The organism is Streptomyces sp. (assembly GCF_036566765.1).
Lineage (GTDB): Bacteria > Actinomycetota > Actinomycetes > Streptomycetales > Streptomycetaceae > Streptomyces.
In genome coordinates, this window is the sequence record NZ_DATCVQ010000172.1 from 1 (window position 1) to 57,671 (window position 57,671).

The 57,671-nt window shown below is 72.3% G+C and carries 40 protein-coding genes and 2 pseudogenes (1 of these 42 running past the window's edge); 28 read left to right on the forward strand and 14 right to left on the reverse strand.

What is annotated here, in order from left to right:
- Positions 1 to 12: 12 nt before the first annotated feature.
- The 6 genes from VIU94_RS09315 to VIU94_RS09340 form a co-directional block, all read right to left on the reverse strand.
- Positions 13 to 1,365 carry an ABC transporter substrate-binding protein gene (locus tag VIU94_RS09315; protein WP_331909532.1) on the reverse strand — a complete coding sequence of 451 codons (1,353 nt, stop codon included), beginning with the start codon at positions 1,363 to 1,365 and terminating at the stop codon, positions 13 to 15.
- A gap of 14 nt (positions 1,366 to 1,379) precedes the next feature.
- Entirely contained in the window at positions 1,380 to 1,607 is a 228-nt protein-coding gene (locus VIU94_RS09320) for a 4Fe-4S dicluster domain-containing protein (RefSeq protein ID WP_017236562.1), read from the reverse strand.
- A gap of 84 nt (positions 1,608 to 1,691) precedes the next feature.
- On the reverse strand, positions 1,692 to 2,459 hold the full coding sequence (locus tag VIU94_RS09325; protein WP_331909534.1) for a GntR family transcriptional regulator: 768 nt from the start codon (positions 2,457 to 2,459) through the stop codon (positions 1,692 to 1,694).
- A 171-nt stretch (positions 2,460 to 2,630) separates the two neighbouring features.
- Entirely contained in the window at positions 2,631 to 4,319 is a 1,689-nt protein-coding gene (locus tag VIU94_RS09330; protein ID WP_331909536.1) for an alpha/beta fold hydrolase, read from the reverse strand.
- A 68-nt stretch (positions 4,320 to 4,387) separates the two neighbouring features.
- Positions 4,388 to 5,689 carry a sensor histidine kinase gene (locus VIU94_RS09335; RefSeq protein WP_331909538.1) on the reverse strand — a complete coding sequence of 434 codons (1,302 nt, stop codon included), beginning with the start codon at positions 5,687 to 5,689 and terminating at the stop codon, positions 4,388 to 4,390.
- A complete protein-coding gene (locus VIU94_RS09340) occupies positions 5,686 to 6,357 on the reverse strand; it encodes a response regulator transcription factor (protein ID WP_331909540.1) in 672 nt (223 codons plus the stop codon). The genes VIU94_RS09335 and VIU94_RS09340 overlap by 4 nt, the downstream gene beginning before the upstream one ends.
- Positions 6,358 to 6,406: 49 nt before the next feature.
- On the opposite strand from VIU94_RS09340, the gene VIU94_RS09345 reads away from it, so the two are divergent.
- Both VIU94_RS09345 and VIU94_RS09350 read left to right on the forward strand, forming a co-directional pair.
- Positions 6,407 to 6,574 (forward strand): hypothetical protein, encoded by a 168-nt coding sequence (locus VIU94_RS09345; protein ID WP_331909542.1) that lies wholly within the window; start codon positions 6,407 to 6,409, stop codon positions 6,572 to 6,574.
- Between the two features lie 44 nt (positions 6,575 to 6,618).
- On the forward strand, positions 6,619 to 7,545 hold the full coding sequence (locus VIU94_RS09350; protein ID WP_414720916.1) for a glutaminase: 927 nt from the start codon (positions 6,619 to 6,621) through the stop codon (positions 7,543 to 7,545).
- A 19-nt stretch (positions 7,546 to 7,564) separates the two neighbouring features.
- Here the strand turns inward: VIU94_RS09350 and VIU94_RS09355 are convergent, their stop codons facing one another.
- Both VIU94_RS09355 and VIU94_RS09360 read right to left on the reverse strand, forming a co-directional pair.
- Positions 7,565 to 8,893 (reverse strand): serine hydrolase domain-containing protein, encoded by a 1,329-nt coding sequence (locus tag VIU94_RS09355; protein WP_331909546.1) that lies wholly within the window; start codon positions 8,891 to 8,893, stop codon positions 7,565 to 7,567.
- Positions 8,894 to 8,981: 88 nt separating this feature from the next.
- On the reverse strand, positions 8,982 to 10,643 hold the full coding sequence (locus VIU94_RS09360; RefSeq protein WP_331909548.1) for an FAD-dependent monooxygenase: 1,662 nt from the start codon (positions 10,641 to 10,643) through the stop codon (positions 8,982 to 8,984).
- 258 nt (positions 10,644 to 10,901) lie between these two features.
- On the opposite strand from VIU94_RS09360, the gene VIU94_RS09365 reads away from it, so the two are divergent.
- The gene (locus tag VIU94_RS09365; RefSeq protein ID WP_331909550.1) at positions 10,902 to 11,708 is read left to right on the forward strand and encodes an N-formylglutamate amidohydrolase; all 807 of its coding nucleotides are present in this window, start codon (positions 10,902 to 10,904) and stop codon (positions 11,706 to 11,708) included.
- A gap of 9 nt (positions 11,709 to 11,717) precedes the next feature.
- Here VIU94_RS09365 and VIU94_RS09370 read toward each other — a convergent pair whose 3' ends face one another.
- Complete coding sequence (locus VIU94_RS09370) at positions 11,718 to 12,089, reverse strand: MazG-like family protein (RefSeq protein ID WP_331909552.1); 372 nt, start codon at positions 12,087 to 12,089, stop codon at positions 11,718 to 11,720.
- A 78-nt stretch (positions 12,090 to 12,167) separates the two neighbouring features.
- Here VIU94_RS09370 and VIU94_RS09375 point away from each other — a divergent pair, with 78 nt between their 5' ends.
- The 9 genes and pseudogenes from VIU94_RS09375 (at position 12,168) to VIU94_RS09415 (ending at position 28,465) form a co-directional block, all read left to right on the forward strand.
- On the forward strand, positions 12,168 to 12,761 hold the full coding sequence (locus VIU94_RS09375) for a TetR/AcrR family transcriptional regulator (protein WP_331909554.1): 594 nt from the start codon (positions 12,168 to 12,170) through the stop codon (positions 12,759 to 12,761).
- Between the two features lie 183 nt (positions 12,762 to 12,944).
- Positions 12,945 to 15,011, forward strand: coding sequence for a galactose-binding domain-containing protein (locus VIU94_RS09380; protein WP_331909556.1), 2,067 nt, complete (start codon positions 12,945 to 12,947; stop codon positions 15,009 to 15,011).
- 144 nt (positions 15,012 to 15,155) lie between these two features.
- Positions 15,156 to 16,004 (forward strand): hypothetical protein, encoded by an 849-nt coding sequence (locus VIU94_RS09385; RefSeq protein WP_331909558.1) that lies wholly within the window; start codon positions 15,156 to 15,158, stop codon positions 16,002 to 16,004.
- Complete coding sequence (locus VIU94_RS09390; RefSeq protein WP_331909560.1) at positions 15,979 to 19,179, forward strand: AAA family ATPase; 3,201 nt, start codon at positions 15,979 to 15,981, stop codon at positions 19,177 to 19,179. The genes VIU94_RS09385 and VIU94_RS09390 overlap by 26 nt, the downstream gene beginning before the upstream one ends.
- Complete coding sequence (locus tag VIU94_RS09395; RefSeq protein ID WP_331909562.1) at positions 19,176 to 24,215, forward strand: ATP-binding protein; 5,040 nt, start codon at positions 19,176 to 19,178, stop codon at positions 24,213 to 24,215. The genes VIU94_RS09390 and VIU94_RS09395 overlap by 4 nt, the downstream gene beginning before the upstream one ends.
- Before the next feature lie 255 nt (positions 24,216 to 24,470).
- On the forward strand, positions 24,471 to 26,831 hold the full coding sequence (locus VIU94_RS09400) for a collagenase (protein WP_331909564.1): 2,361 nt from the start codon (positions 24,471 to 24,473) through the stop codon (positions 26,829 to 26,831).
- A 57-nt stretch (positions 26,832 to 26,888) separates the two neighbouring features.
- Positions 26,889 to 27,605 carry a GntR family transcriptional regulator gene (locus VIU94_RS09405; protein ID WP_331909566.1) on the forward strand — a complete coding sequence of 239 codons (717 nt, stop codon included), beginning with the start codon at positions 26,889 to 26,891 and terminating at the stop codon, positions 27,603 to 27,605.
- Between the two features lie 67 nt (positions 27,606 to 27,672).
- Positions 27,673 to 27,855: pseudogene (locus tag VIU94_RS09410) on the forward strand (aldehyde dehydrogenase family protein); the annotation flags it as partial.
- A gap of 61 nt (positions 27,856 to 27,916) precedes the next feature.
- Positions 27,917 to 28,465 (forward strand): flavoprotein, encoded by a 549-nt coding sequence (locus tag VIU94_RS09415; RefSeq protein ID WP_331909568.1) that lies wholly within the window; start codon positions 27,917 to 27,919, stop codon positions 28,463 to 28,465.
- Positions 28,466 to 28,502: 37 nt separating this feature from the next.
- Here the strand turns inward: VIU94_RS09415 and VIU94_RS09420 are convergent, their stop codons facing one another.
- Positions 28,503 to 31,031 carry a PEP/pyruvate-binding domain-containing protein gene (locus VIU94_RS09420; RefSeq protein ID WP_331909570.1) on the reverse strand — a complete coding sequence of 843 codons (2,529 nt, stop codon included), beginning with the start codon at positions 31,029 to 31,031 and terminating at the stop codon, positions 28,503 to 28,505.
- Positions 31,032 to 31,092: 61 nt separating this feature from the next.
- On the opposite strand from VIU94_RS09420, the gene zapE reads away from it, so the two are divergent.
- The 6 genes from zapE to VIU94_RS09450 all read left to right on the forward strand — a co-directional run bounded on the left by zapE (position 31,093) and on the right by VIU94_RS09450 (position 46,938).
- Entirely contained in the window at positions 31,093 to 32,220 is a 1,128-nt protein-coding gene (gene zapE / locus VIU94_RS09425) for a cell division protein ZapE (protein WP_331909572.1), read from the forward strand.
- Positions 32,221 to 32,368: 148 nt separating this feature from the next.
- Positions 32,369 to 33,187 (forward strand): pyridoxamine 5'-phosphate oxidase family protein, encoded by an 819-nt coding sequence (locus VIU94_RS09430; RefSeq protein ID WP_331909574.1) that lies wholly within the window; start codon positions 32,369 to 32,371, stop codon positions 33,185 to 33,187.
- Positions 33,188 to 33,249: 62 nt separating this feature from the next.
- A complete protein-coding gene (locus tag VIU94_RS09435) occupies positions 33,250 to 35,280 on the forward strand; it encodes a prolyl oligopeptidase family serine peptidase (protein ID WP_331909576.1) in 2,031 nt (676 codons plus the stop codon).
- A gap of 179 nt (positions 35,281 to 35,459) precedes the next feature.
- On the forward strand, positions 35,460 to 44,525 hold the full coding sequence (locus tag VIU94_RS09440; RefSeq protein WP_331909578.1) for a golvesin C-terminal-like domain-containing protein: 9,066 nt from the start codon (positions 35,460 to 35,462) through the stop codon (positions 44,523 to 44,525).
- 10 nt (positions 44,526 to 44,535) lie between these two features.
- A complete protein-coding gene (locus VIU94_RS09445) occupies positions 44,536 to 45,048 on the forward strand; it encodes a hypothetical protein (RefSeq protein WP_331909580.1) in 513 nt (170 codons plus the stop codon).
- A 189-nt stretch (positions 45,049 to 45,237) separates the two neighbouring features.
- The gene (locus tag VIU94_RS09450; RefSeq protein WP_331909582.1) at positions 45,238 to 46,938 is read left to right on the forward strand and encodes a sigma-70 family RNA polymerase sigma factor; all 1,701 of its coding nucleotides are present in this window, start codon (positions 45,238 to 45,240) and stop codon (positions 46,936 to 46,938) included.
- Positions 46,939 to 46,954: 16 nt separating this feature from the next.
- Here VIU94_RS09450 and VIU94_RS09455 read toward each other — a convergent pair whose 3' ends face one another.
- Positions 46,955 to 47,446 carry a carboxymuconolactone decarboxylase family protein gene (locus tag VIU94_RS09455; protein ID WP_331909584.1) on the reverse strand — a complete coding sequence of 164 codons (492 nt, stop codon included), beginning with the start codon at positions 47,444 to 47,446 and terminating at the stop codon, positions 46,955 to 46,957.
- Positions 47,447 to 47,625: 179 nt separating this feature from the next.
- Here VIU94_RS09455 and VIU94_RS09460 point away from each other — a divergent pair.
- The 5 genes and pseudogenes from VIU94_RS09460 to VIU94_RS09480 all read left to right on the forward strand — a co-directional run.
- Positions 47,626 to 47,735 (forward strand): annotated as a pseudogene (locus VIU94_RS09460) (pirin family protein); the annotation flags it as partial.
- A 44-nt stretch (positions 47,736 to 47,779) separates the two neighbouring features.
- Positions 47,780 to 48,121: a GNAT family N-acetyltransferase gene (locus VIU94_RS09465; RefSeq protein WP_331909586.1), complete on the forward strand. Its 342-nt coding sequence runs from the start codon at positions 47,780 to 47,782 to the stop codon at positions 48,119 to 48,121.
- A gap of 96 nt (positions 48,122 to 48,217) precedes the next feature.
- A complete protein-coding gene (locus VIU94_RS09470; protein ID WP_331909588.1) occupies positions 48,218 to 48,637 on the forward strand; it encodes a VOC family protein in 420 nt (139 codons plus the stop codon).
- 243 nt (positions 48,638 to 48,880) lie between these two features.
- A complete protein-coding gene (locus VIU94_RS09475) occupies positions 48,881 to 50,110 on the forward strand; it encodes an MFS transporter (protein ID WP_331909590.1) in 1,230 nt (409 codons plus the stop codon).
- Between the two features lie 40 nt (positions 50,111 to 50,150).
- Complete coding sequence (locus VIU94_RS09480; protein ID WP_331909592.1) at positions 50,151 to 50,573, forward strand: GlcG/HbpS family heme-binding protein; 423 nt, start codon at positions 50,151 to 50,153, stop codon at positions 50,571 to 50,573.
- A gap of 8 nt (positions 50,574 to 50,581) precedes the next feature.
- Here VIU94_RS09480 and VIU94_RS09485 read toward each other — a convergent pair whose 3' ends face one another.
- Positions 50,582 to 51,676, reverse strand: coding sequence for an AI-2E family transporter (locus VIU94_RS09485; RefSeq protein WP_331909594.1), 1,095 nt, complete (start codon positions 51,674 to 51,676; stop codon positions 50,582 to 50,584).
- A 172-nt stretch (positions 51,677 to 51,848) separates the two neighbouring features.
- Here VIU94_RS09485 and VIU94_RS09490 point away from each other — a divergent pair, with 172 nt between their 5' ends.
- A complete protein-coding gene (locus VIU94_RS09490) occupies positions 51,849 to 52,703 on the forward strand; it encodes a DMT family transporter (protein ID WP_331909596.1) in 855 nt (284 codons plus the stop codon).
- Positions 52,704 to 52,711: 8 nt separating this feature from the next.
- Here the strand turns inward: VIU94_RS09490 and VIU94_RS09495 are convergent, their stop codons facing one another.
- The gene (locus VIU94_RS09495) at positions 52,712 to 54,685 is read right to left on the reverse strand and encodes an AfsR/SARP family transcriptional regulator (protein WP_331909598.1); all 1,974 of its coding nucleotides are present in this window, start codon (positions 54,683 to 54,685) and stop codon (positions 52,712 to 52,714) included.
- Entirely contained in the window at positions 54,682 to 55,128 is a 447-nt protein-coding gene (locus VIU94_RS09500; RefSeq protein WP_331909600.1) for a S26 family signal peptidase, read from the reverse strand. Before VIU94_RS09500 ends, VIU94_RS09495 begins: the two co-directional genes overlap by 4 nt.
- Positions 55,129 to 55,385: 257 nt before the next feature.
- Here VIU94_RS09500 and VIU94_RS09505 point away from each other — a divergent pair, with 257 nt between their 5' ends.
- From VIU94_RS09505 to VIU94_RS09520, 4 genes are all read left to right on the forward strand, one after another.
- Positions 55,386 to 55,571: a hypothetical protein gene (locus VIU94_RS09505; RefSeq protein WP_331909602.1), complete on the forward strand. Its 186-nt coding sequence runs from the start codon at positions 55,386 to 55,388 to the stop codon at positions 55,569 to 55,571.
- A gap of 226 nt (positions 55,572 to 55,797) precedes the next feature.
- Positions 55,798 to 56,328 (forward strand): MauE/DoxX family redox-associated membrane protein, encoded by a 531-nt coding sequence (locus VIU94_RS09510; protein WP_331909604.1) that lies wholly within the window; start codon positions 55,798 to 55,800, stop codon positions 56,326 to 56,328.
- 14 nt (positions 56,329 to 56,342) lie between these two features.
- Complete coding sequence (locus VIU94_RS09515) at positions 56,343 to 56,849, forward strand: hypothetical protein (protein WP_331909606.1); 507 nt, start codon at positions 56,343 to 56,345, stop codon at positions 56,847 to 56,849.
- Positions 56,846 to 57,671 carry the 5' end (the start) of an ABC transporter ATP-binding protein gene (locus VIU94_RS09520; protein ID WP_331909608.1) on the forward strand. It continues 1,064 nt past the right edge of the window, so only the first 826 of its 1,890 coding nucleotides appear in the window; it begins with the start codon at positions 56,846 to 56,848; its stop codon lies off the right edge, out of view. Before VIU94_RS09515 ends, VIU94_RS09520 begins: the two co-directional genes overlap by 4 nt.

Consider the following 57,671-nt stretch of genomic DNA (forward strand, 5'->3'; position numbering starts at 1 on the left):
GCCGGCCGGCGCTCACGACGCCGCCCGCGACGCCAGCCGGACCGCGTCCGCGTGGCCGACGACCCGGGCGCCGGGGTGTCCGTCGACGTAGGTCTTCGCGTTGGCCGGGGTGACGAAGGCGCGCAGCCGCGGGCCGTCCGCTACCCACACCGCCTTGTCGGCGAACCACAGGGTGCCGGTCAGCGCGTCCGGCACGTACGCGGCCCGCACCTCGGCCCCCTGGGCCGCCCTCAACAACTCCTCGGGGGTGCCGAAGGAACGGGTCGTGGCCTGCCCCTTCAACCACAGCTCCGACGTCGCGGCGGCCGCCTTCGGGTAGCCGGCGCCCCGCACGGCCCGCTTCAGCGGGGCCGGGTCGACGAAGGCGTCCACGTCGACGTCGCCGACCAACTTGGCCGCCTTCAGCACCGGCACGTCCTCCTTGAGCGCGGCGATCAGCTCCGGGCGCAGCTCGGGGTCGAACGTGGCGATGCCGTGCGCGCCGTTGTAGAGGTAGACCACCTCGGCCGGCAGCCCGGTCTCCTTCGCGACCGTCTCGGCGGCCGCGACCGGCTTCGTGCGCAGATGGTCGGTGGCCCGACGCTGCGCCCGGAGGAAGTCGTCGAGGACGCCGGCCCGCTCCTGGGCGAACTTCTGCCGGACGGTGACCCCGTGGAAGGTCGGCAGGTCGAGCACCGCCCCGTCGTACAACGCGGTGGCTCGCCCCTGGAAGGCCAACTGGCCCGGCCAGGCGACGAACTGGGACAGGGCGTCGACGCTGCCCGCGGTCAGCGCGGACGCGCCGACGCTGGGCTGCTGGTTCAGCTTCCTGACGTCCTTCTCCGGGTCGAGACCGGCCCGCTGCAGCGCCCGCACCAGGGTTCCGTCGGCGGCCGAGCCGACGCTCGTGGACACCTTCTTGCCGCGCAGGTCGGCCAGCGACTTCAGAGCCGAACCGGGGGCGGTCACCACGGTGTTGAGGCCGCCGCGCAGGTTGTAGCCGGTGACCGCGACCAGCCGGGTCGGCTGCCCCAGCTGCTTGCCGCGCGCCGCGTTGATCAGCAGCGGGAAGTCGCCCATCGAACCGATGTCGATCTTCCCCGCGGTCATCTGCGCGGTGATCGGCGCACCCGTCGCGTAGTCCTGCCACACGACCTCGTACCTGACGCCGTCCTTCCTCCCGCGGGCCGCGAGCTCCTCCTCGAAGTAGCCCAGGGAGCGAAGCAGGGTGCCGGCGGTGACGGTGTTGATGGTCTTCGACTGGTAGCCGACGGTCACGGTGACCGTCTTCGCGCCCGCGCCGCCCTCCGCGGCCCCGCCGCAGGCGGTGGCCAGGGGCAGCAGGACGGCGAGCGGGAGGAGCCGGGCGATGGTCGTGGTTCGCATGGGGGTCGGGCCTTTCACCGGAGCAGGTAGGGCATGTTGACGGTCACCGCGCCGGTGGGACACCGGGCCGCGCACGGGCCGCAGTACCAGCATTCGTCCACGTGCATGTACGCCTTGCCGTCGTCCTCGCGGATCGCGAGCGAGTCGAGCGGACACATGTCGACGCAGAGCGTGCAGCCGTCGATGCACTTGGACTCGTCGATGGTCACGGGCACGTCGGCGCGCTGGGGGACCAGAGGCACGGCTGTCTCCAGGAAGGGGTACGGGAAGCGGGAAGCGGGAAGCGGGAAGCGGGAAGAGGTCAGGGCGGGGACGGGATCAGGGGCTCAGGGCGAGCGGCGCAGCAGGCCGCTCATGGTGATGCGGTCGCCGCGGAACCGGATGAACTCCAGGTCCACCGGCCGCCCGTCGGGCAGATGAGTGAGCCGCTCCAGCATCAGGACGGCGGCCCCGCGCGGGGCCTGGAGCACGGCGGCGGAGTGCGCGTCGGCGTTGACGGCCTCGAGGGTGATCTCCGCATGGCCGAGCGGGCCGCCGGTCAGCGACTCGAGCAGCCGGAACACGTCCGTGTTCTCCAGGTCGCAGCCGAGGAGTTCACCGCCGATGTCCATGGGCAGGTACGACAGATCCAGGGAGAGCGGCAGCCCGTCGAGGCGACGCAGCCGCTCGATGCAGAGCACGTCGGCGTGCTCGGGCAGGCCCAGCCGGTGGGCGACCGGACCGGGCGCAGAGACCGGCCCCAGGGTGCGGACCTCGTTGGTGACGCGGCCGTGCTCGTGCAGTGTCTCGGCCAGGCCCTGGAGGCGGTGCAGGCCGTGCGGATACTTCTCGCAGACCACGACGGTGCCGACGCCGGGCTGCCGCTCGACGAGCTGCTCGCCGCGCAGCAGGTCCAGAGCCTGCCGGACGGTGTTGCGGCTGGCCCGGAAGTCGGCCGCGATGGTGTCCTCCAGGGGGAGGACGCCATCGGGAAAGCCGCCGGCCAGGATCTGATGGCGGAGCAGGTCGGCGAGCTGCCGGGCCCGGTCCGCGCGCAGCCGCCGCCGTCGGGCGGCGGCTGCGGGGCGGGCGGCGGAGGCGGGTTCGGCTGGCATGGCAGGGAACGTACCGGCGGACCCGACCGGATGGTGTTGCCGCAGTGTTGCGCCACCTGACGGACCGCGTGCACGCCCCTGACCTGCGGTTTCAGTGGGGCGGTGGCAAGATCTGCCACTCGGTTGCCCACCAGGTGGACGCCCGGCCGCCCACGATGCGGCCGCGCGCCGTCAGGGCGTGCACGTGGTGCCGGGGCGGACCTTCGTGAGGGCGATCAGATAGTCCTCGACCTTCTTGTCGACGCAGGCGTTGCGGCCGTACCCGGTGTGGCCCGTGGCGTCGAAGGACAGCAGCATGCCGGCGGGGAACTGCCGGGCCAGGCTCTCCGCGTCGGCGTACGGCGTCGACGGGTCGCCCGTCGTGCCCACGACGAGGACCGGCGGAACGCCCGTGGCGTTCACTCGGTGCGGCCTGTTCGAGCCGGTCGGCCAGTCCTTGCAGACCAGTTCGGTGGTCACGCCGGTCGTTCCGTACGCGCCGGCGGCCTTGTCGGCGGGGGCCAGGGCGTCCCAGTACGCGCGCTCGTCGCGGGGGTGGGGGACGTCCAGGCAGTTGACCGCGAGCAGGGCCGCCTCGCTGTTGTCCTCGGGCACGCCGTCCTCGGACTCCTCGGAGTCTCCCGGGTCTTGGGACGCGTCCGACCCCTCGGCGTCCTCCTCCCCGGACTCGTCCGACTCCTCCTCCGACTCCTCCTCCGGCTCCTCGGCCGTCGCCAGGGCCGCCAGCTTCGTCCCGTCCCCGGCGTCCGCCTCGCGCAGGGCGTCGGACAGGGGCTGCCACTGCTGCTCCGGCGTGTACATGGAGAGGCTGAGCGCGGCGATCAGGCCCGCGGCGTCGAGACCCGCCTCGGAGCCGTCGACGGGCAGCGGCTCGCGCTGCGTTCGTTCCAGGAGCCGGTCGATCAGCGCGCGTATCTCCTCCGGCGTAGCGCCGGGGCATCCGTCGCCGATCGTCTCGGCGCAGGCGGCTGCGTAGTCCTCGACCGCGTTCCGGAACCCCGTGGCCTGGCCCAGCGCGCGCTGCCGCCAGTCCAGCGAAGGGTCGACCGCACCGTCCAGGACCATCGCGCGCACGCGCCGCGGGAACTGCTCGGCGTACGAGGTTCCGAGGCTGGTCCCGTACGACCAGCCGACGTACGTCAGGCTCCGCTCGCCGAGGGCCGCCCGCAGCACGTCCAGGTCCCGGGCCGCGTCGACCGTTCCGACGTGCGGAAGCAGGGGGCCGCTCGCCTTGCGGCAGGCGTCCGCCGTGGCCCGCGCGTCGGCGAGCGCGCCGGCGCGCTCGGCCCCGGTGCGGGGGTGGAGGGGGACGACGCCGGTGGCTTCCGTGGCCTCCTCGTCCGTCGCGCCCGGGGGGAGGCAGGTCAGGGCGGGCTTGCTCTCTCCGACGCCCCGGGGGTCGAAGGACACCACGTCGAACCGCTCGCGCACGCCCCGCCCGATCTGGTCGGCGACGCCCTCCTTGAGCATCCGCACGCCTCGCTCGCCCGGACCTCCGGGGTTGAGTACGAGCGAGCCGACCCGCTTCCCCGCGATCGCGGTGGCCGCCTTCGCCACGGGCAGCACGAAGGTCCGGCCGTCGCCGGGCCGGGAGTAGTCCATGGGGACGGTGAGCGTGGCGCACTGGAAGTCCCCGCAGGCCCGCCACGCGAGTTTCTGCCCGTAGAACCGCCGCAGTTCGGGCCGGCCGGCCGGATCGGCGGGCGCGGCCGACACCCGCTCCCGCTCCGGTCCGGCCGTGCAGGCGGCCAGGGACGTGGCGCCGAGGACGGCGAGGGCGAGGACGAGGGCCCGACGGCGGCGGGCGGCGGCGCTGATCACGAGGTACTCCCATGGCTGGACGGTCAAGGGAAGGATCACGCGCCGATGCTGAGGTTTTGATGAGGGCGTGGCAGGGGAGCCGCCGCTGGGCCCCGCGCCCCGCCCCGTCACTCCGACGTCGGCAGCCGCAGCACGAACCGTGCCCCGCCGTGCTCCCCCGGCCCCGCCGTCAGTGTGCCGCCGTGGGTGTGGGCCACCCAGGAGGCGATGGAGAGGCCGAGGCCGGTGGATCCGGAGCCGCTGCGGAAGCGTTCGAACAGGGCCCCCGCGACCTCGGGCGGGAGGCCCGGGCCGGCGTCCTCGACGGTCACTGCGCCGTCGCGGGTCACCGTGATCCGTACGTCCGCCGGGACCCCGGGCGCATGGCCGTGGGTGAGTGCGTTGCCGAGGAGGTTGCCGACGGCCCGGCGGACCAGGTCGGGGTCGGCGACCACGACGGTGTCCACCGCCTCGACCCGTACGCGATGGCCCTCCGTCGGGGCCTCGTCGACGACCCCCTCCACCAGCTGGTCGAGCCGCAGCGGCTGGCGCGCCAACGTGGCCGTGCCCGACATGAGCCGGGCTCGGGTGAGCAGCCCGTCGACCAGCCGCCCCATGCCCTCCGCGAGCCGCAGCGTGCGCCGGTGCACGTCCGCGCTGTCCGTGTCGCCGCGCAGCGCCGTCTCGGCGAGCGTCCGCAGCGAGGCCGCCGGGGTGCGCAGATCGTGCGCGGCGTCTGCCAGGAAGGCCTCCTGCTGGCCCAGCGCGGTGAGCGCGGGCCGGATCGCCCTGCCGGACAGGACATGGCCGACGGCCGCCGACAGCAGCACCAGCACCGCGCAGCCGCCGGTCACCAGCCACACGAGCCGCGTGTGGTCCGCCCGCTGCGCGGTCGCGTCGGCCATCGTCACCAGCGCGCCCTGTGGGCCGTCGTCCTCCTCCGCCTCCGGCGGGTAGAACGGCGCGGCGAACACCCGCACCGGCTCGCCGTCCACCGTGTGCCGGTCGTACCCCAGGGTCTCCTCCGCCCGCACCGCGTCGCGGCCCGCATCCGACACGACGTCCGCGCTCACGTTCAGGCAGGGCCGGCGGGGCGCGTGCTGGACGGTCAGGCCGTCCGGGTCGTCCTCCGGCACGAGCAGCACGGTCAGCGGCGGGCAGTCGGTGTTCAGGGTGTCGGCCAGGACGGCGGTGACCAGCCGACCGTCGTCGTCGGTCTCAAGGAGGCCGATGGCCCAGCTGGTGTCGACGTCCATCGAGTGGTCGAGCTGCTCCCGCCAGCGGCTGCTGTCGGTGCGCACCGCGAGGAGGGCCATCGCGATCAGCCCGACCGCGCTGGTCAGCGCGAACAAGGCGGTGATCCGCAGGCGGAGCCGTCGTACCCGCGCCGTCGGCGTGAGGGTCCGCGACCGACGGAACCAGCCCCTCATCGTGTGTCGTCGGACGCGAGCCGGTAGCCGACCCCGCGCACGGTGTGGATCAGCGGCGGGTCCCCGAGCTTCCGGCGGAGCTGGGAGACGAGCACCTCCAGGACGTTGGACTGCGGCTCGGCCATCTCGTCCCAGCAGCTCTCGATCAGCTCGCCGCGCGAGACCGCCTGGTCGGCGCGGGTCGCGAGGGCCTCAAGGACCGCGAACTCCCGCCCGGTGAACGTGAGCAGCACCCCGGCCCGGCGGACGTGCCGACGGGCCGTGTCGATCTCCAGGTCGCCGACGCGGTGCACCGGCGGCCGCACGACCGCGGCGCGGCGGCACAGGCTGCGCACCCGGGCGACCAGCTCAGGCACCGCGAACGGCTTCACGAGGTAGTCGTCGCCGCCGCGCGCGAAGCCCTCCACCCGGTCCGCGACCGTGTCCCGAGCGGTCAGGAACAGCACCGGCACATCCCGGCCGCCGCGCCGCAGCCCCTCCACATACGCGGCGGCGTCCCCGGACGGCAGCATCCGGTCGAAGACCGCGCAGTCGTACGCGGTGACGAACAGCGCCTCGTCCGCCTGCGGCAGATCGGCCGCCTCGTCGACGGCGAGCCCGGCGGCGCGCAGCGCCGCGGCCACCCCGAACCGAAGGTTTTCGTCGTCCTCGACGAGCAGTACGCGCACGCCGTCACCCTAACCCGCTGCTCAGGGGCGGATCGTGTGCCGTCGGACGATGCCAGCGGCGACGCCCTCGGCGCTCAGCGGGGGAGCCGCCGCCGGCCGCGACCTGACGGAGTTCTTCACCGCGTGGGGCCTGACGACGACCGACGGGACCCGCGCGCAGGCGGCGTCCCTCGGCCTCCCCGCCCCCGACCAGGATCCAACGACCCGCGGCCCCTGACGACCTGGGAGGTGATTTCCGGCGACGGGTTCCGGCCATGCAGAATGCGCATCATGGTGCTGCCCTTCCAACCCGTCCTCGAAGTGATCGCCGAGGAGATCGAGAAACTCGACGGACGGGGCCGTCCCGCCGACTACATCCCGGCGCTCGCCGCCGGCGACCCGCACCGTTTCGGGATGGCCGTGGCGGAGCTCGACGGCACGGTCTACGGCGTGGGGGACTGGCAGCGGCCCTTCTCCACGCAGTCCGTCACGAAGGTCTACACCCTCGCCCTCGCGCTCGCCCACGAGGGCGAGATCCTCTGGGACCACGTCGGACGCGAGCCCTCCGGCAACCCGTTCAACTCGCTGGTCCAGCTCGAATACGAGAACGGCATCCCACGCAACCCGTTCATCAACGCCGGCGCGCTCGTCGTCACCGACCGCCTGCACCGCCTCACCGGCGACGCGTCGGGGGCCCTGCGCGACTTCCTGCGCGCCGAGAGCGGCAACGAGGACCTCGACTTCGACCGGGACGTCGCCGCTTCCGAGACCGCCCACGGCGACCGCAACGCGGCGCTCGGCCACTTCATGGCCTCGTACGGGAACATCACGACGCCCGTGCCGACGCTGCTGCGCGAGTACTTCCGCCAGTGCTCGATCGAGGCGTCCTGCGCCGACCTGGCCGTGGCCACCGGCTTCCTGGCCCGCCACGGCATCCGCTCGGACGGCACCCGGCTGCTCACCCGCAGCCAGGCCAAGCAGGTGAACGCCGTCATGCTCACCTGCGGCACGTACGACGCAGCGGGCGACTTCGCCTACCGCGTCGGGCTGCCCGGCAAGAGCGGCGTCGGCGGCGCGATCATCGCCGTCGTCCCCGGCCGCTGCACCCTTTGCGTCTGGAGCCCGGGCCTCGACGCCCGCGGCAACTCCGTCGCGGGTGTCGCGGCCCTGGACCGCTTCACCACCATCACCGGCCTCTCGGTCTTCTGACCCGCGGCCTCAGGGCCGGTCAGTAGCCGTAGCCGGGGGAGGTGGGCGTGGGCTCGGGCGAGGGCGGAGGCGGGGACGGAGACGTGGACGGGGAGGGGGACGACTTGGGCGGGGCCACCGGCTGGGGGAGGTTGAACACGTGGTCGGGGCTGACGATCTCCGTGATCGCCTGGCCGAAGAGCGTGCTCGGCTCGATGCCGTCGGCCAGGATGTCGGTGTTGAGGAGCACGACCAGGGTCGCGTCCGCCTCGGGGAGGTAGATCGTCAGCGACTCGTAGCCCGGCAGTGAGCCGTTGTGGCCGATCCAGCCCTGGACGTTGAAGATGCCCAGGCCGTACCCGGTCCCCGGAATGCCCGTCGAGGGCGTGATGAGACGCTGGGCCTGCGTCTGAGGGCTCAGCAGCGTGCCGGTGGCGACGACCTTCGCCCAGGTCCGCAGGTCACGCAGGTCGGAGATGACCGCTCCCGCGGCCCAGCCCCAGGAGGGGTTCCAGTCCGCGGAGTCCTCCACGTTCCCGGACGCGGTCTGCTCCGTGTAGCCCTGCGCGTGCGGGTTCGGGAACGTCGCGTCGGTCGGGAAGATCGTGTGGCGCAGGCCCGCCGGCTCGAAGACGTTCTCGGCGAGGAAGTCCTGCAGCGGCATCCCGCCGACCTTCTCCACGACGAGCCCGAGCAGGATCAGGTTGGTGTTGCAGTACTCGAACTGCGCGCCGGGCTCGAAGTTCACCGGGTGCTTGAACGAGTAGTCCAGCAACTCCTGGGGAGTGAAGGGAGCGTCGGGATTCTCGGTGAAACGCTTGTAGAACCCGTCGTCCGCCGAGTAGTTGAACAGTCCGCTCCGCATGCCCGCCAGCTGCCGCAGCGTGATCTCGTCGCCGTTCGGCACCCCGTCGACGTACTCGTCGATCGTGTCGTCCAGGCCCAGCTTGCCCTGGTCGACCAGCTCCAGCATCGCCGTCACGGTGAAGGTCTTCGTCTCGCTGCCGATCCGCATGTACAGCCCGGGATTCATCGGTGTGCCGTCGGACTTGTCCGCGACGCCGAAGGAGCGGATGTACGCGCCCTTGCCAGGGGCCGACAGTCCGACGATGACGCCGGGCACGTTCGCCTCGCGCATGACCCGCTGGACGGCGGCGTCCAGCTTCGCGACGACCGCCGGAGTGAGCTCGGCGAACTGGGCGTCCGAAGGGTCGGGCGGAGGCGTCGGAGCCGCCGACACGGATGCCGACACGGCTGCCGCGGGGGCCGTGGCCCCGAACGCGGTTCCCGCGGAGAGCGGCACGACCAGTGTTCCGGCCGCCACCACACCCACACAGGCCCTCTGCCAACGCGCTCGTGCATACCTCACGGCAGTCCTCCTGCCAGCCGAGGACGACACCCTTTTCCCAGGCTAGGCCCGCGCCCACGCCCTCGCACCGCGAGCCCGGGCCCGCCCCTCAGGTGCGGAAGACGGTCGCGAGAACGTCCGCGAGTGGCTGCGCCGCCGGGGGAGTGAGCCGTGCGCTCAGATAGCCGTCGGGCCGTACCAGAAAGGCCGTCGGTGCTCGCACCGCGTACTGCCGCGCGAACTCGCCCTGCACGTCGCGGTACACGGGCAGCCCCGTGCCCTCGACCGCCGCCCCGTCGTCGGCGAGCACGGCGCACGCCTCCACCCGCCCTCGCGTCAACAAGCCTGCGGAGTAGGCGAGTCGATGCAGCGTACGCACCGAGCCGCTGTCCCCGTACAGCACCAGCACGTGCTCCCGCTCCCGCAGCAGGTCGTACAGCCGCAGCGGATACGCCGCGATGTCCCCGGCCAGCCCGCCGCAGTCCGGGGCCCGGTCGCCCGGCTGGGGCCCGGACTCGGTGGACGGGTCCGGCGGGCCCACGATCGGGCTGCCCCGGTAGTTCACGAGCAGCTGCGCCTCGCGCAGCATCAGCGTCGCCGGGTCCTCGGGGTCGGCCTGCACCCCCGCGGCGGCGTGCCGGACCGTCCGCCCGACGACCTCCTCGCCCACCGGTCGGCGCTCGGCGTCGTAACTCGCCAGCAGCCCGGCATGGGCTCCGCCCTCGACCGCGAGGGCGAGCTTCCACGCCAGGTTGTAGGCGTCCTGGATGCCGGTGTTCATCCCCTGTGCGCCCGTCGGCGGATGGATGTGCGCGGCGTCCCCGGCGACGAACACCCGGCCCTCGCCGTACCGGTCCACCAGCCGGTGGCTGATCCGGAAGATCGACGACCAGCGCAGGTGGGACGCGGTGACCGGCTGCGGCGAGAGCCGGTCGAGGACGGCCTGGATGTCGGCCAGGGCAGGGGCCCGGCCGCCCTCGAGGCCGTGCACCACCCCGTCCCCGCCCCTCCCTGCCGCGCCGTCGGCGGAGAGTTCCCGCGGGACCGTCATCGACATGCGGTACCGGCCGGGCCCCGGCAGCGGGATGCACACCAGGACGTCGTCGATCGCGCCGTTCGCGTCGCGGTGCATGGCGCGCAGGCCGTAGCCGGCCGGCAGATCCCAGCCGACCTGTACGTCGCCCAGCATGTACGCGTCCGGGAAGGCTCCGCCCTCGAAGCTCAGCCCCAGCCCCTTGCGCACGGCGCTGTGCGCACCGTCGCAGCCGACCAGGTAGCGACAGCGGACCTCCTCCTCGACCGGCTCCGGCCCGGCGGTGGAGACCAGCCGGGCGGTCACGCCGTCCTCGTCCTGGTCGAACGAGACCAGTTCCGTGCCGCGTTCGATCCGGGTCCCGAAGCGGCCGAGGAACTCCTCCAGGATCCGCTCGGTCTCGTACTGCGGCAGCGCGGCGAATCCGTACGGCACCTCGGGCGGGAGCACGAGGTCGATCCGGGCCTGCTCCACGCCGTTGACGTACGACAGCTGGCCGCGCATCGGCACGGCCGCGTCCAGGGCCGATCGCACGAACCCCATCCGGTCCCAGATCTCCAGCGTACGCGGCTGGATTCCCACCGCCTTGGCGAACGGCAGCCGGGCCTTCAGCCGGTCGACGATCCGGACGTCGACCCCGCGTCTGCGCAGCTCCGCCGCCGCGGTGAGCCCGACGGGCCCGGCGCCGACGACCAGGACGTCCGGGGAGCTGTCGTTGTGGCCGCTGTCGTGGTGCATCACCGGCACCTCCAGCCGTGGATCCCCTCCTTCATGGTCGGCCGCGCGGCGCGGCGCTGCACATCAAGGCGTCCGGGCGCCGGCCGAGGCGTACCGCGCATGGTTGTCGCAGCCGGGCCTCCGTGCCGCGCTCGCCCTGGTCGGCGCACTGATCCCGGCGACCACGGTCCTGCTGCCCCTGCCCCGGCGCGAGGGAAGGCATCCCGGGGCGCCCGTTGTTGCAGGACACGTCTGCGTCCCCGACGACAAGGAACCCCGATGACCGACGAGCCCGCCCCGTTCCGCCGCCTCCTGCCCGGCGACCCCGCCTCGCCCGTGATCCTGCACGTGCCGCACGGGTCGCGGGCCGTGCCGGAGGACGTGCGCGCGGACATCGTCCTCGACGACCGGGCGCTGGAGTCGGAGCTGGACCACATCACCGACGCGCACACGGCGGACATCGCCGCCGCGGCCGCGGACCGGGCGACGATCCGGCCCTGGCGGTTCGTCAACCAGTTGTCGAGGCTGGTGATCGACCCTGAGCGGTTCCCCGACGAGCGCGAGGAGATGCTGGCGGTCGGCATGGGCGCGGTGTACACGCGCACCACGCACCGCGAACCGCTCAGGCGGCAGGACTTCGACGGGACGGAACTGGTCGAGCGCTACTTCCACCCGTACGCGGAGGCGATGACGCAGGCCGTGGCCGACCGGCTCCGGGCGGTCGGGCGGGCCGTGATCGTCGACGTCCACTCGTACCCGACCGGGCGACTGCCGTACGAGCTCCACGGCGAGGGACCGCGCCCGCCGGTCTGCCTCGGCACCGACGGGTTCCACACCCCGGCGTGGCTGCTCACCGCGGCGCAGAAGGCGTTCGGGCGGCTCGGGGAGACCGGCCTCGACAGCCCGTTCGCGGGGACGTACGTCCCGCTGCGGTACTACGGGGACGACGCCCGGGTCGGCGCGCTGATGGTGGAGATCCGCCGCGACGGCTACATGCGCGAGCCGGGCGGGCCCGCCCACCACGGGCTCGACCCGCTGGCGGAGGCGCTGGCCGAACTCGTCGAGGAGGCGTCGCGGCAGCCGTAGCCCCGCAGCTCAGGAGCCCTCCGGCTCCCCGACGGACTCCGACTCGGGGAGGAACTTCGCCGCCTTGCGCGCGAGCACGGCGTCGAAGTACGGGCGGGCCTCGCCGTCCAGCATCCGCGCCAGCGCCACCATGCCCGTGATGACGCAGTCGGCGACCTCGTCCCGTACGTCGTCCCACGAATGGCTGTGCCCTTTGCGAGGGTTTGAGCCCCGTACGCCGATGACGGCCTGGGCCGCCTCGCCGGCCTCCTCGGCCAACTTGAGCACCTGCAGCGCCCACTGCTCCTCCGGCCCCATGCCCCGCTCGGTGTCCCACGCCGAGAAGCGCGCGGCGAGCCGGCCGACCGTCTCCCACGGGTCGGTGTCGGCGTCCATCTCCATCGGGTCTCCTCTGTCGGTCGGGTACGGCGACCCTCCACGGGCTGCGGTTACCCTGTCCGCCGGACGCGAGGAGGAATCATGGCGCGGATGCCGTCGGCCGAACGACGCCGACAGCTGGTCGAGGCGGCGATCACAGCGATGACGAGGGACGGAGTCGCCCGGACCACCACCCGGTCGATCTGTGCCGAGGCCGGCGTCTCGCTGAGCGTCTTCCACTACTGCTTCGACTCCAAGCAGGCGCTCCTCGAAGCCGCCATCGAGACGATCACCGGCAACTACGTCGCGCGCGTGATGCAGGCCGTCGAGCCGAGGGCCACCCTGCGCGAGACCGTCCACGGCGCGCTGCGGACGTACTGGGACCACGTCACCGCCCACCCCGGCGAGCACATGCTGACGTACGACCTCACCCAGTACGCCCTGCGGGAGCCCGGGTTCGAGCATCTCGCCCGCGCCCAGTACGAGCAGTACGTGGTCTCCGCGGTGGCCCTGCTCGAACAGGTCCGCGCGGTGCGGGGGATCGAACTGCGGCTTCCGATCGAGGTGATCGCCCAGTCGCTGGCCGCGACGATCGACGGACTGACCCTGCAGTACCTCGTCCTCGGCGACGAACGGGCCGCCGCCGCGCAGCTCGACGTGCTCGCCGACCAGATGGTCGCGCTGATCGAGAGCTGACCCGAGAAGCCTCCTTCACAACCCGTCGGGCGGCTCCGTCGAAAATTCAGTAGGTCATTTGTCCCGGACTATTGACTCACTGTCTGATTCTCGCGATCCTCTGGCGCTGAGCCGGTGCTGTGTGCGTGCGCGCCGCCCACGGCTCGACGCCCGGTTCCCCCACCGACCGAAGGCATCGCGACCATGACTCGAACCGCACCACGCAGGCCCCGCGGGAGATCCGCCCTGCTGTCCCTCTTCCTCGCTCTCGCCGCCGTGCTCTTCGGCGCGGCGCCCGTGCCCGCGGCCGACGCCGGCGGCTCGTGGTGGGAGCCCACCGCCCGCCCCGCGCCCGACTCACAGACCAATGCCACGGGCGCTCCGTTCAAGGGCACGGACGCGCAGGGCAAGGTGCGCGGCTTCGTCGACGCGCACAACCACCTGATGTCCAACGAGGGCTTCGGCGGCCGCATGATCTGCGGCCAGACGTTCTCCGACGCGGGCATCGCCGAGGCGCTGAAGGACTGTCCCGAGCACTACCCCGACGGCAGGGGAGCGCTGTTCGAGCACCTCACCGGCGGGGACGACGGCACCCACGACCCGGTCGGCTGGCCCACCTTCAAGGACTGGCCCGCCCACAACTCCCTCAGCCACCAGCAGAACTACTACGCCTGGGTGGAGCGTGCCTGGCGCGGCGGCCAGCGCGTGCTGGTCAACGACCTCGTGACGAACGGCCTGATCTGCTCGCTCCTGCCCCGGGACCGCAGCTGCGACGAGATGACCTCCATCCGGCTGCAGGCCCGCAAGACCTACGAACTCCAGGACTACGTCGACAAGATGTACGGCGGCCCCGGCAAGGGCTGGTTCCGCATCGTCACCAGCTCCGACCAGGCCCGCTCGGTGATCGAGCAGGGCAAGCTGGCGGTCGTGCTCGGCGTGGAGACCTCGGAGCCGTTCGGCTGCAAGATGATCCTGGACGTCGCCCAGTGCGACCAGGCGGACATCGACCGCGGCCTGGACGAGCTGTACGCGCTCGGCGTGCGCAGCATGTTCCTCTGCCACAAGTTCGACAACGCGCTGTGCGGCGTCCGCTTCGACTCCGGCACCACCGGCGTGGCGGTCAACATCGGCCAGTTCCTCTCCACGGGCACCTTCTGGTCCACGGAGAAGTGCGCGGGCCCGCAGCACGACAACCCGATCGGGCTGACCGCGCCGCCGGCCATGGCCGAGAAGCTGCCGCCCGGCGTCAGCGTCCCCTCGTACGCCTCCGACGCGAAGTGCAACAAGCGCGGGCTCACCCGGCTCGGCGAGCACGCGCTGCGGGGCATGATGGACCGCGGCATGATGCTGGAGCTCGACCACATGAGCGTCAAGGCCGCCGGCCGCGCGCTCGACATCCTGGAGTCGCAGGAGTACCCGGGCGTCATCTCCAGCCACAGCTGGATGGACCTCGACTGGACCGAACGCCTCTACAGCCTGGGCGGTTTCATGGCCCAGTACATGAACGGCGCGCAGGGCTTCATCGGCGAGGCCGGCCAGAAGGCCGCGCTGCGCCAGAAGTACAAGGTCGGCCTCGGCTACGGCACCGACATGAACGGCGTCGGCGGCTGGCCCGGCCCGGTCGGAGGGGACGCGCCCAACGCCGTGAAGTACCCCTTCCGCAGTTTCGACGGCGCAACGGTGCTCGACCGCCAGGTCACGGGGCAGCGCACCTGGGACCTCAACACCGACGGCGCGGCGCACAACGGCCTCGTCCCGGACTGGGTCGAGCAGATCCGGCTCACCGGCGGCGCGGGCGTGGTGGACGAACTGGCCAAGGGCGCCGAGTCGTACCTGACCACGTGGAAGGCCACTGAGAAGCACGAGGTCGGGGTGAACCTGGCGGCGAACGCGCCGACGGCGGCGAGCTCGACGCAGTGGTGGAACCCGTTCGTGAACTACTCCTCGGGCCGCGCCGTCGACGGCGACACCGGCACCCGCTGGGCCAGCGAGTGGTCGAACGACCAGTGGCTGCAGGTCGACCTCGGCGCCGTGCGCCGGGTGGGCCGGGTCACGCTCGACTGGGAGCGGGCGCACGCGCGGGAGTACCGCATCGAGCTGTCGGAGAACGGCACGGACTGGCGTACGGCCTGGTCCACGGACGCGAGCGACGGCGGTTACGACACCGCCGAGTTCGCCTCCCAGTCCGCCCGTTACGTCCGCGTCCACGGGGTGAGCCGGGCCACCGACTGGGGGTACTCGCTCTACGAGGTGAGGGTCCAGCGGGCCTGACCCGCCGCACCTGATCCGAGGGAAGGCGCCCGACGCGACGAAGGCTCGCGGCGGGCGTCTTTCGCATACCTTCGTGTAATATTCGTCACTCTCTTGCGCAATACTGGGCAGAGACAACGAAGGTCCTCATGGGGGAGGGTGCTGATGGCGCGCATCGTCGGCGTGCACGGGATCTGGTGGCACTGGAAGTCGCGGGCCGAGATGGAAGACACCTGGCGGACGGCGCTCCGCACGGGGCTCGAGAACATCCGCGATCCCCACGCCGCCACCGCCACCTTCGAAGCCGCCTACTACGGGCACCTCTACAACGCGGGCTCCGGCAAGAGCGACGGCGGGCGCGCGTACACCGCCGCCGACGTCGAAGAGGGTTTCGAACTCGACCTGTTGGAGGCGCTGGCCGCCGCCGTGATCGCCGACGACCCTGCGGCGCGACCGGGCGACGACGCCGCGACCAAGGGCCTCGCCATCCGTGGCGTCCAGGCCCTCCTTGACGTCGTGCAGCGCTCGCCGTTCATCGGCGGCATGGCCTCCTCCGGCGTGATCCGCCTGCTCAAGCAGGTGCACCGGTACTTCGACGACGCGCAACTCCGCAGCGACGTCCGCGCGGAGGTGCGGGCCGCCATCGGCAGCGACACGCGCGTCGTGGTCGCCCACTCGCTCGGCACCGTCGCGGCCTACGAGGAGCTGTGGGACCACCCCGAGTGGGAGATCGACACCCTGGTCACCATGGGGTCCCCGCTCGGGCTCAAGGGCGTCATGTCCCGCCTGGACCCGAAGGCGGGCGCGAAGCCCGGCCTGCCGCCCTCGGTGCGCCGCTGGGTGAACGTCTCCGCGGAACAGGACATCGTCGCCCTGCGCAAGCGCCTCAAGACTCTGTACGGCGACGCGGTCGAGGACTTCGTGGTCGACAACCCGCTCCTGCAGTTCCACGACAGCGCCCGCTACCTGACCAACGTACGGACCGCCCGTGCCGTCGCCGCGGCACTCGGCTGAACGCTGGTTCCTCCTGGCGGGTGAGGGCGCCTACGGGGGGACGACCGGGCTGCCCGCCCTGGAGCACGTGCCGCGCGAGATCGCGACCATGCGGGCGGCGCTGTCCGAGCTGGGCCTGACGGAGATCGACCCGCCGGCCCCCGGCGCACGCGAGCGCGGACTCCACGAAGTACCCCAGGCGCTGGGGAAATGGCTGAAGGCACAGCGGTCCGGCGACGACGGAGCGCATCGGACGCTGTCGGTGCTCGTGTACTGCACCGGCCACGGCATCTCCGGTCGCGGCGAGCAGAGATGGGGATTCGCGCTCCCGGACCACGAGGAGTACAAGAGGAGCGTTCTCACGCCCTTCGAGATCGCCGATCCGCTGCTCGGCAGCGCGGAGAAACGGATCCGTTCCGTGGACGAGCTGCTGCTCGTCCTCGACGCGTGCTACGCCGAGAAGGGGCTGGCGGAGGGCTTCCACGACATCGCCAAGATCGTGGACATCGAACGGCGCACGGAGTTCGACACCTGGGTGGTCGCCGCCGCGCGTTCCTACCAGGAGGCCCAACAACTCGCGTTCGCCCGCGCGTTCAAGGAGGCGCTCTCCCGCCACGAGGACGACGGGGAGGAGTTCGTCGACCCTGGAAGGCTCGTCGCCTCCGTCAACGGCCTTCTGGGCGGCGGCGAGCAGCACGTGTGGGGCGGCGGGTCGGCCGGCCGTCGGTGCCGCGTCCTGCCCAACCCCGCCCACATGCCCGAGCAGCCCGTGGAGCTCGGCCGGGGATGGGGCGAATGGAGCAAGAGAGCCCGCGGGCTCGCCCCGGACAGCCGGGACCCCGGTTGGTTCTTCTCGGGTCGGGAGTCCGAACTGGCCGAGTTACGAGACTACTTGGGCGGCACGCAGGACCCGGGTCCGCTCGTGCTGCGCGGCGTCGCGGGGGCCGGGAAGAGCGCCTTGCTCGCGCACGTGGCGGCCACCGGCATCAGCGCCTGGCGCGGCAACATCCCCGCGATCGTCCGGCGTCGCGGGCTGCCGGTGCCCGAGGGCTCCGCGCACGCGATCGTCAGCGCCGACGGCACGACGCTGGAGTCGCTGACCCGGCGGATCGGCACGGCCCTCGGCGTGGAGCTGCCGCGCGGCGTCGCCTTCGACGACCTGCTCGACTGCCTTCTCGACGGGATCGAACTCCTGCCGCCGCAGGGCATCCTCGTGGACGACGTCCACAAGGCGTTCGCCGACCCCGCCGAGCTCGTGACGGAGCTTCTGGAGCCGCTGACGGAGCACGCCAAGTCCCGGATCGTCGTGGCGGCCCGCCCTCTTGAGTCCGCCGACGCCGCGTGGCGCCGGAGCAAGCTGCCGATACTGCGGCTCGAAGCCGATCCGGAAGCCGTACGCACGTACGTGGGCCGCCAGATGCACCACGGGGCCCGCTCGCGCTACCGAGGCCGCCACGGCCACCCCCGGCAGGAGCGCGACGAGGTCGCGGCCGCCTGCCAGGGCAACTTCGCCGCGGCCGTCGCGGCCGTGGACGCCTTCCTCCCTGCGTCCGGAGACCTCCGATCCGCCCGGCGGGCGGCCGCGGAGCGACTGCGCCGGACGTACCTGGACGCGCTCACCGCCGACGGCCGCCCACAGGCATGGGCCCAGGGGATGCTGAGACCACTCGCGGCGGCAGCGGCCTGTGGCAGTGCCGAGGGCACGGAGGGGTCCGGGCTCACGGCCGAGCACTGGGCGGCGCTCGCCCGGGCCATGTCGCCGCGCGCCCCTGTGACGGGCCCGGAGGACGCCGCGGCGGCCGTCGCGCTGCTCGACACCGGGATCACCGCGCTCGACGCCGAGTCCGGGACCGCCCGCTACCGTCTCGCCCTTCCGGCCGAGCCCGGCTACGAGGCCGGGGAACTGGCGGAGGCCGCCCTCCGCTGCCTGGAGGGCGACGACGGTCGGATCGACTGGCCGCGGGCCGACGCCGCGCTCATCGCGCTGTTCGCGGACGCCGCGCGGCACGAACCCCAGCGCTACGCCTCCGTGTTCGCGATCCCCTCCTTCTGGCTCGCCCTGCCCGCGGCGACCACGGCCCTTTTCGTGGGGGCGCGGGAACTGCCGGTCCCCGACGGGCTCCGCTCGGCCCTGCGCTCCCTGCCTCCCCGAGCCCGGCGGGGGGCGCGCGCCTTCAGGCTCAAGACGCAGCTCATGAGGGCGGAAGCCGACGGCACGCCACTCGACATACGGAGCTTCGGCGCCCCCGCGGAGGTGCTGTGGGCCGAGCCCGAGGACGAACCGCCGCTGCCCCACCTGCTGGCGACGGCGGAGGACGAGCGGCACGGCTACGCGCTCACGGCGCACACGGACGGGTCCCTGCGGTTGTGGGAGTCGGCCGGCGGAGAGATGCGCGCCGTGCTCGAACCCGCGCGGATCGGCGGCCACATCTCGTCGATCGCGCTCGCGATCGTCGACGGGGAGCCGGTCGCGGTGGCGTCCACCGCGGACGGGGGCCTGCTGTGGCGCCCGACGGGCCAGGCGGCCGGAGTGGTCGAGCTGCTCGGCACGCTCCTGCCGCGGACGCCCTTCGACCTGCACGCCGACGGGCTGCTCGCCGTCGCCCGCGACGCGGTCGTGACCGTCACCGATGTCCGCCGCCCAGGACATGTCACCGGTTCCGTCCGGTTCACGAAGCCCGTCACCCGGCTCTTCCTCGGCGACGACGCGGGCGGCGTCCGGCTCGTCGCCGCCACCTCGTCCGGCCTGGTCACCAGCCGGACGCTCGCCCCCGCAGGCTCCCCGGAACCCCATGCCCCTCCGCTGATACTGCCGCACGAGCAGCTCGCGCTGTCCCCCTCGGGCCGGACCGTGGCGGCGCTCGACCACAGCGGCCAACTGCGGGTCTCGGAGACCGGCCGGACCCGTGGCAGGACCCTCACCTGGCCCGCGCAGGACGGAACCCTGTGCCTGGCCGCCGGCGACGCCATGTGCGCCACCGCGGGCGGCGGACGCAACCCGTGGCTGCGCCTGTACCCGCTGAACCACGCGCCCGGGCGGCCGTACTGGCTGCCGCTCCTGGATCCCCCCGTCGGCCTGGCGTTCTCCCGGGACGGACAGCGCCTGATCGTGGCCGACGGCAGAGGGCTGATGTGCCTCGACGTACGCGGCGGGGCCGAGGAAGCACCGTCCGACCACACCTTGGAGTCGCCGTGAACGCGATGGAGTTACCCGCCCGCGATGTCGTCGTCGGTTCGCTGCTCGCCCTCGACCAGTTCCTGGACGGCGCCGGCACGGCCGCGAGCCGCGCCAGGATCGGCGAACTGCTCAAGCGCCTGCAACGGGACGGACTCGCGCCGCTGGAGGAGGAGCGCGAGGAGGCGCGCGAGGAGTCCGGCGGGAACGCGGGCCACGGAACGGGCATCCCGGACTGGCTCGTCGACGACGTCGACCGGGGCCTCGGCCGGATCATGGACCTGCTGTCCGACCCGCAGGGGGAGAGCGGGCCGCACGCCGCGTTCCTGGAGGCCGTGTACGCGGTCCCGGGCCTTGCCGACTCCCTCGACCGGCTGCACGACACGGTGAAGGCGGAGGAGGCCCGGCTGGACCTCCAGGCCCGCGCCGAGGCCGGCCTGTTCGATGTGACCGTGGTGCTCCGCGGCGCCGGTTCCGACGAGCCGGACCGTGCCTGGGTCGTCGGGCTGCGGCCGGACCGGGAACGGGACGCCGCGGCCGACCAGGACGGCGAGCAGGCCGACCACGACCGGACGGCCCGCGACCTGCTGTCCGGACCCAAGCGCTGGCGCTCCGTCTCGCCCGCCACCAACAGGGCCTTCGCCTGGGCGGCTGGCGCCGTCCGGGACCTCATGGAGGACCTGGGGGTGGAACGCGAGCCGCGCCGCGAGGCCCCGTCCCTGTCCGCCATGGGGCTGCTGCCGCCGTCCAGGATCGAGGACGACAGCGTGGCGCTGCCCGCGGCGCTGCGCACCTTGGCCCGGAGCCTGGCCGTGCCCGAACTGCCGTACCCGCGGACGGGTGTGCTCGCCGCGGGCTCGCAGCGACCGCAGAGCACCGCGTTCGAGCGCATGAGCCCCGAGGAGGCCGGGCTGCGGGCCCGCGCCACGGGCGGCTCGCTCATCCATCCGGGACGGCAGGGCTGGTACCGCTCGTCGGCCGGAGGCGGAGCTCCCGTACTCCTCGTCGAGGACCGTGAGCTGACGCTGGCGGGCGCGGCGCGCGCCTACTGGGGAGCGGACTGGGACGCGTGGGCGCGTCGCCGGCACCAGGACGCGCTGTCCGACCTGGGGTGGTACGCGGTCGACTGGGAGACGCCGCGCCCTTCGAGCGAGCAGCCGCTGCCCGACATCAGGACGGAGCAGGTCGACAACCTCCTGGGCATCTTCGGGGGCGACACCCGTAAGGTCGCCGTGCTCGGCGGTCCTTCGGGCACGGGCAAGTCGTGCATCGCCCGCTGCCTCGCCCGGGACCTGACCGAGCAGGGCCGGCGCGTGCTCATCCTGGCGCCGGAGAACCGGGAGTTCCCCACCCGCGAGATGCTCCGCCAGGTGATCCGGCATGCCCTGGGGGCGTCCGAGGACCCGGCCGGAACGCCCGGGTCCGGCCCCGTTCTGGTCGTCCTCGACGGCATCGGCCCCATGGGCGAGAGCGACGTCGACAGCACACTGCCGCACGTCTCGAACGAGCTCGACGTCGGCCTGTTGGCCCTCCTCCAGTACGACATCCACTCGCTGCACGAATGGCGGGCCGAGGGCGTCACCGTGGTGCCTTCCATCGTCCGGCCCGCGGCCCTTGAGCACTTCGTCGAGAAGGCGCGGGAGCAGTGCGCCAAGGACGTCGCCGGCAGCAAGAAGTACATCGAGGCGCTGTGCCGGCGGCACCCCCACGACCTGCGCCGCTTCAGCCTCGGACTGACCCTGGCGGCCAAGAAGGGGATCGACACCCCGGAGGCGCTCGACCGCTATCTGACCGACCTCTTCGACGACCTGGACCCCGCCGTGCAGCGACAGGCCGCGGTCGTGGCCGCGGTGTCCCTGCTCGGCGGCGACGCCAGGGTGGCGGAGCCGTCGCACTGGAAGGGCCTGGAGAAGCTCGGCGCCACCCGGCAGCGCCGCGAGCATCACTGTCGCTTCCTGAGCCCGGCCGACTGCAACACCGTCCTGAGCGCCTATGCCGGTACGCCCGGGGGGCAGGACCAGCGGTTCCCCTCCGAGATCGTCGTCGAGCTCGCCGTCGAGGAGGTCGCGGCCGCGCTCGACGACGACCTCCACGGACCGCTCACCGCCCTGCGCGGCGCCCGCCTGCACAGCGACGCGCTCTGCAAAGAGCTCGCCGAGCAGCTGCGGGACCACCCCAGCGAGGCGTTCCAGAAATGGGAGCGCACCGCCTCGCCCGTGCACATCGCCGTTCTGCTCCTGGCCGTGGACTCCTCGCTCAGCGAGCCGGTCTTCAGTGAGCTGCTCTCCTTCCTGCTCCGGCGGCTTCCCGAGTCGACCGCCCACAGCGGCCGCGAGCTGCTGCCGGCGGTCCGCGCCGTGCTGCGCTACCGGCACCGCATCGGCGACGAGGACCTTCAGCGGCTCGTGCACTGGATGAAGGAGCAGTTCCAGGAGCTGCTCGACGGCGAACCGGGCACCGGCGACCGGCTGTTCAGCGTCCTCGACCGGTTCAGCCGCTTCGACGACCCCGACCTGGACGATCTCGTGGCCCGGCGCGGTGCGGAGATCCTCGTCGGCCTCGACCCCCTCAGGGCCCTGGACTACCGCACCGTCTCCCGGGTGGAGAAGCTGGTGCGCAAGGCCCGCAGGACCGTCGGCGATCCGGTGGACGCCCTGTGGGTCGAGCACGCGCCCGAGGTGCAGAAGCTCCTCGACCACGACCCCGAGAAGTCCGGCAACATCGCGCTGTTCGTCGCCTCGTTCGTGCTGCGGCTGCGCTTCGACCCCGAGTACAGCAACTGGGAGCCCGTGCTCAAGCGGCACAGCATCGGTCTCGGCCGCGCCCTGCGGCGGGCCGAGGCGTCCGAACTGCACTACGCGCTGGAGGAGGCGCGCGAGTACGACCGGGCGTTCGTCACCCGGCTGCTCAACGACGTCCCCGGGTTCGGCACGGCGATCCGCGAGTCACTGTCACGGGGCGCGCTGCCCACCGAGGCGGCGATGCTCTTGCGGAGCACCAGCGAGATCCACGACCTCACCGCCCGCGACGCGCTGTACGTCAACGGCGGCGAGCGTCCCGACCACGCGCTCGCCAAGCGCCTGGCCGAGCAGGTGATCCGGAGCAACGACGCCAAGGGCGCCGGGCTGCTGCTCTCGGCCACGGCCCGGGTCGACGACCTGTTCCACACCGGAGCCAGGGGCTTCGCCCAGGACCTCGCGGACGGCATGGGGGAGACGTGGGTGCGCCGGAAGCTGGAGGAGGACCCGCGGATCTCCGTCCAGTACCACCTCATCAAGGGGATCTGGGAGGCGGAGGCCTCGTACCGGGAGGACTGCCTGCAGCTCTTCGTCGACGTGACGGCCAAGGCGCTGAAGTTCTCGATGCGGCCCTGGGGCCCCCAGACCGCCCTGCTGATCGGCCAGGACGAGGAATTCGGCATGCTCTTCGTCGACGCCCTCAGCCGACAGGTCTCCGAGGACCGTCTGCTCGAAGGCATGGCCGCCCACAGCGCCGACGCGCGCCGACAGTTCCACCGGCTCGGCCGGGCGATGTACGCGGGGGCGCCCGGCCGGTACGTCAGGGAGCACAGCGAGGAGGAGTTCACGGAGTGCCTGCGGACGGCCTCGCCCAGCAGCGCGGCGCAGTGCGCCCGTGACACCATGCGGACCCTGGTCGACGGCGGGGTGGCGGCCCCGGACGCCGGCCGGTACGTACTCCTGAGGAACCGTCAGGAGACGGTCGAGCAGGCCGGCCAGCGGTGGGCCGGCCGGCTGCACCGCGGTTCGAGCTGCGCGCAGGTCACCGAGGTCCTGAACGTCCTCAGCCGGCTGGACTCCGAGAGCGCCTCCGCGGCCCTCGACGCACTGCTGAACAAAAGGGTCTTGTCGCGTTCGGCGGTGACCAACGGGCTGCAGGAGCATCTGCGCCAGGCCATGTTCAACGATCCGGTCGAGGCGACCCGCCTGCTCAGCACGGTGGAACGGGTGTCGGCAGGCAGCGGGGTGGCGCTGATGGTCCAGGCGCAGCAGGACACCAGGGCCTGGAACGCCTACACCCGCGAGCTGGGGCACATCCAGCACCCGACGCAGCAGTACGCGGTCGTGCGGCAGTTGGTCGACCTCGGGCTGCGGTCCAACCAGGCGCACTCGGCGTGGGTGGAGAAGCTCCGCGGGCCGCGGCACGTCAGCGCGGTCAACGTGACCAGTCCCGCGGCGCTCACCAACGTGATCCGGATGGCGCTGATCTGGGACCCGGACTGGGCGCGGGAGCTCGCGGCGGCGATCTCCGGGGAGAGTGTGGCCCGGCGGATCGGCCAGGGGCGGCGGGTGGCCGACCTGACGCACACGCCCGGGCTGTTGGCCGTGCTCCGGACGGTCGGCGCCGACAACACCGTCCGGCTCATCCTCGACGCCCTGGAGAAGGTCCCGCCCACCGCGTACTCGGGGTACCTCGACCTGCGCACGCTGGACCACCTGATGGTCTTCGTCCGCGACGAGCGTCCGGACCTGGCGTACGTGCTCGCGCCGGTCGTCGCCGAGACCATCGGCGGGCGGATGCGCCGCAAGGTCGTGTTCGACGAGGCCCAGCACTGGCGGGAGATCGGCTGGGCGGCGCGCTCGCTGCACCTGGTCAACCGGCAGGACCTGATTCCCCGGGCGACGCCCGGGCGGCTGCCGAACCCCGCTCATCCCTACGCCACGGCGTGGGGCGTGATGTGGCTGCCCGAGCAGCGCTGGACCACGGAGGCGCTCGCGAAGGCACGGGAGCATCTGCTGCGCCCCGACCATCCCAGCCCGGGGGCGGCCTTCGTCGCCCTGGCCTACGCCTCCCGCTCAGGCCGGACCTCGGAACTGCGGGCCGACGACGGGAGCTGGCCGCAGCTCGCCGGATGCGGGGCGCGATCGCTGGCGGTCCTCCAGCAGATGGCCGTGCGGGACGGCGCGTTGAAGGCGGCGCTCCGCTCCCGGCGCGGGGAGCTCCTTCCGCTGATGGACCGGCCCGCGGCCCGGGTCGACTCCCATCTGGAGGCGGCGAAGAGCTGGTTCATCGGCGTCGACCGCGCCCAAGGGGCCTGATTCGGGGGGTTGTTCGGCCACGGGTGTTCCCGCGCGGGGACGCCCGTGGCTTCGCCGAGGCGGATGCCCTTCGGCGGGACGGCGGGAACTGACGGGTGCACAGGTCTTGTCAGTGCAATTTCACATTACTATGTTACAGCTCACGCAACGGCGCGTGCCCCCTCGTCAACACCCCGACGAACCAAGGGGGTTCGCGCCGCAGCGCACCCGCTCCACGGACCATCCCCCACTTCACTTCCAGACCAGGAGTCCTTGGTGTCCCACCACAGAGCCGTGCGTTCCTCCCTCCTCGCCACCGCCGTCGCGGTGACTCTCGTCGCCTCCACCGGGCAGGCCGTCACCCAGGCCGCCGAGCAGCCGGCGCGGGTACCCGCCGCCCTCGCGCCCGCTGCCGCACCGGCGCCGACTGTCGCGCCGAACCCCTTCGACGAGGTGGAACGCCTCGCGTCCGCCCGGTCGTTCAAGCCCTCCCCGGCCCCCGCGCCCGGCCAGGTCCGCGCCCAGGCCCGGGTCTTCGGCGCGGCCGAGGCCACCTCGAAGGCGACGAGCGCGACGACGTCCCGGTCCGCCGCGCCCCGCACCGCGGCCGGTGTGCCCTGCACCCTCGACGGGATCACGAACCTCGCGCCCGAGCAGTTCGCCGACTTCCTCGCCGACCCCGCCGTCCTCGCCGACGGCTGCCTGCGCGGCCTCATCTGGACCTGGGACGCCCGGCTCGTCCCGGTCATGTCCGACGCCCACGTCCAGGCCGTCTCGCGCCGGATCTCCGCCCTCGCCGCCGCGCACGACGGGCGCAACTCCTCGCACCTGGCGGAGATGTTCACGTACCTGCACGCCGTGGCCTACCACGACTTCTCCCGCGTCGAGATCGACATCACCGACGCGCCCACCGTGGACGCCATGCGCCGTGCGACGGCCGACTTCGGCAACGCCGCCCGCACCTTCGACGCCACCCCTGCCAACGCCGCGACCCTGCGCGAGGCCCTCTACGCGGGCAGCGCCCCCGGCCTGCGCCAGCACCAGCTCGGGCTGATCACGAAGGTGCTGGCCACGATGGACGCCGCGCACCCCGCCACCCACAAGGACCCCACGTGGGCGGGCGCCGCGCTGGCCGGGCTCTCGGTCAACTACCTCGGCGTCTACCCGGGCAACCGGGACACCGCCTTCCACGCCGCGGTCGCCGCCGACCCCGCGTACCGCGCCGCCTTCCGGGCCTTCTCCGGCCACACCCATCTGAAGGGCACCGCCAACGCCTGGGTGGTCCGCGACGCCCTCGGCGAGTACGGCCGCTTCGCCCAGATCGACGCCCTCAAGGCGCAGATCGTCCCCGACCTCGGGGCCCTGCTCGCGCCCGTCGACTCGGCCTTCGGCTACGGCAGCGAGCCCTGGGCCAAGCTGGTGGGCTGGCTCAACTTCTACGAGGCGTGCGCGCCGTACGGGGTGTGCAAGGCGGACATCGAGAAGCGGATCTTCCCGTACACGTACACGTACGACAACGGGGCCATCAAGGTCCGCACCGGCCTGGATCGCGCCACCGTGGACCAGCTCTACTACGCCTCGAAGCAGGTCAAGGCGCAGTACCACCGGGTGCTCGGCACCGAGCAGCCGCTGGCCGGCGACCCCAACACCACGCTGAACATCGTGCTGTACGGCTCCCGCGCCGACTACGTCACCTACCAGCCCATCCTGACCGGCTACGACACGAACAACGGCGGGATGTACATCGAGAACGGCGCCACGTTCTACACCTACCAGCGCCGGGTCCCGCAGGACTCCTCGCTCACGCTCGAAGAGCTGTTCCGGCACGAGTACACGCACTACCTCAACGGCCGGTACGCGGTACCCGGGTTCTTCGGCGAGGGCCCTTGGTACGAGGGCGACCGCACCACCGCCATGGACGAGGGCACCGCCGAGTTCTTCGACGGCGCGACCCGCGACGACGGAATCGCCGTCCGTAAGTCCCTGGTCCGCAGCGTCATCGCCGACACCGCCGGCGGTGGCCCGCGGATGACCGTGGAACAGCTGCTCAACGCGACCTACGAGGGCGACGGCTTCCGTTTCTACTCGTACGCCGGCACGTTCTTCGAGTTCCTGTGGACCGAACGCCCGGCGCTGCTCCGCGAGATGTACGGCCGGCTGCGCGCCGACGACGTGGCCGGCTACGACGCCTGGCGGCACCGCCTGGGCTCGGACACGTACCTCCAGCGCGACTACGACCGTTTCCTGGACGCTCAGATAGCCAAGGTCGACGACCTGTTCGTGCCCGACACCACGTACACGCCGAACGATCAGCTGCGCGACGCGACGCTCGCCGCGGTGAAGTCCTCCTTCGCCGCCGCCACCTCCAACACCCCCGCGTGCGTCGAGAACGGCGACCCGGGCAAGCGCCGGTTCGTCTGCACCGGGCGGATCACCGCCAACCTGAGCGACTGGCGCAGCGAGGACAAGGTCTTCAAGGACATGTCGGAGACCGTCGACTACTTCATCCTCGACCGCGCCGGCGCCGCCTCGAACAACCTGGCCGACATGAACTGCTCCTTCGGGCCGGTGGACATCTGGTCCACGAAGCGCGCGGGCACGTCGGACTACCGCTGCGAGGGGCCCCTGCGCAGCTGAGGCAGCGAAACGTCACATAGTACGCTGGGCCTCTGCGAGTTCTCGGAGGTAGAAGCGGTGGCTGACCTGAAGCAGCACAGTCTCATCAAGGCGCAGGAGCGGCTCCGCGACCAGGTGGGGCATGCACTCCGAGCGGCCCTGATCGCGGGCGAGCTGAAGCCCGGCGGCGTGTACTCGGCCCCCGGTCTCGCGGCCGAGCTCGGGGTGTCGGCCACCCCGGTGCGCGAGGCGATGCTCGACCTGGCCCGCGAGGGCCTGGTCGAGCCGGTGCGCAACAAGGGCTTCCGGGTCACCGAGGTCAGCGAGCGGGAGCTCGACCAGTGCACCGAGCTGCGCATGCTGATCGAGGTGCCGACGGTCGTCCGGGTCACCGAACTCGCCGCGGCCGAACAGCTGGAGGAACTGCGCCCGCTGGCCGAGGAGATCGTCGTCAAGGCCCGCGCGCACGACCTCATCGGCTACCTGGAGGCCGACCGCCGCTTCCATCTGACGCTGCTCGGCCTCGCGGGGAACGACCGCCTGGTCGAGACCGTCGGAGACCTGCGCAACCGCTCCCGACTGTACGGCCTGACCGGCCTGGACGAGGCGGGCAAACTGGTCTCCTCGGCACAGGAGCACGTGGAGCTGCTCGATCTGATGATCGCGCGGGACGTGGCCAGCGTGGAGGAGTGCATGCTCCGGCACCTGGGCCATGTCCGCTCGCTGTGGGCCGAGGGTCGGGACGAGCCGGTGGAGCGCCCGACCGGCCGGCTCGGATCGGTGCGCAGGGGGTGATCAGCCCCTTCGGCGCCCCGGCTTCCCTGCGGGAGCCGGGGCGCCGTCGTGTTCCGACGGAGGTCCCCTGCACGGCCTCGACCGGCTCGTCACCGGCGTGATCCGGATCAACGCGCCTTCCACCGGCGTCGACTTCCACCTCCCGTTCGGCGGCACGAAGGACTCCAGCCACGGCCCGCGCGAACAGGGCCGGGCGGCCCTGGACTTCTACACCTCCAGCCGCACGTACACGATCTCCCCGACGGGTTGACGTGGGCCGCCCCGTACGCTGCCCGGGTCGCCTCTTCCCACCGCCGCCCCGGGAGTCCCACGTGTCCGAGCCGTCCGCCGCCCCCTCGAAACCGTTCCTGTACGTCGTCGTCTGCGCCGCCGGCATCGCGGACGGTGTCGGCCTGCTGATAGACGCCGCGCAGGAGCAGGGCTGGGAGGCAGCCGTCGTCGCGACCCCGCAGGCGCTGGGCTTCTTCGACGCCGAGGCGGTCGTCGCGCAGACCGGGCATCCGATCCGCTCGGCGTGGCGCGCCCCCGGCGACGACCGCCCGCTGCCCCCAGCGGACGCGATCGCGGTCGCCCCGGCCACGTTCAACTCGATCAACAAGTGGGCCGCCGGGATCGCCGACACGCTCGCCCTCGCCATCCTGTGCGAGGCGTACGGCATGGGCATCCCGACGGCCGTCCTGCCGCGCGTGAACGCGGCCCTGTCCGCGCACCCCGCCTACTCCCGGAGCCTGGACCGGCTCCGGGAGATGGGGGTGCTGATCGGCTCCGGCGCTCCGGGGGACGGGGCCTCGGACGGCTTCCGCTGGGAGGAGGCGCTGGAGCTGCTCGCCCCTGTCCTGGGGGAGCGGACGGCCGTCTGAGCCGGTCCGCCACCCCGCCCCCTGCCGGTCCCGGCGGTCACTGCGCGTTCAGGACCTCCACCGTGCCGCGCCCGCCGTCCACGCGGATGCGCTGACCGGTCCGGATCCGCGTCGTCGCGTTGCCGCAGCCGACGACCGCCGGGATGCCCAGTTCGCGGGCGACGATGGAGGCGTGCGAGAGGTTCGCGCCCACGTCGGTGACGATCGCCGAGATCCGGGTGAACAGCGGCGTCCAGCCGATGTTGGTCACCGTCGTCACGAGGATCTCGCCCGGCTTCAGCGACTCGCCCTCCTCGACCGTCGCCACGACGCGCGCGACGCCCTCGACCACGCCGCCCGAGGCCGGCGAGCCGCTGACCGTGTCGGACGGCGGCACGGTGGACTGCGCGTCGTACAGGTCGGCGCGCCGGTCCGGGTCCGCCGCCCAGCTCTGCGGGTCGAACTCGCCCCGGATCAGCGTCGGGTACGTGGGCAGCGCCCGGTACAGCTCGTACGCGGCCCGCCGCGCCGGCACGGCGGCGAGCGGCGACGCGTTCCCGTCGAGGACCGTCAGGATCTCCTCCGCCGCCAGGAAGAACAGGTCCTCGCCGTGCCCGGTCAGCTCGCCGGCGCGCAGCACCACGTCGCGCACCAGCCAGAAGACGCGGGCCACCTCGGTCCGCGCGGCCTCGCGCAGCCGCGCCGACGCGGCCCACCGCTCCACTGTCGTACGCATCGCGCCGACCCGCTTGGGGTGCTGCGCCGCGAACCGCCCCCAGGCCGCGTTCCGCGCCTCGTACTGCCGTACGAGGCGGACGTCGGCGTCCTCCTCGACCGCGCCGAGCGCGGCGAGCTGCCGGTCGATCCAGTCCGGGTCCTCGGCCGGCCGCGGCAGGGAGAGCTCGAACTCGTGCGGGCCGCGGTGGCCGTACGTCCGCTGGTACGTCGCGCGGTCGATGTCGCCGCGGGCCAGCCGCTCCAGGCCGAGCAGCGGCCCCATGCTGGCGAGCTGGCCGTCGTCGCCGAGGCCCGTCGTCATCAGGTCGGCGTCCTCCTCGCCCACCAGGTCGCGCAGTGTGCCGCGGACCTTGACGAGCGTGTCGCCGTCCCTGCGGGTGGCCGCCTGGAGCATGTGGCAGCAGAGCCGGAAGTACGCCTCGATCTCGCGGTCCCACAGCCCGCGCAGCTCCTGCGCGTCGGCCGCCCGGCCCACCCGCGCCCGCAGGTCCGCGCAGCGCTTCGGGGCCTGCTCCAGGAAGCCGGGCAGCTCCTTGCCGTTGGCGCGGATGCGCCTGACGACGGCGAAGGCCTCGGCCATCGTGTCCCGCCACACCCGGAACCGGGACGCGGGCAGCAGCGGGATCTCCATGCCCTCGGGCAGTCGGCCGAAGACCAGCTCGTTGGCCTGCGCGAACTTCTTCGCCTGCCCGAACGCGGCGGCCAGGGTGGCCGTCACGCTCAGGTTCATGTAGAAGCGGCCGCCGATGTTGCCGTACATGGGCCGCCCTTCCAGGGTGGCCCCGACCATGACCTCGCCCATGAACCGCCGTACGAACGACCAGGTCGCCGGCGTCATCACGTCCGGCACGGCCTCGCCGAGGTTGGCGCTGGTCCACAGCGAGTCGGTGCCGGTGCTGTCGTTCCACACCTCGGGCACGGGCGGGGCGGCCGTGGTGATCGGCCGGGCCTGGAGAATGCGCAACTCCCCGTCCTCGCGGGCCCATTCGACGTCGCGCGGGTCGCCGTACAGCTCCTCGATCCGCAGGCCGAGCCGGGCCAGCTCGACGGCCTCGGCGTCGCTGAGGACCGGGGCCTCGCGCCGGTCGGCGGGCACAGGCGCCTCGTGGGTCCCCTCGGCGGTCGGGACGGTCATGACCTCCTTGACGGCGGTCTGCCGCTCGACGACCGCGAGCTCGGCCCGGTCGACGTACACCGTGTCGGGCGTGACCAGGCCGCTGACCACAGCCTCGCCCAGGCCCCAGGCCGCGTTGACGACCAGGCGGTCGGCCGGGCCGCCGAGCGGGTCCACGGTGAACATCACTCCGGCGGCGTCCGCCGCCACCAGCTCCTGCACGACGACGGCCAGCGTCACGTCCTCGTGGGCGATGCCGGCCCGGGCGCGGTAGGCGATCGCCCGGTCCGTCCACAGCGAGGCCCAGCAGTCGCGTACCGCGCTCAACAGGGCTTTCCCGCCATGGATGTTGAGGTAGGTGTCCTGCTGGCCGGCGAACGACAGGTCCGGCAGGTCCTCCGCCGTGGCCGACGACCGCACGGCCACCCTCGCCTCGCCGTCGCCCAGCGCGGCGTACGCGGAGAGGACGGCCTCCCGCAGTGCGTCGGGCAGCTCGGCCCCGCCGAAGAGCGCGCGGATGCGCGGGCCCGCCTCGCCCTCCCCGTCCGCCAGCGCCTCGCCGATGGGATCGGCCAGCTCGGCGGCGGCCACGAACTCCCGGTAGGCGTCGGTCGTCACGTGGAACCCCGCGGGCACCGGCAGCCCGCCGCGGGCGAGTTCGCCGAGGGCGGCCCCCTTGCCGCCCACGGTGTCCAGCGTGGCCGTCGGGTCGTCGAGAGCCATGACCCACTGCATGTCGTCCCCCTGCGTTGTCCCGCACTCAGATGATCAAGGTGACCGTAGTGTAGGGGTGGTCATGAACATGAAGCGATGGGCCAACGGCAGAGGCGATCTCGCTGGTGGGGGCGATGTGTTGGAGCGGTTCGAGCAGGCGGCGAAGCGGGACGGCCTGGTGCTCGACGCCGGGCAGCGAGCGGTGGCCGCCCGGCTCGCCGAGCTCGGCGAGGCGCTGGAACGGGGCGGACGGCAGCGCTGGTTCGGACGCGCCGCGGCCGAACCGGTGCGGGGGGTGTACCTGTGGGGATCGGTCGGACGCGGCAAGAGCTGGCTGTCCGACACGCTGTACGCGAGCGTGCGGGTCGAGGAGAAGCGGCGGCTGCACTTCCACGAGTTCTTCCGCCGGTTCCACGCCGCGTACGCCCGGCACCGCAACGAGTCGCGAGCCGGCCGGCTCGCGGTGGCCGAACTGCTCGGGGACTGCCGGTTCCTGTACTTCGACGAGTTCCATGTCCACGACGCGGGCGACGCGATGCTCATGGGCCGGGTCGTCAGCGCTCTGACGGAGCGCGGCACCACGCTCCTGGCCACCTCCAACTACCCGCCGTCCGGGCTGCTGCCCAACCCGGTCTTCCACCCGCTCTTCGAGCCGACCATCGCGCTCCTCGAACGCTCCCTGGACGTCGTCGGGCTCACCGACGGCCCCGACTACCGCGCAGCCGGGGCCGCCACCCGGGAGCGCACCGGATTCGCGGCCGGCCGCTACCTGCGGCACGACGGCGACCTCGACGCGCTCGGAGCCGGTACGCCCCCGCTCCTGTCGCCGCCGCGGCCCGAGGAGCGGCAGCCGGTGCCGGTCGGCCACGGGACCGTGGAGGCCCTCGCCGTACGGGACGACCTGGTCTGGTTCGACTTCACCGAACTGTGCGACCGGCCCCGCTCGACCATCGACTACCTCGCCCTCGCCGACGCCCACCACCGCTGGGTGCTCTCCGGACTGCCCCGCCTCACGGAGGCCGGCCGCGACGCCGCCCAGCGCTTCGCCAACCTCGTCGACGTCCTGTGCGACCGCGACGTCCACCTCACCCTCGTCGGCCGGACTGCCCTGGCCGACGCGCTGAGCGGCGACGGGCTGCCGACGGACATCGACCGGACGGCGAGCCGGCTCTCGCTGCTGGCAGAGGAGAGCGTCGCGGCCACGCGCTGACGGGCGTATACCACCAGGGTGGAGGAGAGAGGAACGAATCACGGGAATCCCGCCGGGGAGCGGGCAATCGGGGCACACTCGGACTCCGCGTACGAAGACGACCGAGAGACGTGACCGACCCCGAGAAACCTGCGAGGCGAGGCGACCGATGGATGCTCCGACGACCCAGCCCGCCAGACCGGCGCCGGTCCGAACCTCCCGCCCGGGCAGTGACGGCGAGCACCTGGTGCAGTTGCGGGCCGGCACGACGGCGCGCGCGGACAGGTTCTACGCGGAGCAGGTCCTGGACCGGCTCAATGCCCGGATGCGGGAGTTCGTGGCCCGGCAGGAGATGTTCTTCCTGGCGACGGCGGACCGGCACGGCGAGTGCGACAACACGTTCCGCGCCGGCCCGCCCGGCTTCCTGCACGTCCTGGACGAGGCGACGCTCGCCTACCCCGAGTACCGGGGCAACGGCGTGCAGGCCAGCCTCGGCAACATCGAGGAGAACCCGCACGTGGGGATCCTGATGGTGGACTTCCTCAAGGACAGGATCGGGCTCCACGTCAACGGCACGGCCCGCGTCCTCACCGACGAGGAGATCCGCCGCGACCGGCCGGGGCTCTCGGTCGACCCCGTGCCGGGCCGCCGCGCCCAGGTGTGGGTGGAGGTCGCCGTGGAAGAGGCGTACATCCACTGCGCGAAGCACATCCCGCATCTGCAGAAGGTGCCGCTGCACGGTCCCGGCCGCTCCTGGGGCACGGACGATTTCAAGCGCAAGGGCGGCGACTTCTTCGAGGCCGCCGCCGAGGCGTCGGAGCGCGGTCCGTTCCTTCCCCCGCCCCGCGCCGACGCGGCGGCGTGGCGGGCGGAGGCCGAGCGGGCTCTGGGGAGGGTCGAGCTGGCCCTGGGGCGGGCCGAGCGGCACGAGGCGGAGGCGGAGGAGCAGGCCTTCAGCGGCTGGTTCAGCAGAAGCGTGTCCGTCTGAGCGGGCGGGCCGAGGGGCTCCGGCCGGCCGGCGGACCCTGCACGACCGGCGGACCATGCACAATGCGGGGTGTGATCGAAGACGACCCGTATCTGTGGCTGGAAGACATCGAGGGCGAGGCCGCGCTCTCCTGGGTGGCCGAGCGCAATGCCGAGACCGAGGCGGCGCTCGTCGGCGACGCCGGGTTCGCGGCGCTGAAGGCGCGGCTGCGGGAGGTGCTGGACGCGTCGGACCGGATTCCGTACACCGTGCGGCGCGGGGCGTTCCTCTACAGCTTCTGGCAGGACGCCGAGCATGTGCGCGGTCTGTGGCGGCGGACGACGCTGGAGCAGTACCGCAAGGACGAACCGGAGTGGGACGTACTGCTCGACGTCGACGCGCTCGCCGCGGCCGAGGGGGAGAAATGGGTCTGGGCCGGCGCCCGGGTCCGGTATCCCGCGTACGACCGGGCGCTGGTCATGCTCTCCCGGGACGGCGGGGACGCCGTCGTGGTCCGCGAGTTCGACCTTGAGACGCGGGCCTTCGTCGAGGACGGGTTCCGGGTCGACGAGGCCAAGACGCAGATCGGCTGGATCGACGCCGACACCCTCTTCGTCGGCACGGACTTCGGGCCCGGCTCGCTCACCGACTCCGGCTACCCGCGCACCGTGCGCCGGTGGCGGCGCGGCGCCCCGCTGGCGGAGGCCGAGCTCGTCTACGAGGGGGAGTCGGGCGACGTCTCGGCCTGGGGTCTGCACGACAGCACGCCCGGGTACGAGCGGGACTTCGTCGGCCGCTCGCTGGACTTCTTCCACAGCGAGACGCACCTGCTGACCCCCGACGGCGACCTGGTGAAGATCGACGTCCCGGACGACGCCGAGGCCTACGCCCACCGCCAGTACCTGATCGTCACCCTCAAGTCCGACTGGCTCGGGCACCCGGCGGGCTCCCTGCTCGCCTTCGACTTCGACGCCTTCCTGGCCGGCGACCGCACCGCCGAGGCGCTGTTCACCCCCGACGAGCGCACCGCGCTGGCCGGGCAGTCGTGGACCCGCCGCCATCTGATCCTGGAGACGATGCGCGACGTCAGCACCCGCATCGAGGTGCTGACCCCCGGCCCCGACGGCTGGACCCGCGCGCCGCTCGCGGACGTGCCGGCACTGTCCGCGGTGGGCGTCATCGACACCGACCCCGACGTCTCCGACGAGTACTTCCTCGACGTCTCGGGCTTCCTGCAGCCCTCCACGCTCTCCCGCGGCGAGATCGGCGGCGACTCGGAGACCCTCAAGCAGGCCCCCGCCCACTTCGACACGGCCGGCCTGGCGGTGCGGCAGCACTTCGCCGTCTCGGCGGACGGTACCCGCGTCCCGTACTTCGAGATCGGCCCCGACCGCTCCGCCACCGGCCCCGGCCCCACCCTGCTCTACGGCTACGGCGGCTTCGAGGTCTCCCTCACCCCCTACTACAGCGGGGTCACCGGCCGGGCCTGGCTGGAGCGCGGCGGCACCTACGTGATCGCGAACATCCGCGGCGGCGGCGAGTACGGGCCGCAGTGGCACCAGTCCGCGCTCGGCGCGAACCGGCCCCGGGCCTTCGAGGACTTCGCGGCCGTCGCCGCGGACCTCGTCGCGCGGGGCGTCACCACCCCGGACATGCTCGGGGCCGAGGGCGGCAGCAACGGCGGCCTGCTCATGGGCGCGATGCTCACCCGGTACCCGGAGCTCTTCGGCGCGATCGTCGCCGAGGTGCCGCTGCTCGACATGTGCCGGTTCCACAAGCTGCTGGCCGGCGCGTCCTGGATCGCGGAGTACGGCGACCCGGACGACGAGGCCGACCTGCCGCACCTGCGCGCCCTCTCCCCGTACCACCACCTGACCGCGGACCAGGCGTACCCGCCGGTGCTGCTGATGACCTCCACCCGGGACGACCGCGTCCACCCCGGCCACGCCCGCAAGGCCGCCGCGCGGCTGCGCGAGCTCGGCCACGAGGTGCTGCTCCACGAGAACACCGGCGGCGGCCACGCGGGCGCCTCCGACAACGAACAGGTCGCCCACAACTACGCGTTGGTGCACACCTTCCTGCGGCACAGGCTCGGACGGAGCGAGCAGCCGTAGGCCTGCGGCGCGCCCGCGAACGGCCCGGCGGGCGCGCCCCGAAATTTACGGTGAACCAGGCTGATTGACGCGGACTCAGCCGCGATGCGCGCTTTGCGTGTGTGCTTGACATGGACGATTCATGACCCTGTAGAACCTCCCGCTGACGGCCGCCGACCGGCAGCCGGGAGGGACATGCCATGTTCGGACCACGAGCGCGCAGGCTCCTTGCGGTCAGCGGGGTGATGGCGGTCGTCACGACGATCAGCCCCCTGCCCGCCTACGCCGCGCCGCCCGACGGCGACGCGATAGTCGACGACATCAAGAGCTGGTTCGGCGGTGACGGCAAGGAGGCGGCCACCCCGCCCCGGCTTCCCGACACCGCCGTACCCAGCAACGACCACCTCCCCCGCGGCAAGGCCGCCCCGAAGCCCAAGCGGGTGAAGGAGCTCACCGAGCGCCGCACCCCGCAGGCCCGGTACTGGCAGCTCTCCGACGGCAGGATCCAGTCCGAGGTCTCCGGCGTGGCCACCCACTACGCCACCGGCAAGGGCCGGAACCGGGACTGGAAGCCCATCGACACCACGGTCGCACCCACCGACCGGGAGGGCTTCACCCACGTCAACACCACCAATGTCGCCCGCACGTGGTTCGGCGACGACGCCCGGCAGCTCGTCCGCTTCGAACTCGACGACGGCCACTGGGTCGCCCTCGGCCTCAAGGGCGCGGCCGGAGCCCGCAAGCTCACGCCCCAGGCGGCGGGGAGCACCGTCACGTACCGGGACGCCTTCGGCAAGGGCGCGGACCTGACGTACAGCGTGGGCAACGGCACCGTGAAGGAGGGCATCGTCCTGCGCGGCAAGCCCTCCGGCACGCCCGCGTACGAGTTCACGCTCACCACGCACGGCCTCGCCGCCACGGCGCGCAAGGACGGCTCCATCGCGCTCTTCAGCGAGAGCTCCGGTCCGTCCCGCCCCGAACTCGTCATCCCCGCCGCCTTTATGACGGACGCTCAGCAGGACCGGAGCGCCCCGTACGGGACGGCCGCCAGCCACGACGTCGAGCAGCGGCTCACCGGCGGCAACGGCTCGTACGCCCTGAGCCTGCGGCCCGACGCCGCCTGGCTGGCCGCCCCGGAGCGCCGGTACCCGGTGGTCGTCGACCCGACGATCTCGATCGCGCCGACGCCCACCCAGTCCCGGGACGTGATGATCTCCTCGGACGACCCGGCGGCCAACCACGACGGCAGCTGGCGCCTCTCGGTGGGCAACACCAACACCGGCTCCTCGCGCGCCCTGCTGTACTTCGGCCTGTCCGGCGTGCCCGCGGGCACCAAGCTGGACTCGGCCGAGCTCAAGCTCTACTACGACCAGACCCACACCACCGGCGACTCCGAGGTCCGGCTCGAGGCGCACCGCGCCACCGGCGCCTGGACCGAGACCGGCGCGACGTGGAACAACGCGAACGCCCTCACCGGCGAGCTGTCCGGCACCTCCGTCGTGGTCGACGACGGGGACGCCGGCACGACCGCCGCCAAGGGCGCCTGGCCGGCCTCGACCAACACCGCGTTCACGCAGTACGCCGTGAACCAGGACTACCTGTTCAACAAGGACGCGGTCGCCGGTGACACGTACACCTGGCAGCCGAACCTGCCCGAGGACGGCGCCTACCAGGTCGACGCGCACTACGTGCCGGCCTCGGACCGCGCGACGAACGCCCCGTACACCGTCACGTACGACGGCGGCAGCAAGGCCTACACGGTCAACCAGCAGACCGGCACGGGCGGCGTGTGGAAGCCGCTCGGCACGCACCCGTTCAAGGCGGGCAACGCCGGCAAGATCGTCCTCGGCGACGGCCCCGCCTCCGCCACCACGTCGGTCATCGCGGACGCGGTCCGGTTCACCAAGGGCGGCGTGGTCACGAAGAAGCCGGGCGAGCTGAACACCTGGCACACCTTCCCGGTGACCAAGACCGTCCAGCAGTGGATCGACGGCGCCTCCGCCAACAACGGCTTCGTCGTCAAGGCCGGCGACGAGTCCGCGAGCGCCCCCAAGGGCGGTCCGCGGTACGAGGCCGCCGAGTACGCCTACAAGGGCGAGGTCGCCAACTACCCCAAGCTGGTGCTCACCTGGGGGCGTCCGGGCGTCAGCCTGAACGCGCCGCAGGTCGTCCACGCGACCGGCGCCGAGCTCGACTGGTCCACGTACACCGACCCGTCGACCGCCACCGGCGACGACATCGTCGAGTACCAGGTCCACCGCAGCGTCTTCCAGTCCTTCACGCCGTCCTCGCAGACCCTGGTCGCCCCGGTGTCGAAGGACCTGACGGCGTTCACCGACTCGACGGCCACGCCGACGCCCGCCGACTCGGCCGACTCCTTCGGCAACGTCTTCTACTACATGGTCGCGGTCAAGACGAAGGACGGGCAGGTCGTCCCGGCCCCGACCCAGATCGTCCGGCTGCCCAAGGCCGGCCGCACGACCGTCGTGCTCCAGGGCACCGGGACCGACACCACCCTGTCGTCCACGCAGCCGACCACCGGGCACGACACCCTCTCCGACTCCGGCATCAACCGGCCCTGGCTGTCGGTCGGCAACAACAGCGGCACGTACGGCAAGACGCGCTCGCTGCTGAAGTTCCCGGTGTCCGGCATCCCCGCCGGGGCGCGCGTTCTGGAGGCGCAGCTCGACCTGTGGGGCTTCACCACCACCACGGACACCGCCGGCGCGATCTACGAAGTACACGGCCTGACCCGGGACTTCGACGAGACCGCGGCCACATGGAACAACGCGAACGCCGCCACCGCGTGGACCGCGCCCGGCGGCGACATGGACGCCGTCGTCGCCGACACCGTGGGCACGGTCACCAACGACCCGGCCCGGCAGAGCTGGTACGTCACCTCTCTCGCGCAGGGCTGGGTCACCGACCCGGCGAGCAACAAGGGCCTGGCGGTGCGGCTCCGCGACGAGTCGGCGACCGGCCCGCAGGAGCGGACCGTCTTCCTCTCCTCGGAGGCGGAGGAGCCGCAGCTGCGGCCGCAGCTCGTCGTCACGTACATCGACAAGTCGACCGACTCGACCTACTTCGCGCCGTACACCCCGGCCCGGATGATCCCCGGCGACGACCAGACCGTCGACGTCACCCTGACCAACACCACCGCCTCCGTCTGGCGGGCCGCGGACCAGAAGGTCTCCTACACCTGGTCGCTCCCGGACGGCACCGACGCCACGACCGGCGGCAACCAGCTGCAGACGGCGCTGCCCCGGGACGTCTACCCCGGTGAGTCGGTCACGGTCGCGGCCGCGCTGCGAGCCCCGATCAACTCCGACTCCGGCAACAAGCGGCTCGACTACGTGCTCAAGTGGGACCTGCGCAACACCACCGCGGGCACCTGGCTGTCGGCCACCGAGTCCATCGCGCCGCTCGCCCAGAACATCCGCGTCGAGGACCCGACCTCCGACCAGCTGGGCATGGAGAAGTTCTTCTCGTACAGCGGAAAGAACACCGGCGCCGGCGGCACGCTGATGAACAACGTGTACGCGGGCAACGCGGTCTGGCAGTACAACGCCTTCAGCAACCCCGGCCGCGGCCTGTCGACCTTCGCCCGCTTCGCCTACAACTCGCTGGACACCTCGGACACCGTCCTCGGCCACGGCTGGTCGGCGCAGGCCGCCTCGCCGCTGCGCCTCGGCGCGGGGCTCGACTTCCACCCGAACCCGCACCCGACCGAGGTGACCCTGCCGGACGGCGACGGCACCTCGCACATCTTCCGCAAGCAGCCGGACGGGACCTGGAAGGCCCCGGCGGGCGTGCACTACCTGCTCCAGCAGGGAGCGGGGACGGACTGCACGCCGGACAAGGACGGTGACCCGAAGGCCTGGTCGCTGACCCGGCCGGACCGCACCCAGTTCTTCTTCGACTGCGACGGCTACGTCACCTCGACGGTGGACAAGAACGGCAACACGCAGTCGTTCACCTACGAGGAGCGCAAGTCCAACAACAAGCCGGTCAAGTTCCTCCGGTACATCACCGACCCGGCCGGCCGTCAGACGCTGACCCTCGACTACTACACGAAGGCCGACGGCCTCGGTCCGAAGGTCACCGACCACGTCAAGTCGATGACCGACGTCTCGGGCCGCAAGCTGACCTTCGAGTACTCGGACAAGGGTCTGCTGACCAAGCTCACGGACGGCGTGGGCTCCGCCCAGCCGAAGGTGTTCGCCTTCGAGTACGACGCCACCCAGGGCAACAAGAACGTCAAGCTGGTCAAGGTCACCGACCCGCGCGGCAAGGCGACCTCGCTGGACTACTACTACCCGAGCGAGGGTGAGGACCCGAAGTTCCACTGGCGCACCCAGACGGTCACCGACCGGCTCGGCGGCACCACGGGCTTCGTGTACACCGACCCCGACGGCAGCGCCGGCTCGACGATCGAGACCCGCGTGACCGACGCGGAGAACCACACCGCCACCCAGCTGCTCGACGGCTACGGCCGCGTCACGCAGTTCACCAACGCCAAGTCCGAGACGACGAAGGTCAACTGGGACGCCGACAACAACGTGACCCGCCTGGAGGAGGCCAACGCGGCGGTCACCACGTGGGTCTACGACCCGAAGACCGGCTACCCGCTGGAGCAGAAGGACGCCGAGGCCAACAAGAACGGCACCCCGGCCCGTACGTACACCTACTCCACCGGTCTGAACGGCCATATCGCCGACCTCTTCCAGAAGAAGTCCCCCGAGGGCCGCACCTGGCAGTTCGGCTACGACGCCCGGGGCAATCTGACCTCCGTCACCGACCCCAAGGGCGTCGCCACGGCCACCGTGGACGACTACACGGCGAAGTCCGAGTACGACGCCTACGGCCAGCTGACGAAGTCGATCGACGCCAACGGGCACGCGACCGTCAACGGCGACTTCACCCCGGTCGGCTTCCCGGCGACCATCACGGACGCCACGCAGAACCGGTCCACGTTCGTCTACGACGAGCGCGGAAACGTCACCAAGGTCGTCAACGCCCGCGGTGCGGAGGTCACCCAGGCATACGACACCTTCGCCCGCCCGCTGGAGAAGAAGGAGCCGAAGGACCAGGCGGCGGGGATCTTCATCACCACGCCCGCGCCCGTCTACGACGCCAACGACAACATCACCCGCACCACCACGCCGAACGGCTCCGTGTCGACCTCCGTCTACGACGGGGCCGACCAGGTCACCGAGTCGTCGATGCCCGGCGACGAGCCGACCGACCCGGTGCGCCGCACCATCGCGACGTACGACAAGGTCGGCAACGTCGTGACGATCACCGACCCCAGGGGCGCCGAGACCCCGACGGCCGGCGATCACACGACGACCACCACGTACGACGCGATCTACCAGCCCGTCGCCATGACGGACGCCGAGGGCGGCAGGGTCACCACGGCCTACGACAGCGTCGGCAACGTGGTCAAGATCGTCGACCCGAAGAAGAACGCCACGGCGGACCCCGACGACTACACCACCGTCTTCACCAACGACCTGAACCACCGGGTCGTCAAGACGACGGACAGCCTCGGGAAGTTCACCACCGTCCGCTACGACCGGGACGGGCTGACCGTCGGCAAGACGGACTCCGAGGGCAACGAGGCGCTCGCCGCGTACGACGAGCGCGGCGCGCTCGCCGAGTCCAAGGTGCCGTTCAGCAAGGACGGGTCCGGGACGATCACGTACCGCACCACCCGGTACGAGTACGACCAGGCGGGCAACCGGACCAAGACGATCACGCCGCGGGGCGTCGAGACCACCGACGACGCCACCGACTACACCGCCGAGACCGTCTACGACGAGCTGAACCGGGTCAAGGAGGAGCGCTCGCCCTTCGACAAGGACGACGCCCGCTACAACACGCCCGACTCGACGCTCTACTCCTACGACTCCGTGGGCAACCTGCAGTCCGTCTCGGCGCCCCCGTCGAGCGGCCAGACCGTCCGCAACGTCACCGAGTACAGCTACTTCGACAACGGCTGGACCCGCACCGCGAAGGACCCCTGGGACATCACCACGTCCTACGAGTACAACGCGCTCGGCCAGCAGACGAAGAACACCCTGACGTCCGCCGGCGGATCCCAGCAGCGCACCATGACCTGGGACTTCTACCTCTCGGGCAACCAGCGCGCCCGCTCCGACGACGGCGTGCCCGTCGGCAACCAGGTCGTGCTGGTCGACAGCTCGGACTTCAACAACACGGCGAACCAGGGCAACTGGTCCCCCGCCCAGTCCGAGCTGCAGTACGGCTACGACACCTTCTCCCACCCGGCCGGCACCGGGGCCTCCGAGTTCGCGTGGCAGCTGCACATCCCGCAGAACGGCACCTACGAGGTGTTCGTACGCCACCCGAGGACGACCGGCGCCGCGAGCGACGCCAAGTTCACCGTCGCCCACAGCGGCGGCAGCACCACCCGGACCGTCGACCAGAGGCAGAATCCCGGCGCCTGGGTCTCGCTCGGCAGCTACGCCTTCGTCGAGGACGGCCCGCAGAAGGTCAGCGTCTCCGACCTGGCCAACGGCACGGTCCTCGCCGACGCCGTGAAGCTGGTGCGCTCCAACACCGGTGAAGCGGACACCGAGAAGAAGGACTTCACCTACAAGTACGACGCCAACGGCGCGATGACGGAGGTGAAGGACAACTCCTCCGGGGCCAAGATCGACACGTACCGGATCGCCTACGACGGCGGGAACCGGATCGCGAAGGTCGAGGAGCTCAACGGCGGCACGGTGAAGAACACCACCGCGCTGACCTACGACGCCAACGGCAACCCCGTCACCTCGACCCACGACCTCACCTGGTCGAAGATCGAGTACGACGCCCGCAACCTGGTCTCCAAGGTCACCAACGCCGACTCGCCGACCGCGGCGAACCAGCAGATCACCTCGCTGACCTACACCGCCCGCGGGCAGCTGCTCAAGCAGACGCGCCCCAACGGCAACACGCTCGACATGTCCTACTACCTCGACGGCTCGGTCAAGCAGTCCGTCGAGAAGACCTCCGGCGGTGCCGTGGTCTCCCAGCACGACCTGGAGTACACGCCCAACGGGCACCGCTCCAAGGACGTGCTCAAGCTGATGAACGCCGACGACAACGCGGCGACCATCGACAACACGTACACCTTCGGCTACGACCCCCAGGACCGGATCGTCCAGGTCGGCAAGACCGGTGACTCCACGGCCACCGAGTCCTACACGTACGACCGCAACAGCAACGTCATCGAGCAGACCGTCGACGAGGTCACCACGACCCAGCGCTACGACCGCAACCGGCTGTTGAGCGCGTCCGCCGACGGAGTCTCGTCCACCTACAACTACGACCCGCTCGGCCGGCTCGACACCGTCAGCATCGGCGGGGAGACGGCGCAGAAGTACACCTACGACGGCTTCGACCGTCAGGTGAAGGCGCGCACCGGCTCCGGCGCGGGAGCGGTCACCACGTCCTACACGTACGACCCGTTCGACCGGACGGTCTCCCAGGTCACCTCCGGCGCCGAGGCCAAGACCACGGCGTTCACCTACCTCGGCCTGGACAACCAGGTGCTGCGCGAGGAGCTGGACGGCAAGGCCGACAAGTCCTACCAGTACCTGCCGTCCGGCCAGCAGGCCACGCAGATCAAGCACAAGGACGACGGCAGCCGGGAGTACTCGCAGTACACCACCAGCCCGCGCGGCGACATCGAGGCGATCACCAAGGAGGACGGCAGGACCCGCGCGACGTACGGGTACACCGCGTACGGCAAGGACGACAGTTCGCAGTTCACCGGCGCGGACAAGCCGGACACCGCGAACCCCGGCAAGGACTCGTACAACGCCTTCCGGTTCAACTCGTCCCGCTGGGACAAGGGTTCCGGCACGTACGACATGGGCTTCCGCAATTACGACCCGGGTCTGAACCGCTTCACGACCCGTGACTCGTACGGCGGCGCGCTGGCCGACATGTCCCTGGCCACCGATCCCTTCACCGGGAACCGGTACGCCTTCGCCGGCGGCAACCCGATCTCCTTCGTCGAACTCGACGGTCACCTCTTCGGCCTGTCGCTCTCCGACATCGGCCATGCGGCGCTCGACGTCGTCGGCATGGTGCCGGTCGTCGGCGAGGTCGCGGACGTCGCCAACGGCATCTGGTACGCGGCCGAGGGCAACTACGCCGACGCCGCACTGTCCATGGCCTCGGCGATCCCGCTGGTCGGCTACGGCGCGACGGCGGTCAAGGCCGGCAAGTACGCGGCGAAGGGCATCGAGGCGGTCGACAGCGCCAACGACGTCCGCAAGACCGTGGACAAGGCCGACGACGTGGCCGACGCGGCGAGCACCGCGCGGAAGGCCGACGGCGAGACGCCGGGTGCGACCCCGAAGAAGGAACCCGAGGCGCCCAAGTGCACCAACAGCTTCGTGCCTGGCACGAAGGTGGTGATGGCCGACGGCTCCACCAAGGCCATCGAGGCGCTGCGCGAGGGCGACAAGGTGCTCGCCACCGACGTCGAGTCCGGCGACACCCGCGCCCGCGCGGTGCGCGCCACGCTCGACAGCAAGGGCGCCAAGGACCTCGTCACGCTCACCGTCGACATCGACGGCCGGGACGGCGACCGGACCGGCACGATCACCTCGACCGCGGCGCACACCTACTGGCTGCCGGACATCGGCCGCTGGTCCACGGCCGCGGACCTGGTCCCCGGCTCGTGGCTGCGGTCGTCCAGCGGCACCTGGATCCAGGTCACCGCGGTCGACCGGGCGCACCGGACCGAGCGGGTCCACAACCTGACCGTCGACAGCGTCCACACGTACTACGTGGTGGCCGGCGGGCAGAGCCTGCTCGTCCACAACGCGAACTGCGGACCGGTCGAAGTCACGGTCAAGTACCAGCAGGGCATGTCCAAGTTCGAGTTCGCCAAGAAGGCGGCGGCTCTGCAGAAGCTGAGCGACCAGGGCAAACTCTTCAAGGCCCCCAACCCGGTCAAGCGCAACAAGCAGCTCACCAAGAACTACAAGGGTGATCTGATCAAGCGCGTCTACGACCAGTACGGCTCGACCAACCCGGCCTTCGCCGACAAGCTGAAGGACCGGATCCTCAACCGGATGGACCCCGACCACGTGCATGAGCTGCAGCTGGGCGGGCCGGACGTGACCGGTAACCTCAAGATGCTCGACCGCTACACCAACTGGCACATCGGCACGCAGCAGATCTGGCCGCAGATCAAGAACCTGGACGACTTCACTCCGATCAAGATCAAGATCGAGTGGTAGGGAGCGCATGATGAACGCCGAACTCCGGCGGGTGGTGGAGGAGTTGCGCGCCACCGTGGCCACCGGTGACGAGTGGCGCATGATGAACGATCTGCCCGCCGGGGCGCGGCCCGAGAGCCTCGACGTCGATACGCCGACCGCCGTCCGGGAGTTCCTCGCCCTGAGCGACGGAGCGACCTGCGGAGACGTGACGATCTTCGGCGGCGGGGCGCTGGCCGACATGCAGTTCTACTGCGACCCGGTGGACGGCGCCGCGGTGACGCTCGGACGGGAGAAGTGGTTCTGCGCGGGGGTGATCTCCGACGAGCCGTTCTTCGTGGACCGGGTGAACGGGGAGGTCTGGTACTTCCCGGACACCGGGGTCGAATGGTGGCAGTCCGCCGTCTTCGAGAAGGCGGCCGACGATTTCACCGCCTTCTTCCTGGAGTCCGTGGCGGGCCCCGGCCACCTGCGCCTGACCGGTACGGAGCCGGACGACCAGTGGCCCCAGCTGCTGGAGCGGGTGGGTCGCCTGCGGGCCTGACAAGCCCCTGAGCAGGCCCGATGAAGAAGGAAGGCGCTCGGCCGGAGACCCGGCCGGGCGCCTTCCGTATGCTCCCTCGGGAATTCTCGACGAGATTTCCCGGCGGTTTTTCGTTATCGGGCCGGTCCGCCGAGGTCTCCCAGGTGCAGGGAACGACGACAGGCGCGACAGGCAGGGTGGGATCAGGGCATGAGTGGACAGCACGGTACGGAGCTGGTCAGGGCCGCGCAGGCCGGGGACCCGTGGGCGCGTGACCAGCTCGTCGACGCCTACCTGCCCCTGGTCTACAACATCGTCGGCCGGGCGCTGAACGGCCACCACGACGTCGACGACGTCGTGCAGGACACCATGCTGCGGGCCCTCGACGGGCTCGGCCGGCTGCGCTCGCCGGACAGCTTCCGGTCCTGGCTGGTGGCCATCGCCATGAACGCCGTCCGCAGCCACTGGCACGCCCAGCAGACCGGCGTCCGCACCGGCGTCCTCGACGAGGCCCGGGACGTCGCCCAGCCGGGCGGGGACTTCGTGGACCTCACCGTGGTCCGGCTGAACCTCTCCGGCCAGCGGCGCGAGACCGCCGAGGCCACCCGCTGGCTGGAGCCGGACGACAGCGCCCTGCTCTCGCTGTGGTGGCTGGAGTGCGCCGGCGAGCTGACCCGGTACGAGGTCGCCGTCGCCCTCGACCTGTCCACCCAGCACACGGCCGTCCGCGTGCAGCGGATGAAGGAGCAGCTGGAGACGGCCCGGATCGTCGTACGCGCCCTGGCGCAGAACCCGCCCTGCCCCGCGCTGCGCTCCGAGCTCGGCACCTGGGACGGCCGCCCCTCCGCGCTCTGGCGCAAGCGAATAGCCCGGCACGCCCGCGCCTGCGCGCGTTGCGCGGGGCTGTGGAGCGGGCTGGTCCCGGCGGAGGGGCTGCTGGCCGGCCTGCTGCTGGTGCCGCCGGCGGCGGCACTGCTCGCGGGGGTGCGGGACGGCGGGGGCCTGGGGCTGGCGGGCGCTGGGGCTGATTGGTCGGACGGGTTCGGGGCGGACGGGTACGGGGGAGTCCCTGAGTTCGGCGGCGTGCCGGAGGCGGGTGGGGTTCCCGAGTCGGGTGAGCCGTACGAGACCGCTGCCACGCCGGTCGGGGGTCGGAGCGGTCGCGGCGCGCGCCGCAGGCGGCAGCAGCGGCAGCGGCGCGACCGCCGCAGGGCCGCCGTCGCCGCGGGCATAGCGGTGGTGGCGGTCGCCGGCGGGTCCTGGTACCTGGTCACCGGCCCCGATCAGGACCGGGAGATCGTGGACGCGGCGGGCTCGCCGGCCCCCGGGACCGGCCTGTCCGTCTCGCCCGCCGAGGCCTCCGCCTCCGCCCCGCTCTCCCCGTCGCCCTCGGCCTCGCCGAGCCCGAGCAAGAAGCCCTCCGCCACCGCGAGCCGCACCGCCAAGCCGCGGACCACGCCGAAGCCCCCCGCCCGTCCCTCGACGACCCCGCCCCGGCCGCGCCCCACCACCGCGCCGAACAGCTCGGGCACGGGCTCCACCGCCCAGCAGGTGGTCGCCCTGGTCAACTCCGAGCGGGCGAAGGCCGGTTGCGGTCCGGTGACCGGACACTCCCTGCTGGACAAGGCCGCCCAGGGGCACTCCGACGACATGGCGGCCCGGGACTTCTTCGACCACACCAACCCCGACGGCGACGGCCCGGGTGAGCGCATCACCGCCGCCGGCTACCGCTGGTCGACGTACGGCGAGAACATCGCGATGGGCCAGCGCACCCCGGAGCAGGTGATGGACTCCTGGATGAACAGCCCGGGCCACCGCGCGAACATCCTGAACTGCTCCTTCAAGGAGATCGGCATCGGCATCCACAACGCCGGCGGCCCGTACTGGACCCAGGTCTTCGGCGCGCGCTGAGCGCGGCTCCGGTGGCTCACTGGTGGGGGACGGCCGCCCGGACGGGGTGCTTGCTGAGGATGGAGACCCGGTTGAACGCGTTGATGGCGATCGCTGCCCAGATCGCCGCGGAGATCTCGTCGTCGCTGAGCACCGCGCGCGCCGCGTCGTAGGCGCGCTCCTGCGCTGTGGCGTCCGCGGGCGCGGTGGTCGCCTCCGCCAGGCCGAGGGCTGCGCGTTCCCGTGCGGTGAACACCTCGGTGTCGCGCCATGCGGCCAGGACGCCCAGGCGCTGCGTCGTCTCGCCGGCCCGCAGCGCGGCCCCGGTGTGCACGTCGAGGCAGTACGCGCAGCCGTTGAGCTGCGACACCCGCAGATTGACCAGCTCCACCAGGATGCGGTCGAGCCCCGCCTCGGCGGCTGTCGCGCGCACCGCGTCGGCCGTCTGGACCAGGGCGTGGAACGCCTTGGGGCTCTGCTTGTCGAGGTAGACCCGCCCGGTCACGGGGGCTTCCGCCGTGTCGCTCACCTTGCGCTCCTTCACCGGCCGCCGCGTCACGGCCACTTCTGCTCGTAGTCCCGTGCATGTCACGGGTTCAGGGGCTATCATCGACCATGATTGTTGAATATGGAACTACCTTTGTTCGGAGGGGTCGGGAATGAGTGACGCGGAGGTCGAGATCCTGTCCGCGCGGGACGTCCCGCTGGGCCTCCGACCGCTTCGGCGAGAGGTCCTCGGCCACCCCGGCGACCGCCTGCCCGCCCCCGCCCTGCCGAACGCCGTCCTCACCTCCCGCAGGAACCCGCCCCGAGCTTGAGCTGCTGTCACGCGAACCGATCCGACCGACCCGAAAGGCATGTCATGACCCAGCAGGCCACCGCCCCCGTCGTCCGCCGCGTGGATGCCCGGCACCGCTACGAGATCCTCGTCGGCGGCGAGCGCGCGGGCCTCACGGCCTACCGCGATCGCGACGGGCGGCGCGTCTTCTTCCACACCGAGATCGACGACGCCTACGCCGGCCAGGGTCTGGCCGCGATCCTCGTCCAGCAGGCGCTGACCGACGTGCGCGCCTCGGGCATGCGGATCGTGCCGGTCTGCCCGTACGTGGCGAAGTTCCTCAAGAAGCACGACGAGTTCGCCGACATCACGGACCCGGTCACGCCCGAGGTCCTGCAGTGGCTGGACGGCGTGCTGGGGCGCTGACCCGGGTGGGCCCTCTCCGCGTTGCGACGGCCGCGGGGCTCCCGCAGGATCGATCCGGGAGCCGACCGGCCCACCACGTCACGAGAGGCGGCATTCATGGCTTCGCGACTCAACCCGTACATCACCTTCGACGGCGACGCCCGGCAGGCCATGGAGTTCTATCACGGGATCTTCGGCGGCACCCTGACGGTCAACACCTACGCGGACTTCGGCGACGAGCAGCCGCCCGCGGACCTCGCCGACAAGGTCATGCACAGCATGCTGGAGACCGACAACGGCATGACGCTCATGGCCGGCGACACCCCGCCGGGCGGGGAGCACAAGCCCGGCAACAACATCGCGGTGAGCGTGAGCGGGGAGGACGACGCCGAGCTGCGCGCCTACTGGGCCCAGCTCTCCGCTGAGGGCACGGTCTCGGTGCCGCTGGAGAAGCAGATGTGGGGCGACGTCTTCGGCATGTGCACGGACCGCTTCGGCATCACCTGGCTGGTCAACATCAACGCGCAGCCTGGCTGACCCGCCCCTTCCCCTTCCCTTTCCCTTCCGTACGCGCCGCACCGGCCGTCTTCGACCTCCCCGCCGGGGTCGAAGACGGCCGGTGCGGTTTTCGCATGCGCTCATCCGGTGGCTTCCAGCTCCGTTCAGTACCGTCCAGTATCTTCCAGCGCCGATAGCCCTCGCTTGCAAGTAATGCGCGTCTGCAAGTATTGTCTTGGCTTGTAAGTCCCCCACGCAAGCATTTCTGGAAGGTGCAACGCTATGCCTCTCGCGCTCCTGGCCCTGGCCATCGGGGCCTTCGGGATCGGCACCACCGAGTTCGTGATCATGGGCGTGCTGCCCCAGGTCGCCGGCGACTTCGGCGTCTCGATCCCCACCGCCGGCTGGCTGGTGACGGGCTATGCCCTGGGCGTGGTGTTCGGCGCCCCGCTGCTGACGGTCCTGGGCGCGAAGGTGTCCCGGAAGAAGATGCTCATGTTCCTCATGGGCCTGTTCGTCGTCGGCAACACGCTCTCCGCCCTCGCGCCGACCTTCGGCCTCATGCTGATCGGCCGGGTCGTCGCCTCGCTCGCCCACGGCGCCTTCTTCGGCATCGGGTCCGTCGTCGCCGCCGGCCTGGTCGCGCCGCAGAAGAAGGCCTCCGCCATCTCCCTGATGTTCATGGGCCTGACCGTCGCCAACATCGTCGGCGTCCCGGGCGGCACCTCCATCGGCCAGGCGCTCGGCTGGCGCGTCACCTTCGCCCTCGTCGCCGCCCTCGGCGTCATCGGCCTCCTCGGCGTCGCCAAGCTGGTGCCCGAGCAGGGGCGGCCCGAGGCCGCGAACGTCCGCGCCGAGTTCGCCGCGTTCAAGAACGCCCAGGTCTGGCTCGCCATGGCGATGACCGTCCTCGGCTACGGCGGCGTGTTCGCGGCCGTCACGTACATCACTCCGATGATGACCGAGGTCGCCGGCTACACCGAGGGCGCGGTCACCTGGCTTCTCGTCCTCTTCGGGATCGGCATGTTCCTGGGCAACCTGCTCGGCGGGAAGTTCGCCGACCGCGCGCTGATGCCCATGCTGTTCGTCAGCCTGGCCGCTCTCTCAGCGACTCTCCTGGTCTTCACCGCGACCGCGCACGACAAGGTCCTCGCCGCGATCACCCTCAGCCTGATCGGCGCCCTCGGCTTCGCGACCGTGCCGCCGCTGCAGAAGTGGGTCCTGGACCAGGCCTCCGCCGCCCCCACCCTGGCCTCGGCCGCCAACATCGGGGCGTTCAACCTGGGCAACGCTCTCGCCGCCTGGCTCGGCGGCGTCGTCATCGCCGCCGGACTCGGCCTCACCGCCCCCAACTGGGTCGGCGCCCTGCTCTCCGGCACGGCCCTGCTGCTGGCCTTCCTCGCCGCGTACCTCGACAGGCGCACGCGGGCCGCCCGGGCACGTACCGCGACCGCCGTCCCGGCCGCGACGCCCGAGCCGGCTCGCGTCCCCGTCGCGGCCGCCCACCACTGACCCACCGCACACCCCTCACCACGCAAGGAACCACGCACTCATGACCGCCACCACCGCCCCCGCCCCGCTGACCGTCCAGGACGCCGAGGCCCTGCTCACCGCCGCCCGCGCCGAGGCCGACGCCGCCGGAGTCGCCGTCGCCATCACCGTCCTCGACGCCGGCGGCCACCCCCTCGCCTTCCGGCGCGACGACCGTGCCGTGCTGATCGCCGGCGAGACCAGCACCCGCAAGGCCTACACCGCCCTCCAGCTGAACGCCCCCACCGCCGACCTCGTCGACCTGGTCAAGCCGGACGGCCCGTTCCACAGCCTCACCACCGCCCTCGACCGGCCGCTGCTCTTCATCGCCGGCGGAGTCCCGGTCCACCGCGACGGCCGGCTCGTCGGCGCGATCGGCGTCGGCGGCGGCGCCCCGGAGCAGGACCACGCCTTCGCCTCGGCCGCGGTCGCGACGCTCGTCTGACCGTCGTCTCAGGCTCCCTCGGCCGAGGCCTCCGCCCCGCTCGTCTCCGTCGCCCTGCGGGCCTCCCGCAGGGCGACGTACACGGCCCAGATCACCGACACCAGCGGCACCGCCACCACCGCCCCCACGATGCCGGCCGCGATCGACCCTCCGATCACCGAGATCGCCACCACCAGCGGATGCAGCCGGACCGCCCAGCTCATGACCAGCGGATGCAGCAGATGGCCCTCGATCTGGCCGATGACCACGATCAGCGCGATCACGATCGCGGCCACCAGCGGGCCCTTCGACGCCAGCGCCACGACCGCGGCGACGGCCAGCGCGATCGGCGAACCGATCAGCGGGATGAACGCGGCCATGAACTCGAGCAGCGCCAGCGGCACCGCGAGCGGCACGCCGAGCAGCCACAGCGCCACGCCGACCAGCACCGCGTTCGTCGCGGCCACCAGCACGATCCCGTGCGTGTAGCCCGTGAACGTGCGCCAGGCCGCTTGGCCTCCGATCCGCACCCGCTCGCGCACCGACCCCGGCAACTGCTGGTCGAACCAGGCCCACTGGCGGTCCCCGGAGTGGATGAAGAACACCGAACAGAACAGCGCCAGAGCCAGCGTGGTGAGCACCTCCACCAGTCGGTGCGCCCCGCTCACCGCGTCGCTGATCAGCGTCGAGCGATGGCTGGACAGGTACCGCCCGAGCCTCGACTGGACGTCGGTCAGCGCGTCCGGGTTCAGCCGGAAGGGCGGGCGCTCCAGCCAGTCCTCGATCCGGTCGATGCCCTCCCGGAACTCGCGGACCAGGGTCGTCCGCTCGCCCGCCACCGCCTCGCCGACCAGCGCGAGCACGCCGAGGAGGAGCGCGATGCCGCCCAGCAGGGTCAGCGCGACGGCCAGCGGCCGGGGCAGCCCCCGGGCGGCCAGGTCGGCGATCGGCCGCAGCAGCGCCGTGATCACCAGGCCCAGGAACACCGCCACGCCGATCTCGTGGAACCGCCCGAGCACGGCGAACAGGCTGTAGACGAGCGCCCCGACCACGAGCACCCGCCACGCGTAGGCGGCGGCCGTGCGAAGGAACGGGACCACGTGCGGTGGCGGGCTGGGCTGCATGAGGGACGAGGTACCACCGCGGACCCGGCGCGCCACCTCCCCGGCCCCACATTCGCCCGCATCCGCCCCGCATTCGCCCGACCGGGTCCGGACGGGCGAATGCGCAGCGCACCCCGGCCCCGTCCGGTGCCGTGGATGGGCGGACCGCCGCCGCACACATGAGGATCGGGGGATGGGCATCGTCCTGCCGGTCGTGTTCTCCGTCTTCGCCGCGTTCAGCAACGCGCTCGCGACGGTGCTGCAGCGCCGCGCCGCGCTCACTGTGCCGCAGTCCGACTCGTTCCGGCCCGGGCTGATCCTCGACCTGATGCGCCGCCCGGTCTGGCTGTTCGGCATCCTCGCGGTGATCGCCGCGGGCGTCGGGCAGGCCGTCGCGCTGGCGACCGGGCCGCTGACGCTCGTCCAGCCGCTGTTCGTGCTCGAACTGCCGCTCGCGCTGCTCATCGCCTCCCTCATGTCACGGGAGCGGCTGCCCTCCGGGCTGTGGCTCGCCGTGGCCGGGGTCGTCGGCGGGCTCGGCATCGCCATGGTCGCCGCCTCGCCCGAAGGGAACCGCACCCACGTCCCGCTGGACCGCTGGGTCCCGGCGCTCGTGGTCTGCTGCGTCGCTGTGGCGGCGCTCGCCGCCGCCGGACTGCGCCGGCCGGCGGGGCGCGCCCGCGCCGGCTGCCTCGGGGCCGCGACCGCGATCTGCTACGCGCTCACCGCCGCCCTGATGAAGGCGGCCATGCACATCCTGGACGACGAGGGCATCGTCGGCTTCCTCACGAGCTGGCAGACCTACGCCTTCTGCGTGACCGGGATCGCGGCCCTGCTCCTGCTGGAGCACGCCATGCAGGGCGGGCCGCTGATCGCCTCCCAGCCCGCGCTGACCCTCGGCGACGCGACGATCAGCCTCACCCTGGGCATCCTGCTGTACGAGGAGCACGTACGGGCCGGATGGTGGCTGCTGCCACAACTGGCGGGCCTCGCGCTGATCGTCTTCGGCGTCTTCGCGCTGGCCCGTGGCGGGGTCGGGACCGCGTAGCGCCCGGTTCAGAGAGCTGACGGGGCCGTGCGCAGCAGGCAGCCGGGCGCGGCGACCTCGGCCGCGTACAGCCGGATCAGCTCGTGCATCCGGAAGACGCGCTCGGTGACCGGCTCGACCAGCTGGGCCTCGACCAGCCCGTCGAGCGCGCAGGCCGCCCTGTACGCGTCCGTGCCCAGGAGTCCGGCGACGTCGGTCACGTCGAACTCGGCGCGGTCGGAGAGCCCGAGGAGCTGGAACGCCCGTACCGAGGGGACCCGGTTGGGCAGCGGGGCGCGCAGCAACTGCTGGTAGCTCTCGGCGATGCAGGCGCGTACCGAGACGCCCTCGGCGCAGAGCTCGTCGAGGCGGCGCGCCCGGTCGCGCAGCCGGTCGGCGAAGCCGGACAGCGACCACTCCGGGCGACCGACCAGGCGGGCCCCGGCGATGCGCAGCGCGAGCGGGTGATGGCCGCACAGCCGGGCCAGCTCCACGGCCGCGACGTGCTCCCGGGCGAACCGCTCGCCCGTGCCGGTCAGCGCCAGCAACTGAAGGGACGCGGCCTCGTCGAGCGCCCCGACGGCGATCCGCGTCGCGAGCAGCGTCGGCAGGCTGGACCGGCTGGTCACCAGGACGGCGCAGGCGTTGTTGGCCGGGATCAGCGGGCGCACCTGGGCGGCGTCGCGCGCGTTGTCGACGACGACGAGCAGCCGTCGGCCGGCGACCGCCGACTGATAGCGCAGCACCGCCTCGGCGGGGGAGTCGGGGATCTGCGCGGCCGGCACGCCGAGCGCCCGCAGGAACCCGCCGACGAGGTCGTGCGGTCCGTCCGGGGCGGGCGAGGCGAGGTCGGCGTAGAGCTGCCCGTCCGGGTACAGCGCCGCCAGATCGTGCGCGTGCCGCAGCGCGAGCGCCGACTTCCCGAACCCGCCCGGTCCGTGAAACACGACAGTCGGCGCACTGACCGTCGCCCCCGTTCCGGCGGCCAGTGCCCTCCGCGCGATCCCCGACTCCCGCCTCCGCCCGACGAACACTGTGGTCTCAGGCGGTAGTTGACGAGGGGTCACGCACAGAGTCGGAGGCGTGGCGGGCAGGGGCGGTACGCCGCTGAGCGCGGCGCGCCCCATGGCGGCACCGCCGGACTCGGCGGCGAGTCCAGCCTCGGGGTCGGCCCAACCCCCGCCTGCCGCCCCAGCCGCCCTCAACGTCGGGTCGCGGCGTAAGACCGCCCCGTGGAGGCGGCGCAGTTCCTCGCCCGGGTCCATGCCCAGTTCGTCGCGCAGGGCCATGCGGGCGTCGTTGAAGGCGTCGAGGGCGCCCGCCGCGTCGCCGTTGCCGTACAGGGCGACCATGAGGCGGCAGCGCAGGCGTTCGTTCAGCGGGTGGAGGGCGATGACATGGCGCAGCCGCTGGACGACGCTGCCGTCCCGGCCGAGTGCCGACTCCACCTCGACGTGCTCCTCCACGGCGCTCAGGTACGACTCGGTGAGGTGCTGGCTGAACTCGCGCAGCGCCACGCCCTGGGTGACGTCCTCCAGCGGGATCCCGCGCCACAGGTCCAGCGCCTCGGCGTACAGCTCGGCGGCTGCGGGCAGTCGCCGCTCAGCGACGGCGCGGCGCGCCTGCGCGACTCGGCCGCGGAAGCGCGGGATGTCGAAGTCGGCGTCGTCGACGCGCAGCGCGTACCCGGAGTGCGAGGTGGCCAGCCGGGCACCGGCAGGGCACAGGTGCCGGCGCAACTGCATGACGTACGTACGTAAGTTGGCCACCGCCGACCGCGGCGGCTCGTCGCCCCAGATCTCCCGGATCAGCGTCGGCACCGGCACGGCCCGCCCGCCGTGCGCGAGGAGCATGGACAGCAGCACGCGCTGCTTGTCGGCCCCGATGCGGACCGGGTCGCCTTCCACCCGCAGTTCGAGCGGTCCGAGCGTGCGGAACGTCACCGTCCGGGCTCTCGGACCGTCGCCGTCCGCGGCGGCGTCGGCGCCCGGCGCGGCCTTCATGGCCGGAGCGCCCGGGACGCCCCGAGGCGGCGCACCACGGTCCCGAGGAGCTCGTCACCGGGGAAGAAGCCGCGGTGCCGGGAGTCGATGCTGTCGGGGTTGTCGCCGCGCACCACCAGGGAACCGGCCGGCACGAGGTCGCCCGGCCCGGCGCCGGCGGTGCCGGCCGGGACGGGCTCGCCGGGCAGCGCGGTGACGCGCTTGACGTTCCAGTCCGCGCCGTTCCGGTCGGTGCCGTAGGCGGCGGCGTCCCGCTCGGACGTCGGTGGTGGTGGCTTGAGAACCACCACGTCGCCGCGGCGGACCCGGGCGAGCGGCCGGCGCCGTACGACGACGCGCTCCCCGTCAAGGAGGGTGGGGGCCATGCTGTCCCCCCGCACGGACACGACCACCACGGACGTGCGGATGCGGACGGCCGCGATCACGGCCGACGCGACGAGCACCCCCACTCCTGCGCCTAACCATCCCCCGCGCAACTGAAGCCTCCTCAGGGATCTTTCCTCAGGGATCTTCGAGAGTGATCAGGAATCCTGCGTCCCACCCGCCCCAAGTGTCAATCCCTTCCCCGGCGTTACTGTTCCGGCGCTGTTCCGGCCGCTGTATCCACGCTGTACGCCCGGCTGTACGGCTCGCTGTACGGGCCGCTCGTAAGGTCCTGAGCCGCACTGATCCACCTCCCAACGCAACGGAAGGGGCAGACGTGAAGGTTGTCAGAAAGCTCGGGGACAAGGTGCTGGAGCGACTGGCGCCGAGCGCCACCGCGAAGGCCGACACCAGCTTCTACCAGTTCTGCTACTGCAGCGGCATCTACCGCTACGAGCGGCTGTGCCATGTCGTCGGCGGCATCAGCAGCTGTGGCGGCTGCTCCCGCCGGAGCCAGTGCTGACGCGCGACACGCCGAGTCGGCAGCCCGCCTGCCGATGAGCCGGACCGCCGGCCCGTCCCCGCGTCACGCGCGGGCGGGCCGGCGCCCTCCGGGGCTGTGGGGGCCCCGGAGCCCCGGGAACGTACGCCGACGAGCACGTACGCCGACGAGCCGACGCGTGTACGACAGACGAGCCGACGCGTGTACGACAGACGAGCCGACGCTGGTACGACAGAGGAGCTGACGCGTGTACTACATCGGGCTCGCCGCCCGCCTCCTGCTGGTTCTCGTCTTCGTCGCCGCGGCCGCCGGAAAGACCTGGCGGCGCGCTTCCTTCACCGGCTTCGCCGCCTCCCTCGCCGCCCTTCGGCTCTTCCCGCGCCGCCTGACCACCCCCGTGGCCGTGGCGACGGTCGCGGCAGAGGCCGTCACCGCCGCTCTGCTGGCCTTCCCCGCGACCGCGGGCGCGGGCCTCGCCCTGGCGATCGTCCTGCTCGGGGCGTTCGTCGCCGGGATCCTGGCCGCCCGGCGCGGCGGCCGCCAGGTGCCCTGCCGCTGCTTCGGCGCCACCAGCGCCCCGCTCGGCCTTCCGCACGTGATCCGCAACGCCCTCCTCGTCGCCGTCGCGGCGGTGGGCCTCGCCGCCATGGCGGCCGCGTCCGCGCCCGGGTCCGTGCACCCCGGCGGGCTCGCGCTGGCGGGCGGCACGGCGGCGGTCGGGGCCCTGATGGTCGTCCGGATGGACGACCTGCTGGCGCTCGTGCCGATCTCTCGCTGACTGGAGTCAAGGACATGGCCTATCTCGTCGTCGCGCTGGTGCTCGTCGCCGCGCTCTGCGTCTTCCAGCTCCTCCTCGTCTTCGCGGTGCTGCGCCGGCTGCGCGAGCACGAGACCCGGTTCGAGCAACTCGCCCGGGCCGCCGGGCCGATGGACGAGTACGACCCGAACGAGCTGGTGGGCCGCATGGTCCCCGAACTCGCCGCGCACACCGGAGGAACGGCGCGCACCGTCGGCTTCTTCTCCGTCGGCTGCGAGGCCTGCCACGAGCAGGCGCCCGATTTCGTGGCCGTCGCCGCGGCGGGCGACGCCTCCGCGATCGTCGTCGGCACGCCGGCGGACGAGCTGACCGGGCTGCTGCGCGGAGTGCCGACGGTCGTCACCGGCGACGAGGGCGACCGGCTGATGAAGGCCGTCGACATCAAGGCCTTCCCGACCTTCCTCCAGGTCGACGCGGACGGCGTGATCCTCCGGGCGGGCATCGCCGTGGCGGAACTCCCCGCCGCGACCCCCGCGCTGTGACCGAAGGGCCGGCCGGCCGCAGGCGCGCCGCGCGTCATCTGCGGACCGCGTGGGGCGCCTGCTGGACGGCCGCGCCCGGGATCTGGGCCGGCCACCTGCCGGTCGCCGTGGCCGCCGGGCTCGTACCCCCGGCGACGGCCTGGCTCACCAAGCTCCTCGTCGACGACCTCACCCAGGGCCGGGGCGCGCACACCCTGGCGTACGCGGCGGGGCTCGGCGCGGTCGGCCTGTTCGGGGCGCTCCTGCCGCACCTCGGCGAGTACCTGCGCGGCGAACTGGGCCGCCGGATGGACCGGTTGCTGCGCGACAGGCTGCACACCGCGGTCAACGGGTTCCACGGCCTGTCGCGCTTCGAGGACCCGCAGCACCTCGACCGGCTGCGGATGGCGGCCCAGGCGTCCGGGGGCTCGCTGACGCCGGTGACCGGCGGCATGGCCGAGACCGGCCGTAACGTCGTCGCCCTCCTGAGCCTGCTCGCCACCCTGTTCGTCCTCAGCCCGGTGATGGCCGTGGTCGTACTGCTGGCCGCCGTGCCGGTGCTGATCGGCCGACTGGCTCTGTCCCGGCGGCGGGTGGGCATGCTGCGCGCCACCTCCACCGCGATGCGCAAGGAACTGTTCTACTCGTCGCTGCTGACCGAGGAGCAGGCGGCCAAGGAGGTCCGGTTGTTCGGCCTCGGCGGCTTCCTCAAGGACCGGATGCTCGGCGAGCTCTCCTCCATCCAGTCCGCCGAACGCCGCCTCGACCGCAAGGACGCCGCCGTGCAGGGCGTCTTGGCGGCGCTGTCCGCCGCCGTGGCCGGCGGCGGCCTGGTGTGGGCGG

What these genes read in the sequence shown, in the direction of transcription:
- VIU94_RS09435 (WP_331909576.1), top strand. Translation starts at nt 33,250, where the DNA reads ATGCGGGGTGTGATCGAAGACGACCCGTATCTGTGGCTGGAAGACATC.
- VIU94_RS09365 (WP_331909550.1), top strand. Translation starts at nt 10,902, where the DNA reads ATGACCGACGAGCCCGCCCCGTTCCGCCGCCTCCTGCCCGGCGACCCC.
- VIU94_RS09490 (WP_331909596.1), top strand. Translation starts at nt 51,849, where the DNA reads ATGGGCATCGTCCTGCCGGTCGTGTTCTCCGTCTTCGCCGCGTTCAGC.
- VIU94_RS09470 (WP_331909588.1), top strand. Translation starts at nt 48,218, where the DNA reads ATGGCTTCGCGACTCAACCCGTACATCACCTTCGACGGCGACGCCCGG.
- VIU94_RS09440 (WP_331909578.1), top strand. Translation starts at nt 35,460, where the DNA reads ATGTTCGGACCACGAGCGCGCAGGCTCCTTGCGGTCAGCGGGGTGATG.
- VIU94_RS09370 (WP_331909552.1), bottom strand. Translation starts at nt 12,089, where the DNA reads ATGGAGATGGACGCCGACACCGACCCGTGGGAGACGGTCGGCCGGCTC.
- VIU94_RS09385 (WP_331909558.1), top strand. Translation starts at nt 15,156, where the DNA reads ATGGCGCGCATCGTCGGCGTGCACGGGATCTGGTGGCACTGGAAGTCG.
- VIU94_RS09380 (WP_331909556.1), top strand. Translation starts at nt 12,945, where the DNA reads ATGACTCGAACCGCACCACGCAGGCCCCGCGGGAGATCCGCCCTGCTG.
- VIU94_RS09420 (WP_331909570.1), bottom strand. Translation starts at nt 31,031, where the DNA reads ATGCAGTGGGTCATGGCTCTCGACGACCCGACGGCCACGCTGGACACC.
- zapE (WP_331909572.1), top strand. Translation starts at nt 31,093, where the DNA reads ATGAACATGAAGCGATGGGCCAACGGCAGAGGCGATCTCGCTGGTGGG.
- VIU94_RS09450 (WP_331909582.1), top strand. Translation starts at nt 45,238, where the DNA reads ATGAGTGGACAGCACGGTACGGAGCTGGTCAGGGCCGCGCAGGCCGGG.
- VIU94_RS09475 (WP_331909590.1), top strand. Translation starts at nt 48,881, where the DNA reads ATGCCTCTCGCGCTCCTGGCCCTGGCCATCGGGGCCTTCGGGATCGGC.
- VIU94_RS09445 (WP_331909580.1), top strand. Translation starts at nt 44,536, where the DNA reads ATGAACGCCGAACTCCGGCGGGTGGTGGAGGAGTTGCGCGCCACCGTG.
- VIU94_RS09485 (WP_331909594.1), bottom strand. Translation starts at nt 51,676, where the DNA reads ATGCAGCCCAGCCCGCCACCGCACGTGGTCCCGTTCCTTCGCACGGCC.
- VIU94_RS09430 (WP_331909574.1), top strand. Translation starts at nt 32,369, where the DNA reads ATGGATGCTCCGACGACCCAGCCCGCCAGACCGGCGCCGGTCCGAACC.
- VIU94_RS09325 (WP_331909534.1), bottom strand. Translation starts at nt 2,459, where the DNA reads ATGCCAGCCGAACCCGCCTCCGCCGCCCGCCCCGCAGCCGCCGCCCGA.
- VIU94_RS09335 (WP_331909538.1), bottom strand. Translation starts at nt 5,689, where the DNA reads ATGAGGGGCTGGTTCCGTCGGTCGCGGACCCTCACGCCGACGGCGCGG.
- VIU94_RS09315 (WP_331909532.1), bottom strand. Translation starts at nt 1,365, where the DNA reads ATGCGAACCACGACCATCGCCCGGCTCCTCCCGCTCGCCGTCCTGCTG.
- VIU94_RS09360 (WP_331909548.1), bottom strand. Translation starts at nt 10,643, where the DNA reads ATGCACCACGACAGCGGCCACAACGACAGCTCCCCGGACGTCCTGGTC.
- VIU94_RS09465 (WP_331909586.1), top strand. Translation starts at nt 47,780, where the DNA reads ATGACCCAGCAGGCCACCGCCCCCGTCGTCCGCCGCGTGGATGCCCGG.
- VIU94_RS09375 (WP_331909554.1), top strand. Translation starts at nt 12,168, where the DNA reads ATGGCGCGGATGCCGTCGGCCGAACGACGCCGACAGCTGGTCGAGGCG.
- VIU94_RS09350 (WP_414720916.1), top strand. Translation starts at nt 6,619, where the DNA reads ATGCGCATCATGGTGCTGCCCTTCCAACCCGTCCTCGAAGTGATCGCC.
- VIU94_RS09345 (WP_331909542.1), top strand. Translation starts at nt 6,407, where the DNA reads ATGCCAGCGGCGACGCCCTCGGCGCTCAGCGGGGGAGCCGCCGCCGGC.
- VIU94_RS09480 (WP_331909592.1), top strand. Translation starts at nt 50,151, where the DNA reads ATGACCGCCACCACCGCCCCCGCCCCGCTGACCGTCCAGGACGCCGAG.
- VIU94_RS09515 (WP_331909606.1), top strand. Translation starts at nt 56,343, where the DNA reads ATGGCCTATCTCGTCGTCGCGCTGGTGCTCGTCGCCGCGCTCTGCGTC.
- VIU94_RS09495 (WP_331909598.1), bottom strand. Translation starts at nt 54,685, where the DNA reads ATGAAGGCCGCGCCGGGCGCCGACGCCGCCGCGGACGGCGACGGTCCG.